The organism is Hoeflea phototrophica DFL-43 (assembly GCF_000154705.2).
Lineage (GTDB): Bacteria > Pseudomonadota > Alphaproteobacteria > Rhizobiales > Rhizobiaceae > Hoeflea > Hoeflea phototrophica.
In genome coordinates this window covers 2566501-2621755 of the sequence record NZ_CM002917.1, presented here as the reverse complement: position 1 = coordinate 2621755, position 55255 = coordinate 2566501, and the positions used below count along the sequence as shown (strand labels likewise).

General features: G+C 61.2%; 58 protein-coding genes (2 of these 58 running past the window's edge). 29 read left to right on the top strand and 29 right to left on the bottom strand.

Features of this window, described 5'->3' with window-relative positions:
• The 3 genes from cckA to HPDFL43_RS12465 all read left to right on the top strand — a co-directional run.
• Positions 1-1857: the 3' portion of a cell cycle histidine kinase CckA gene (gene cckA, locus HPDFL43_RS12475; protein WP_007197707.1), read on the top strand. 771 nt of this gene lie to the left of the window's left edge; 1857 of the gene's 2628 nt are visible here — the last part of the coding sequence; its start codon lies off the left edge, out of view; the stop codon is at positions 1855-1857.
• Positions 1858-1973: 116 nt separating this feature from the next.
• Positions 1974-2729 carry a hypothetical protein gene (locus HPDFL43_RS21405; protein ID WP_156970270.1) on the top strand — a complete coding sequence of 252 codons (756 nt, stop codon included), beginning with the start codon at positions 1974-1976 and terminating at the stop codon, positions 2727-2729.
• 450 nt (positions 2730-3179) lie between these two features.
• Positions 3180-3827, top strand: coding sequence for a YiaD family glycine zipper/OmpA-like lipoprotein (locus HPDFL43_RS12465; protein WP_007197704.1), 648 nt, complete (start codon positions 3180-3182; stop codon positions 3825-3827).
• Between the two features lie 311 nt (positions 3828-4138).
• Here HPDFL43_RS12465 and HPDFL43_RS12460 read toward each other — a convergent pair whose 3' ends face one another.
• From HPDFL43_RS12460 to HPDFL43_RS12450, 3 genes are read right to left on the bottom strand one after another with little or no spacing between them, the layout of a single operon-like run.
• The gene (locus tag HPDFL43_RS12460) at positions 4139-4381 is read right to left on the bottom strand and encodes a BrnA antitoxin family protein (RefSeq protein WP_007197703.1); all 243 of its coding nucleotides are present in this window, start codon (positions 4379-4381) and stop codon (positions 4139-4141) included.
• A gap of 43 nt (positions 4382-4424) precedes the next feature.
• Positions 4425-5348: a pseudouridine-5'-phosphate glycosidase gene (locus HPDFL43_RS12455; RefSeq protein WP_007197702.1), complete on the bottom strand. Its 924-nt coding sequence runs from the start codon at positions 5346-5348 to the stop codon at positions 4425-4427.
• 23 nt (positions 5349-5371) lie between these two features.
• A complete protein-coding gene (locus tag HPDFL43_RS12450) occupies positions 5372-6322 on the bottom strand; it encodes a carbohydrate kinase family protein (RefSeq protein WP_040450157.1) in 951 nt (316 codons plus the stop codon).
• A gap of 244 nt (positions 6323-6566) precedes the next feature.
• On the opposite strand from HPDFL43_RS12450, the gene recA reads away from it, so the two are divergent.
• The 3 genes from recA to HPDFL43_RS12435 all read left to right on the top strand — a co-directional run bounded on the left by recA (position 6567) and on the right by HPDFL43_RS12435 (position 11545).
• A complete protein-coding gene (recA, locus tag HPDFL43_RS12445; protein WP_007197700.1) occupies positions 6567-7649 on the top strand; it encodes a recombinase RecA in 1083 nt (360 codons plus the stop codon).
• 221 nt (positions 7650-7870) lie between these two features.
• Positions 7871-10525 carry an alanine--tRNA ligase gene (alaS, locus tag HPDFL43_RS12440; RefSeq protein WP_007197698.1) on the top strand — a complete coding sequence of 885 codons (2655 nt, stop codon included), beginning with the start codon at positions 7871-7873 and terminating at the stop codon, positions 10523-10525.
• Positions 10526-10693: 168 nt separating this feature from the next.
• Positions 10694-11545 carry an AraC family transcriptional regulator gene (locus tag HPDFL43_RS12435; protein ID WP_007197697.1) on the top strand — a complete coding sequence of 284 codons (852 nt, stop codon included), beginning with the start codon at positions 10694-10696 and terminating at the stop codon, positions 11543-11545.
• Positions 11546-11728: 183 nt separating this feature from the next.
• Here the strand turns inward: HPDFL43_RS12435 and HPDFL43_RS21400 are convergent, their stop codons facing one another.
• Positions 11729-12751, bottom strand: coding sequence for a DUF1883 domain-containing protein (locus tag HPDFL43_RS21400; RefSeq protein ID WP_007197696.1), 1023 nt, complete (start codon positions 12749-12751; stop codon positions 11729-11731).
• A 224-nt stretch (positions 12752-12975) separates the two neighbouring features.
• Between HPDFL43_RS21400 and HPDFL43_RS21985 the strand changes: the two genes are divergently transcribed.
• The gene (locus HPDFL43_RS21985; RefSeq protein WP_007197695.1) at positions 12976-13149 is read left to right on the top strand and encodes a hypothetical protein; all 174 of its coding nucleotides are present in this window, start codon (positions 12976-12978) and stop codon (positions 13147-13149) included.
• A gap of 69 nt (positions 13150-13218) precedes the next feature.
• On the opposite strand, the gene HPDFL43_RS12425 is transcribed toward HPDFL43_RS21985, so the two are convergent.
• A complete protein-coding gene (locus HPDFL43_RS12425) occupies positions 13219-14430 on the bottom strand; it encodes an NADP-dependent isocitrate dehydrogenase (protein ID WP_007197694.1) in 1212 nt (403 codons plus the stop codon).
• A 312-nt stretch (positions 14431-14742) separates the two neighbouring features.
• Here HPDFL43_RS12425 and HPDFL43_RS12420 point away from each other — a divergent pair, with 312 nt between their 5' ends.
• From HPDFL43_RS12420 to murI, 3 genes are read left to right on the top strand one after another with little or no spacing between them, the layout of a single operon-like run.
• Positions 14743-15315: a GNAT family N-acetyltransferase gene (locus HPDFL43_RS12420; RefSeq protein ID WP_007197693.1), complete on the top strand. Its 573-nt coding sequence runs from the start codon at positions 14743-14745 to the stop codon at positions 15313-15315.
• Complete coding sequence (locus HPDFL43_RS12415; RefSeq protein WP_007197692.1) at positions 15316-16146, top strand: RNA methyltransferase; 831 nt, start codon at positions 15316-15318, stop codon at positions 16144-16146.
• Positions 16143-16934, top strand: a complete 792-nt coding sequence (murI, locus tag HPDFL43_RS12410) for a glutamate racemase (RefSeq protein WP_007197691.1) — start codon at positions 16143-16145, stop codon at positions 16932-16934. Before HPDFL43_RS12415 ends, murI begins: the two co-directional genes overlap by 4 nt.
• Before the next feature lie 10 nt (positions 16935-16944).
• Here murI and HPDFL43_RS12405 read toward each other — a convergent pair whose 3' ends face one another.
• Entirely contained in the window at positions 16945-17727 is a 783-nt protein-coding gene (locus HPDFL43_RS12405; RefSeq protein ID WP_007197690.1) for an ArsR/SmtB family transcription factor, read from the bottom strand.
• On the opposite strand from HPDFL43_RS12405, the gene HPDFL43_RS22385 reads away from it, so the two are divergent.
• The 3 genes from HPDFL43_RS22385 to HPDFL43_RS12395 all read left to right on the top strand — a co-directional run bounded on the left by HPDFL43_RS22385 (position 17689) and on the right by HPDFL43_RS12395 (position 20527).
• Complete coding sequence (locus tag HPDFL43_RS22385; RefSeq protein ID WP_084594782.1) at positions 17689-18027, top strand: YjiS-like domain-containing protein; 339 nt, start codon at positions 17689-17691, stop codon at positions 18025-18027. The genes HPDFL43_RS12405 and HPDFL43_RS22385 overlap by 39 nt on opposite strands.
• Before the next feature lie 148 nt (positions 18028-18175).
• The gene (locus tag HPDFL43_RS12400) at positions 18176-19711 is read left to right on the top strand and encodes a helicase HerA domain-containing protein (protein ID WP_007197688.1); all 1536 of its coding nucleotides are present in this window, start codon (positions 18176-18178) and stop codon (positions 19709-19711) included.
• A gap of 24 nt (positions 19712-19735) precedes the next feature.
• Positions 19736-20527, top strand: coding sequence for an AAA family ATPase (locus HPDFL43_RS12395; protein ID WP_007197687.1), 792 nt, complete (start codon positions 19736-19738; stop codon positions 20525-20527).
• 175 nt (positions 20528-20702) lie between these two features.
• Here the strand turns inward: HPDFL43_RS12395 and pepT are convergent, their stop codons facing one another.
• Positions 20703-21935, bottom strand: a complete 1233-nt coding sequence (gene pepT / locus HPDFL43_RS12390) for a peptidase T (RefSeq protein ID WP_007197686.1) — start codon at positions 21933-21935, stop codon at positions 20703-20705.
• Between the two features lie 329 nt (positions 21936-22264).
• Here pepT and rpsD point away from each other — a divergent pair, with 329 nt between their 5' ends.
• From rpsD to HPDFL43_RS12370, 4 genes are all read left to right on the top strand, one after another.
• Complete coding sequence (gene rpsD / locus HPDFL43_RS12385) at positions 22265-22882, top strand: 30S ribosomal protein S4 (RefSeq protein ID WP_007197685.1); 618 nt, start codon at positions 22265-22267, stop codon at positions 22880-22882.
• A 96-nt stretch (positions 22883-22978) separates the two neighbouring features.
• Positions 22979-23908 (top strand): glutaminase, encoded by a 930-nt coding sequence (locus HPDFL43_RS12380; RefSeq protein ID WP_007197684.1) that lies wholly within the window; start codon positions 22979-22981, stop codon positions 23906-23908.
• 33 nt (positions 23909-23941) lie between these two features.
• Complete coding sequence (ttcA, locus tag HPDFL43_RS12375) at positions 23942-24859, top strand: tRNA 2-thiocytidine(32) synthetase TtcA (RefSeq protein ID WP_007197683.1); 918 nt, start codon at positions 23942-23944, stop codon at positions 24857-24859.
• Positions 24856-25695 carry an inositol monophosphatase family protein gene (locus HPDFL43_RS12370; RefSeq protein WP_007197682.1) on the top strand — a complete coding sequence of 280 codons (840 nt, stop codon included), beginning with the start codon at positions 24856-24858 and terminating at the stop codon, positions 25693-25695. Before ttcA ends, HPDFL43_RS12370 begins: the two co-directional genes overlap by 4 nt.
• 58 nt (positions 25696-25753) lie before the next feature.
• Here HPDFL43_RS12370 and HPDFL43_RS12365 read toward each other — a convergent pair whose 3' ends face one another.
• From HPDFL43_RS12365 to grxD, 5 genes are all read right to left on the bottom strand, one after another.
• Positions 25754-27004, bottom strand: a complete 1251-nt coding sequence (locus tag HPDFL43_RS12365) for a multidrug effflux MFS transporter (RefSeq protein ID WP_007197681.1) — start codon at positions 27002-27004, stop codon at positions 25754-25756.
• Positions 27005-27273: 269 nt separating this feature from the next.
• Positions 27274-28335, bottom strand: a complete 1062-nt coding sequence (locus HPDFL43_RS12360) for a hypothetical protein (protein WP_040449217.1) — start codon at positions 28333-28335, stop codon at positions 27274-27276.
• 16 nt (positions 28336-28351) lie between these two features.
• Entirely contained in the window at positions 28352-29065 is a 714-nt protein-coding gene (locus HPDFL43_RS12355; RefSeq protein WP_007197679.1) for a TIGR02453 family protein, read from the bottom strand.
• Positions 29062-29544, bottom strand: a complete 483-nt coding sequence (locus tag HPDFL43_RS12350; RefSeq protein WP_040450151.1) for a YtoQ family protein — start codon at positions 29542-29544, stop codon at positions 29062-29064. The genes HPDFL43_RS12355 and HPDFL43_RS12350 overlap by 4 nt, the downstream gene beginning before the upstream one ends.
• Positions 29545-29682: 138 nt before the next feature.
• Complete coding sequence (gene grxD / locus HPDFL43_RS12345; RefSeq protein WP_007197677.1) at positions 29683-30015, bottom strand: Grx4 family monothiol glutaredoxin; 333 nt, start codon at positions 30013-30015, stop codon at positions 29683-29685.
• 252 nt (positions 30016-30267) lie between these two features.
• Between grxD and HPDFL43_RS12340 the strand changes: the two genes are divergently transcribed.
• Positions 30268-30990 (top strand): phosphodiester glycosidase family protein, encoded by a 723-nt coding sequence (locus tag HPDFL43_RS12340; protein WP_156970269.1) that lies wholly within the window; start codon positions 30268-30270, stop codon positions 30988-30990.
• Between the two features lie 320 nt (positions 30991-31310).
• Here the strand turns inward: HPDFL43_RS12340 and HPDFL43_RS12330 are convergent, their stop codons facing one another.
• The 3 genes from HPDFL43_RS12330 to HPDFL43_RS12320 form a co-directional block, all read right to left on the bottom strand.
• Positions 31311-31544: a BolA/IbaG family iron-sulfur metabolism protein gene (locus HPDFL43_RS12330; RefSeq protein ID WP_007197674.1), complete on the bottom strand. Its 234-nt coding sequence runs from the start codon at positions 31542-31544 to the stop codon at positions 31311-31313.
• 52 nt (positions 31545-31596) lie between these two features.
• Entirely contained in the window at positions 31597-33828 is a 2232-nt protein-coding gene (purL, locus tag HPDFL43_RS12325) for a phosphoribosylformylglycinamidine synthase subunit PurL (protein ID WP_007197673.1), read from the bottom strand.
• A 162-nt stretch (positions 33829-33990) separates the two neighbouring features.
• The gene (locus HPDFL43_RS12320) at positions 33991-34386 is read right to left on the bottom strand and encodes a hypothetical protein (RefSeq protein WP_040449216.1); all 396 of its coding nucleotides are present in this window, start codon (positions 34384-34386) and stop codon (positions 33991-33993) included.
• A 172-nt stretch (positions 34387-34558) separates the two neighbouring features.
• On the opposite strand from HPDFL43_RS12320, the gene HPDFL43_RS12315 reads away from it, so the two are divergent.
• Entirely contained in the window at positions 34559-35884 is a 1326-nt protein-coding gene (locus HPDFL43_RS12315) for a flavin-containing monooxygenase (RefSeq protein WP_007197671.1), read from the top strand.
• On the opposite strand, the gene HPDFL43_RS12310 is transcribed toward HPDFL43_RS12315, so the two are convergent.
• From HPDFL43_RS12310 to purC, 4 genes are read right to left on the bottom strand one after another with little or no spacing between them, the layout of a single operon-like run.
• Positions 35877-36566, bottom strand: coding sequence for an alpha/beta hydrolase family protein (locus HPDFL43_RS12310; RefSeq protein ID WP_156970268.1), 690 nt, complete (start codon positions 36564-36566; stop codon positions 35877-35879). The two genes, HPDFL43_RS12315 and HPDFL43_RS12310, sit on opposite strands and share 8 nt — an antisense overlap.
• Positions 36567-36614: 48 nt before the next feature.
• A complete protein-coding gene (gene purQ / locus HPDFL43_RS12305) occupies positions 36615-37289 on the bottom strand; it encodes a phosphoribosylformylglycinamidine synthase subunit PurQ (protein ID WP_007197669.1) in 675 nt (224 codons plus the stop codon).
• Between the two features lie 3 nt (positions 37290-37292).
• Entirely contained in the window at positions 37293-37535 is a 243-nt protein-coding gene (gene purS, locus HPDFL43_RS12300) for a phosphoribosylformylglycinamidine synthase subunit PurS (RefSeq protein WP_007197668.1), read from the bottom strand.
• Between the two features lie 20 nt (positions 37536-37555).
• A complete protein-coding gene (purC, locus tag HPDFL43_RS12295) occupies positions 37556-38320 on the bottom strand; it encodes a phosphoribosylaminoimidazolesuccinocarboxamide synthase (RefSeq protein ID WP_007197667.1) in 765 nt (254 codons plus the stop codon).
• Positions 38321-38544: 224 nt separating this feature from the next.
• Here purC and HPDFL43_RS12290 point away from each other — a divergent pair, with 224 nt between their 5' ends.
• Positions 38545-38865, top strand: coding sequence for a DUF1476 domain-containing protein (locus tag HPDFL43_RS12290; RefSeq protein ID WP_040449215.1), 321 nt, complete (start codon positions 38545-38547; stop codon positions 38863-38865).
• A 199-nt stretch (positions 38866-39064) separates the two neighbouring features.
• Positions 39065-39826: an HpcH/HpaI aldolase family protein gene (locus HPDFL43_RS12285; protein ID WP_007197665.1), complete on the top strand. Its 762-nt coding sequence runs from the start codon at positions 39065-39067 to the stop codon at positions 39824-39826.
• Between the two features lie 23 nt (positions 39827-39849).
• Here HPDFL43_RS12285 and HPDFL43_RS12280 read toward each other — a convergent pair whose 3' ends face one another.
• The 7 genes from HPDFL43_RS12280 to HPDFL43_RS12250 form a co-directional block, all read right to left on the bottom strand.
• Positions 39850-40404, bottom strand: a complete 555-nt coding sequence (locus HPDFL43_RS12280) for an RBBP9/YdeN family alpha/beta hydrolase (RefSeq protein WP_007197664.1) — start codon at positions 40402-40404, stop codon at positions 39850-39852.
• A 71-nt stretch (positions 40405-40475) separates the two neighbouring features.
• The gene (locus tag HPDFL43_RS12275) at positions 40476-40709 is read right to left on the bottom strand and encodes a hypothetical protein (RefSeq protein ID WP_156970267.1); all 234 of its coding nucleotides are present in this window, start codon (positions 40707-40709) and stop codon (positions 40476-40478) included.
• Positions 40710-40875: 166 nt separating this feature from the next.
• Positions 40876-41625, bottom strand: a complete 750-nt coding sequence (locus HPDFL43_RS12270; protein WP_007197662.1) for a metallophosphoesterase family protein — start codon at positions 41623-41625, stop codon at positions 40876-40878.
• Positions 41626-41629: 4 nt separating this feature from the next.
• Positions 41630-42958 carry an adenylosuccinate lyase gene (gene purB / locus HPDFL43_RS12265; RefSeq protein ID WP_007197661.1) on the bottom strand — a complete coding sequence of 443 codons (1329 nt, stop codon included), beginning with the start codon at positions 42956-42958 and terminating at the stop codon, positions 41630-41632.
• A gap of 79 nt (positions 42959-43037) precedes the next feature.
• Complete coding sequence (locus HPDFL43_RS12260; protein WP_007197660.1) at positions 43038-43622, bottom strand: hypothetical protein; 585 nt, start codon at positions 43620-43622, stop codon at positions 43038-43040.
• 163 nt (positions 43623-43785) lie between these two features.
• A complete protein-coding gene (locus HPDFL43_RS12255) occupies positions 43786-44796 on the bottom strand; it encodes a P1 family peptidase (RefSeq protein ID WP_007197659.1) in 1011 nt (336 codons plus the stop codon).
• Complete coding sequence (locus HPDFL43_RS12250; RefSeq protein ID WP_007197658.1) at positions 44793-45920, bottom strand: ABC transporter substrate-binding protein; 1128 nt, start codon at positions 45918-45920, stop codon at positions 44793-44795. The genes HPDFL43_RS12255 and HPDFL43_RS12250 overlap by 4 nt, the downstream gene beginning before the upstream one ends.
• A 174-nt stretch (positions 45921-46094) precedes the next feature.
• On the opposite strand from HPDFL43_RS12250, the gene HPDFL43_RS12245 reads away from it, so the two are divergent.
• Genes HPDFL43_RS12245 through HPDFL43_RS12220 form a run of 6 tightly spaced genes read left to right on the top strand, consistent with a single transcriptional unit; the run spans position 46095 to position 51487 of the window.
• Positions 46095-46589: a flavin reductase family protein gene (locus HPDFL43_RS12245; RefSeq protein ID WP_342586338.1), complete on the top strand. Its 495-nt coding sequence runs from the start codon at positions 46095-46097 to the stop codon at positions 46587-46589.
• A gap of 28 nt (positions 46590-46617) precedes the next feature.
• Entirely contained in the window at positions 46618-47544 is a 927-nt protein-coding gene (locus HPDFL43_RS12240) for an AAA family ATPase (protein WP_007197656.1), read from the top strand.
• Positions 47544-48779, top strand: coding sequence for a vWA domain-containing protein (locus HPDFL43_RS12235; RefSeq protein ID WP_007197655.1), 1236 nt, complete (start codon positions 47544-47546; stop codon positions 48777-48779). Before HPDFL43_RS12240 ends, HPDFL43_RS12235 begins: the two co-directional genes overlap by 1 nt.
• 51 nt (positions 48780-48830) lie before the next feature.
• The gene (locus HPDFL43_RS12230; protein WP_007197654.1) at positions 48831-49166 is read left to right on the top strand and encodes an XdhC family protein; all 336 of its coding nucleotides are present in this window, start codon (positions 48831-48833) and stop codon (positions 49164-49166) included.
• On the top strand, positions 49166-49861 hold the full coding sequence (locus tag HPDFL43_RS12225) for an XdhC family protein (protein ID WP_007197653.1): 696 nt from the start codon (positions 49166-49168) through the stop codon (positions 49859-49861). The genes HPDFL43_RS12230 and HPDFL43_RS12225 overlap by 1 nt, the downstream gene beginning before the upstream one ends.
• 3 nt (positions 49862-49864) lie before the next feature.
• Positions 49865-51487 carry an NTP transferase domain-containing protein gene (locus tag HPDFL43_RS12220; protein WP_007197652.1) on the top strand — a complete coding sequence of 541 codons (1623 nt, stop codon included), beginning with the start codon at positions 49865-49867 and terminating at the stop codon, positions 51485-51487.
• A gap of 53 nt (positions 51488-51540) precedes the next feature.
• On the opposite strand, the gene HPDFL43_RS21700 is transcribed toward HPDFL43_RS12220, so the two are convergent.
• Positions 51541-51699, bottom strand: a complete 159-nt coding sequence (locus HPDFL43_RS21700; protein WP_007197651.1) for a DUF2256 domain-containing protein — start codon at positions 51697-51699, stop codon at positions 51541-51543.
• 135 nt (positions 51700-51834) lie between these two features.
• On the opposite strand from HPDFL43_RS21700, the gene HPDFL43_RS12215 reads away from it, so the two are divergent.
• The gene (locus tag HPDFL43_RS12215) at positions 51835-52152 is read left to right on the top strand and encodes a TfoX/Sxy family protein (RefSeq protein ID WP_040450144.1); all 318 of its coding nucleotides are present in this window, start codon (positions 51835-51837) and stop codon (positions 52150-52152) included.
• Between the two features lie 95 nt (positions 52153-52247).
• Here the strand turns inward: HPDFL43_RS12215 and HPDFL43_RS12210 are convergent, their stop codons facing one another.
• Positions 52248-53777 carry a DEAD/DEAH box helicase gene (locus HPDFL43_RS12210; protein ID WP_007197649.1) on the bottom strand — a complete coding sequence of 510 codons (1530 nt, stop codon included), beginning with the start codon at positions 53775-53777 and terminating at the stop codon, positions 52248-52250.
• A gap of 299 nt (positions 53778-54076) precedes the next feature.
• Between HPDFL43_RS12210 and HPDFL43_RS12205 the strand changes: the two genes are divergently transcribed.
• Positions 54077-54574, top strand: coding sequence for a fasciclin domain-containing protein (locus HPDFL43_RS12205; protein ID WP_007197648.1), 498 nt, complete (start codon positions 54077-54079; stop codon positions 54572-54574).
• Between the two features lie 84 nt (positions 54575-54658).
• Here HPDFL43_RS12205 and HPDFL43_RS12200 read toward each other — a convergent pair whose 3' ends face one another.
• On the bottom strand, positions 54659-55255 hold the 3' end of the coding sequence (locus tag HPDFL43_RS12200) for a M23 family metallopeptidase (RefSeq protein WP_007197647.1). Its footprint extends 708 nt past the window's final position; only the last 597 of its 1305 coding nucleotides appear in the window; its start codon lies off the right edge, out of view — the gene reads right to left on this strand; the stop codon is at positions 54659-54661.

Here is a 55255-nt window from a genome sequence, read left to right as displayed (position 1 = left end):
CTCACCGCATTTGCACCCGGCAAGCTGATGTTGCGTGATCTGGTTGCGGGTGCGGGCATGGCGCTGGTGGATTCGGTTCAGGCCGAGCCGGGGCTCAATTCCACCGCGCAGCTCGACCTCGACCTGCTCAAGTCCAATGGCCAGAGTTTTCCTGTGCGCCTGGTGCACCGTGTCACCGCCACCCGCGACGGCTCCCCGGGCGAGAGCCGGACGATCGTCATCAGCCGTGATGATGGCGTTTCGGGCGCCCGGGACGTGGCCAATGCGGAAATGCGCTTCACCCGGTTTTTCAACAACACCCCGATGGCGATCGCCTCGGTGGATTCGCGCGGCAAGATCCTGCGGACCAATGGCCCGTTCCTGCAGATGTTCAACGGGCTTGTGAGCCGGGACGACATGGAACGCGGCGCATTGTTTGAAAAGGTGCTGCGCGAAGACGACCGCAAGTTGTTTGCCGATGCGCTTGGTCATGCGGCCGACAAGCAGGGCGACATCGCGCCTATCGACAGCCGCCGCGCCGACGACGAGGAGCGGCATTTCCGCCTTTACGTCAACGCGGTGATCGAGCATTCCGAGGAAGCGCCGGAGGAGACCGCGATCATCTATGCGGTGGAGACCACAGAGCAAAAAGCGCTTGAAGCGCAGATGGCGCAGACCCAGAAGATGAATGCGGTCGGCACGCTGGCCGGCGGAATTGCGCATGACTTCAACAATGTGCTGACCGCGATCCTGCTCTCGGCCGATCATCTGCTGATGTCATTGCGGCCGGCGGATTCGAGCTTTGCCGATCTCATCGAGATCAAGCGCAACGCCAACCGCGCCGCGGTTCTGGTGCGCCAGCTCTTGGCGTTTTCGCGCAAGCAGACGATGCGGCCGACGGTGTTGTCGATGACCGATGTGATCGGGGATCTGAGGATGCTGGTCGACCGGTTGACCGGCACCAATGTGAAACTCGATCTCGAGTTCGGCCGCGATCTGTGGCTGGTCAAGACCGATCTGGGGCAGTTCGAACAGGTGCTGATCAATCTGGCGGTCAACGCCCGCGATGCGATGCCCGAAGGCGGCACCATCACGGTCCGGACCCGCAATGTCGAGGCCGACGAGGTCGAGAGCCTCAATCACCGCGGCATGGAGTTGGGCGACTATGTGCTGATCGAGGTTGCCGACCAGGGCACCGGGATTGCGCCCGATGTGCTCGAAAAGATCTTCGAGCCGTTCTTCACCACCAAGGATGTGGGCAAGGGCACCGGTCTTGGACTGTCGATGGTCTATGGCATCATCAAGCAGTCGGGCGGCTACATCTATCCCGATTCCGAGCTCGGCAAGGGCACCACATTCCGCATCTATCTGCCACGCTATGTGGAAGACGAGGCGGAGAAGGCGGCTGCGGCGGCCGAAGTGGAGGCTGCGGCCAACCGGTCTGCGGCGGAGGGAGAAGCTGCCCCGGCCGCAAAGCCCGCCTCCGACGGGCCCGAGGATCTGACCGGCGGATCGTCGGTTGTGCTCCTGGTCGAGGACGAGGAGGCGGTGCGGCGTGGCGGCAAGCGGATGCTGGAGGCGCGCGGCTACGAGGTGCATGAGGCGGGCACCGGCGTCGAGGCGCTCGAGGTGCTGGCCGAACTTGAGGGCAAGGTCGATATCGTGGTCTCCGACGTGGTGATGCCGGAGATGGACGGCCCGACGCTCTTGACCGAGCTGCGCAAGGACTATCCCGACATGAAGTTCATCTTCGTCTCGGGCTATGCCGAGGATGCGTTTGCGAAAAACCTGCCCGCCGACGCCAAGTTCGGCTTTCTGGCCAAACCGTTCTCGCTCAAGCAGCTGGCCACCGCCGTGCGCGAGATGCTGGACGCGTAAGGCGGGGCATGGGGCGCATGCCCAGGTTGGACGGGGAAGACTCCCGTCCACGCTAACCGGCGATCAACCACATCCGCATCTTCCCGTGTGTGCAGGGTTGCATAGCGGCCCGTTCGATGCTCGTCTCAGGGTTGCAACGGGCGGGGATCGCGATGAGTCGGATGTGGAATGGACACGCGCAGTTCAGCGGCGCACACGCGGTCTTCCGGGCTGGTCTGCTCGCCTGCCTGATGCTGACATTGGCGGGCTGTGACATGTTTGGGTTCCGCAGCTGGTCCTGGCACCAGAAGCTCACGGTGACGGTCGAGACATCGGAGGGGCCGCGCAGCGGCAGCGCGGTGAGCGCCGCATGGTTCCAGATGACGCCGAAATGGGCGGGCGTCGGCGACAGCGCCGGCGCAAGCAACAGCTCTCTTTCGGGTGAGGCGGTGGTGGTCGATCTGGGCCAAGGGCGGTATCTTTTCGCGCTGCTCAAGGGCTACAACGAGTTTACCGGGCGTCTGGCGTTTTTCCCGCGACCGAAAAAGCCGCTCAGCAAGGAAGAGGACGCCGCGGTCTACGATCAGCTTGAAGCGCTCAGAGCAACAACGGAGCTGCCGCGCGAACTCACTCCGCTGCTGGTCACCTTCGCCGACATCAATGACCCGGCGAGCGTTGCCCGCGTCGATCCCGATGATCTCGCCGCCCACTTCGGCCCCAGCTACGCGCTCTCCTCGATTACGCTTGCGATCACCGATGAGCCGGTGACCAAGGGCCGGGTGGAGGCGGTGTTGGGGTGGCTGGGCAACAAACAATTATTCGAACGAATTTGGTCAAGTCTTAGCCGTGATATCCGTTCACTATTAAGCTCGGTGAATTGGAAGAGAAGCTAGCAACTGACCATTTTACCTGAACTCTTCATGTCCATCTTGTCGATGGATTCCTGCGATCGGGGTTATGATGCCGACACCGAATTTCCGTCATGACACGCCCCCGCCGTTGTCATCCCGGGGCCCCGACCAAGACAAGCGTAGCGACGTCGTTGCCGCTGGGATCCATTCCGTTATTTCTCCACACAATGTGGCACGTGGAGGGATCACAGTATGGATCCTCGGCTCGGCAGCCGAGGATGACGAGAGTGGGGGGCGAGGATGAGAAGAGCGGTATTGTGTGGAAACAGACGGTGACCGGGGCGGCGGCATAGTGACCGGTCGGTCGCGGCGGAGCAGGGCCGAGCGCAGCATCGCGCGGCACAGGGTTAATTTCCGGGTGACAAAATATTCATCATCCTGCCGCATTTTCCGCTAGACTTCGCAATTCGAGTTTTGCCGAGAGGGGCCATCATGAAATCCAAACTCCTGATCGCGGCGATTGCCGCCGTCTTCGTTTCCGGCTGCACGACCGATCCGTATACCGGTCAGCAGAAAGTCTCCAATCTGGCCGGTGGTGCTGCGTTGGGCGCGCTGGGCGGCGCGGCACTTGGCACGCTTGCCGGCGGCGACGACCGCAAGAACGCGCTGATCGGCGCAGGCGTCGGCGCGCTCGCCGGTGGCGCCATTGGTGGCTACATGGACCAGCAGGAAGCGCAGCTTCGCGCACAGCTGCAGGGCACTGGCGTGTCGGTGACCCGTGTGGGCGACAAGATCATTCTCAACATGCCGTCCAACATCACGTTTGACAGCGACCAGTCGGCGGTCAAGCCGCAGTTCTATGAGACGCTGAACTCGGTGGCGCTGGTGCTGCAGAAGTTCAACCGCTCGCTGGTCGATGTTGCCGGTCATACCGATTCGACCGGGTCTGACAGCTACAATCTGACGCTGTCGCAGCAACGGGCGCAGTCGGTGTCGAGCTACCTGATTTCGCAGGGCAATGATGCGCGCCGGTTCTACACCCAGGGCTTCGGCGAAAGCCGCCCGATTGCCGACAACGGCACCGACGCCGGCCGCGCCGCCAACCGCCGCGTGGAAATCCAGATCTCGCCGCTGAGCTAAGCAGCGTCGACACAAGATCGTTTGAGGCGATATCAGACCCGGCTGCGAAAGTGGCCGGGTCTTTTTGTGGGCGTGGGGGGTGGTGAGAGATTTGCTGGTGTTGCGAAATGGCTTTTTCAATCCGTCATGCCGGACCTGATCCGGCATCCAGCCAGCCCAAGCCCTTGGGCTGAATAGAGTCTTTCGGCCCGGCGGAGGCCGGGTCGGCTGGATCCCGGAGGCGACGACGTCGCTTCGCTTGTCTGGCTCAAGGCCGGGATGACGGAACGGCGACGGTCATAAATCGGGATAAAAGTCAGCTCAGGCGATGCCTATTCCCCATCCAGCCCCGCAGCCTTGCGCAGGGCGGCGTTGATGCGGTCCTGCCAGCCGGGGCCGTCTTCCTGGAAATGCGCGAGCACCGCGTTGTCGAGCCGGATCGAGACCATTTCCTTGCCTTCGGGCACGGTGGTGGCCCTGGGGACGGCTGCGGGTTCCACCGGCTTGGTGGTGGCGGCCTTGAAAGCGGCTTCGGCGCGCTCGAATGTGCTGCCGGTGCGTCGGGTGGTCTTCATAGAGAGTGTCCTTTGGGGTGGTGACGGCAGGCGGGGCAAGTGTTCAATCGGATGCCTGTGTCAGTTCAACGGCAATGCGGGCGGCGAGGCGGGCATTGTTGAGCACCAGCGCGATGTTGGTCTTGAGGCTCTCGCCGTTTGTCAGTTCGAGCATTTCACCGAGCAGGAACGGGGTCACGGCCTTGCCTTCGATGCCCTTGTCAATTGCCCGCCGCAAGGCGGTTTCGATATGGGCGTTGATCACCGGTGCTTCGATCTCGTCGGCTTCAGGCACCGGATTGGCGATCAGCATGCCGCCATGGCCGCCGAGTGCCCGCCGGGTATGCTCGAACCGGGCGATCGCGGCGGGATCATCAAGCCGCAAGGGGGCTGCAAGGCCGGAGTTGCGCGACCAGAAGGCCGGCATTTCGTCCTGGCCGAAGGCCACCACCGGCACGCCGCGGGTTTCCAGCGCCTCGAGCGTCTTGGGGATGTCGAGTATGGCCTTGGCGCCGGCGGAGACGACGATCACCGGGGTGCGGGCCAATTCGTCGAGATCGGCGGAGATGTCAAAGCTCTCTTCCGCACCGCGGTGCACGCCGCCAATGCCGCCGGTGGCGAACACCGAAATGCCGGCCAGTTGCGCCGCCATCATGGTGGCGGCGACCGTGGTGGCGCCGGTGCGGCGTTCTGCGAGGGCGAAGGCGAAATCCGCGCGCGAAAGCTTCATCACGTCTTTGGCCTGGGCCAGTTCGGTGATGGCCGCCTGGCTGAGCCCGGCATGCAGCCTGCCGTCAATCACGGCGATGGTGGCGGGAACCGCACCCTCGGTGCGAATGGCGGCTTCGACTTCAAGTGCCATGTCGCGGTTGCCCGGCCAGGGCATGCCATGGGTGATGATGGTGGATTCGAGTGCGACGACCGGGTGGCCGGCTGTCAGCGCATCGGCGACCTCGGGCGTGGATTCGATCTGGATTGACCCGGACATGGGGAAGGCTCCGTTTGAGAGATTCAGGTTTGCGTGGGCTTTGGCATGGCGGCCAGCGCCTGGGCAAGCAATTCCAGTGACAAATCGGTGCGGACCGGGCCGCGCACCGAGGCGGTGAGGCGGGCTAGCGCGATGCCGCGGGTGAGATTGTCCTGCATTGAACCGCCCATGAGCCATCCATCGAGATAGCCCGAGGCCAGCGCATCGCCTGCGCCGGTGACATCGCTGACGTGATCCAGCGGGGGCGGGGCAAGCGTGAGAGAGCCGTCCTTGCCAAAGGCCAGGACCGGTCCGGCGCCGGCGCTGATCAAGCCGCTCGTCAGGCCGCTCGCCTTCAGGGCCTGCTGCAATCCGGCGGTGTGTTCAGGCTGTTTGCCAGTGAGGGGGGCAGTGAGCGTGGCGGCTTCGGCACTGTTCATGGCCAGCAGCGCCAGACGGCTGAGGCCCGGTTTCCAGCGCACCACCTTGGCCGGAGAAACCGCAATCGCTGCCAAGGGCACGCCGCTGGCATGGGCGGCTTCGGCCAGTCCGGTCAGGGCGTTTTCGGGCAGATTGGCGTCTGCAACGACAAGATCGGCCCGCTCCAGCCTCGACCTGAACCGCGCGGTGAGCAGCCGGCGCGCCGGGATCAGGTCGTAAAGCGCCATGTCGGCCAGCGCCGTGACCAGATTGCCATCGGGTTCGAGGATGCTGGTGTAGCTCGGGGTGGCGCGGTCGAGAAAGGTGAGGGGACAATCCTCAAGGCCCGCCGCACTTGCCGCCTCTGCCACAAGCTCCGCTTCGCCATCACCGCCGCGCGGCGAAACAAGGGTGACCTGGTGGCCAAGCCGGGCGAGATTGCGCGCGGCGTTGAAGACCCCGCCGCCAGGGACGCTCTCCCAATGGCCAGGGTTGGAAGCGCCGGGCCTGTGCGCGGCGTCGAGCCGGCCGGTGCGGTCAATATGGGCGCCGCCAATGGCAAGGATGCGTGCCATGATCAGCCTCCCCGGATGGTGCGGTGTGGCCGAATCGCGGCCGCGCTGCAGCCAATGGCCTGTGGTGGCCAACGGTGGGGCGCGAAACCGGCTGCTGTTTCGAAACATATATAGAACACGGGATAATTATGCATTATCTTTCAGCGAGTTGAGGTGGGGTTGTGCGGTTGGAACAAATGGTGTACAAATACAGCAAATGAACACTCATTGCCTGCAACGGCACGATAACCTAAAGGTGGACGGAATGGCACAGAACTCTTTGCGGCTGGTAGAGGAAAAATCCGTGGACAAAAGCAAGGCGCTCGACGCCGCACTTTCCCAGATCGAACGGTCGTTCGGCAAGGGCTCCATCATGAAGCTTGGCGCCAATGAGAGCGTGGTCGAGATTGAGACGATTCCGACCGGCTCGCTGGGGCTCGACATTGCGCTTGGTGTGGGCGGCCTGCCCAAGGGCCGGATCATCGAGATCTACGGGCCGGAGAGCTCGGGCAAGACCACGCTGGCGCTGCAGACCATTGCGGAGGCTCAGAAGAAGGGCGGCATTTGCGGTTTCATCGATGCCGAGCATGCGCTTGACCCGGTCTATGCCCGCAAGCTTGGCGTTGATCTTGAGAACCTGCTGATCTCGCAGCCCGACACCGGTGAGCAGGCGCTGGAAATCACCGACACGCTGGTGCGCTCCGGCGCCCTTGATGTGCTGGTGATCGATTCGGTTGCTGCCTTGACCCCGCGGGCTGAAATCGAGGGTGAAATGGGCGACAGCCTTCCGGGCCTGCAGGCGCGGTTGATGAGCCAGGCGCTTCGCAAGCTCACAGCCTCGATCTCGCGCTCGAACTGCATGGTGATCTTCATCAACCAGATCCGCATGAAGATCGGCGTGATGTTCGGTTCGCCCGAAACCACCACCGGCGGCAACGCGCTCAAGTTCTATGCCTCGGTGCGGCTCGACATCCGCCGTATCGGTTCGGTCAAGGAACGCGACGAGGTGACCGGCAACCAGACCCGGGTCAAGGTGGTCAAGAACAAGATGGCGCCTCCCTTCAAGCAGGTCGAATTCGACATCATGTATGGCGAGGGTGTGTCCAAGACCGGCGAACTCATCGATCTGGGCGTCAAGGCCGGGATAGTCGAGAAATCCGGCGCATGGTTCTCCTACAACAGCCAGCGGCTGGGGCAGGGACGGGAGAATTCGAAGCAGTTCCTGCGTGACAATCCGGCGGTGGCCGAGGAAATCGAGCTGTTGCTTCGCCAGAACGCCGGATTGATCGCCGAAAAATTCCTCGAAGAAGACCGCAGCAGCGGTGAGGACGACGCAGCCGAAGGCTGAGAAAGGCCTGAACAGGGCCTGAATAGGACCTGTTTCACCGATGATTTTGAGGGCCGGTCGCCATCTGTTTCTGGATGGCGGCCGGTTTTCGCGTTTTGGCCTTATCTCTGACGTCTGGACAGCATGCAGGGCGGGCGATAAAAGCGGCGGTCCGCTGGTTCGGGCGGCAGAATTTTGACCGGTCCACGATGTGGCCCGGCAGGTCAGGCAAAGGGCAGAACATGAGCGGCGTGAACGAAATCCGGTCGGCGTTTCTCGACTATTTCAAGAAAAATGAACACGAAGTGGTGGCGTCGAGCCCGCTTGTGCCGCGCAATGACCCGACGCTGATGTTCACCAATGCGGGCATGGTGCAGTTTAAGAATGTCTTTACCGGGCTGGAGCATCGCCCCTACACCACGGCAGCGACCTCGCAGAAATGTGTCCGCGCCGGCGGCAAGCACAATGATCTCGACAATGTCGGCTACACCGCGCGCCACCACACCTTCTTCGAGATGCTGGGCAACTTCTCTTTCGGCGACTATTTCAAGGAACAGGCGATCGAGCTTGCCTGGAACCTGCTGACCCGCGAATTCGGGATCAACAAGGAGCGTCTGCTGGTCACGGTCTACCACACCGATGATGACGCCTTTGATCTCTGGCGCAAGATTGCCGGGGTTCCCGAAAGCCGGATCATCCGGATTCCGACCAGTGACAATTTCTGGGCGATGGGCGACACCGGTCCGTGCGGGCCATGCTCGGAGATCTTCTATGATCATGGCGATCACATCTGGGGCGGGCCTCCGGGCTCGGCTGATGAGGATGGCGACCGGTTCATCGAGATTTGGAACCTGGTGTTCATGCAGTTCGAACAGCTTACAGTGGATGAGCGGGTCGATCTGCCGCGCCCTTCCATTGACACCGGCATGGGGCTTGAACGCATCGCGGCGCTGCTGCAGGGCCAGCATGACAATTATGATATCGACCTTTTCCGTAGGCTGATCATGGCGTCAGAGGAACTCACCGGAGTGTCGGCGGAGGGTGACCGGCGGGCCAGCCACCGGGTGATCGCGGATCACCTGAGATCTTCCGCATTTTTGATCGCCGACGGAGTGCTGCCCTCCAATGAAGGGCGTGGCTATGTGCTCAGACGCATCATGCGCCGGGCCATGCGCCATGCGCAACTGCTGGGTGCGCAGGAGCCGCTGATGTACAAGCTGCTGCCGACGCTTGTCGCGGAGATGGGCCGGGCCTATCCGGAACTGACCCGCGCCGAGGCGCTGATTTCGGAAACGCTGAAGCTTGAGGAAACACGGTTTTCCAAGACCCTTGAGCGCGGTTTGAGCCTGCTTGATGAAGCCAGTGCCGATCTGGGCGAAGGCGACCGGCTGGGTGGGGAAACCGCGTTCAAGCTCTACGACACCTATGGTTTCCCGCTCGACCTCACCCAGGATGCGCTGCGTCAGCGCGGGATCGAGGTGGACACCGATGGTTTCAAGGCCGCGATGGAGCGGCAGAAGGCAGAGGCGCGGGCGCATTGGTCGGGATCGGGTGACAAGGCGACCGAAACTGTCTGGTACGAGATCAAGGACCGGGTCGGCGCGACCGATTTCCTCGGCTACGACACGGAGATAGCCGAGGGCGTGATCCAGGCAATGGTGCGCGATGGCGCCGAGGTCGCTGCGGCCAAGGCCGGCGAGAGCGTGGACGTGGTTGTCAATCAAACCCCGTTCTATGGCGAATCCGGCGGTCAGATGGGGGATCAGGGCATTATTTCCGGCGAAGGCTACAGACTTGAGGTCAGCGACACGCAGAAGCGTGGCGAGGGGCTGTTTGTGCACCGGGCGGTTGTTGCCGAGGGCGAGGTGAAAGCCGGCGCCGTGGCGCAGCTGGATGTTGCGCATTCCCGCCGCGCCAAGATCCGGGCCAATCATTCCGCCACGCATCTTCTCCATGAGGCGTTGCGCGAGGTGCTTGGCACCCATGTGGCGCAGAAGGGCTCGCTGGTTGCGCCCGAGCGGCTGCGGTTCGACGTCTCGCATCCGAAGCCGATGACTGCGGAGGAGCTGTCCGAGGTCGAGACCATGGCCAACGAGATCATCCTGCAGAACAGCCCGGTGACGACCCGGCTGATGGCGGTCGATGACGCCATTGCCGAGGGCGCAATGGCGCTGTTTGGCGAGAAGTATGGTGATGAGGTGCGTGTCGTGTCGATGGGCACCGGCGTTCGCGGCGTCAAGGCCAACCGGCCCTATTCGGTGGAGCTGTGCGGCGGCACCCACGTGGCCGCCACCGGCGAGATCGGGCTGGTGCGGGTGTTGTCGGACAGTGCTGTGAGCGCCGGCGTGCGCCGCATCGAGGCGGTGACAGGTGAAGCTGCGCGCCAGCACCTGAGTGAGCAGGACGAGAAGCTCAGGCAGGCGGCATCGCTGCTCAAGGTGCAGCCGGGCGATGTGGTTTCTCGCATCGAGGCGCTGATGGATGAGCGCAAGAAAATGGAACGCGAACTCACCGAAGCGCGCAAGAAGCTGGCGCTTGGCGGCGGCGGTGCGGGCGGCGACGAAAGCCGCGACATTGGCGGCGTCAAATTCCTCGGCAAGGTGGTCAATGGCGTACAGCCCAAAGACCTCAAAGGACTGGTCGATGCTGCCAAAACCTCGCTCGGCTCGGGTGTGGCAGCGTTTGTTGCGATCAGCGAGGACGGCAAGGCGAGCGTCGTGGTTGGCGTCACCGAGGATCTGACATCGAAGCTGTCGGCGGTGGATCTGGTGCGTGTTGCCTCCCAGGCCATCGGTGGCAAGGGCGGCGGTGGACGGCCCGACATGGCCCAGGCCGGTGGCCCGGACGGGGCCAAGGCCAGTGCCGCGATCGATGCGGTGGCGGCCGCGATCGGCTGATGCTCCGGCCGTAAAAGCTGTTGGGTGTTTTACAACGCCCGGGCCTCGCCCCGGGCGTTGTCGCGTTTGGCTGATAGCATTGCGATGGTTTTGCGCTGGAGGGCAAGTCAGCAAGATTTCTGCGTTTACTCCGTGCTTGAAAAGCGGTGACCGACGGAAGGGAATGGCATGGCGAAGAACAACGGCATTGCTGATTACCGGGAACGGCTCGAGCGGGTGCGCAAACATATCCACGAAAATCTCGATGGGCCGCTCAATCTGGATGATCTTGCCGACATCGCCTGTCTCTCCCGCTTTCACTGGCATCGCACCTATCGCGGTCTGACAGGAGAAACCGTGTGGCAGACGGTCAGGCGGCTGCGGTTGCACCGCGCGGCTGCGGAACTCGCCAATGGCACTCTGGCCATAGAGCAGATCGTGGCGCGCAGTGGCTACACCAACAGCCGTGCATTCAGCCAGGCCTTCAAGGCTGATTATGGTCTGCCACCGTTTCGTTATCGCGCCGAGGGCGGTCACCGGCGCTACGAAAACCCTGAATGGCAGGAGAGTGACACCATGTATGATGTCCGCATTGAAGAAATGGGCCCGGCAAAACTCGTCGGGTTTGAACATACCGGTCCCTATACGGAAATCGGTTCGGCGTTCGAGAAGTTCTATGCCGAGGTGGGGCCAGCCAACCTTGCGAGCCAGGCCATGGCCATTGCCGCGGCCTATTTTTCCGACCCCGATATAACGGCCCCTGAAGAGTGCAGATCGCTTGCGGGCATGATCGTCTCGCCTGGTCTGGATGTGGCCGGAGGTTTTGACCGGTTTGACATTCTGGCCGGGCGCTACGCCGTTTTGCAGCACAAGGGCGCTTATGCCGAACTGCCCAAAGCCTATCAATGGTTCTATGGTGCCTGGCTGGCCGATAGCGGTGAGAGTGCAGCTGCGGCTCCGGCTGTTGAAAAATATCTCAACTCACCGATGAATACGGCTCCCGCTGAACTGGTGACTGAGATCTGCATGCCGCTTGCGTGATCGCGCGTGCTGCCGCGCCCCTTGTGGGTGCGGCGGCAACCTCCCGACAAAAAGAAGAGTCCATTATGATCGGGCAACGCCCGACAATGCGGTGACCCCGATCGGGCTCACAAAACACGCTTTAACGCTTTGAAAGGGTGCCATTTTTGCGCTAAATTGAACACAATTTGCACGCGATCTGGCTCAGAGCCGGAGTTCGATTTCCTTGCGGACCGGATTCCGGCTGCCCTGCCGCCGTCGGCTGTTTGGGGGGGCGGGCTCCTGATTTTCCTGCTGATCGATCATGCTTTCGTCAAAGACCGTGCAACGGTTTCGTCCGCTTTTCTTTGAGGCGTAAAGCGCCAGGTCGGCTTTCTGGTAAAGCTCGCTCATCTTTGCGGCCACATCGGCCAAGCAGATGCCCATCGAAATCGTCACCTTGCCGCAATCGGTTCCGGATTCCTCATCGATGAACATCCGGTCTTCAATGGCCCGGCGGGCGGTTTCCGCGATCAACTGCACCTGCTGAAGACTGGCTTTCTCGACGATGATCGCGAATTCTTCGCCACCGATTCGTGCAGGAGTTGCGTTTGCAGGCAGGCTTTCGCGAATGGTCTCTGCAACAGTCTTGAGGACTGTATCGCCAATCGCATGGCCGTAGGTGTCGTTGAATGATTTGAAGTGGTCAATGTCGCAGATGATCAGCGCCGTTTGCGGGAGTTTCCCTGGCTCGTTGTAAATGCCTTCGAGTTGAATGTCGAAGGCCCGGCGATTGGCCAGACCGGTGAGCATGTCGGTGTTGGCGATCTGCTTGTATGTGTTGAGCTCGTTGATGATGCGCGTGACCACATGCGCCTCGGAATCTGGCCGCTCTGCCTCATACACGCCCTGGACGTTGTTGGAGACGGCCCGGGATTTCGCTGCACTGGATGACGCGGATTTCGAGCTCGCAGGCACGATGGCGCGCACATTGGAATTTGCGAGCGTTTGAAAGCCGATCTTGTCAACCACCACGTGCCATTGCCCGTTCAGGGGAATGGTGAAGCGGACCGGCGATTTCTCAATTCTGCCGCCGATGCACTTGTACGGCTTCTGATCGGAATACCGTTGGAAATTGGCGTGATCCATCAGCCGCACATTGTTGATGCAGGACAACACGACTTCGACCACGGTTCCGGCTGCTTGCTTGCCAAGATCATATCGTTTGTAACGAGGATACGTTTTCAATGCTCATGCCCGCTGCGAGTTGGTTCGCAGAAAATGACATCAGCCGGTTAAGGTACGGTTTACTTTCCGGTTCACCACGAGAAAGTACCAATTATTTTGCAGAAATAATTTTTTGGACCTGAATTATAATGGCAATATCTGCTTTGCATCCGGTTTTTTGCTTTGGGTTGAAATATATCTAAGGTTGTGAGCGTTCCTGTTGCTGCAAACAATGCGATTGGCCGTTGGCGCTCAAGACCGATCCGTATGGCTCGGCTGCGATTGGGCTCGATTTCACAATTCCGGACTTGAACATCAACGCAGCGTATTGCTGCGGGCCCTCCCGGAAGCCCATGAAAAAACCGGCGCAGATGATGAACATCCGCGCCGGCATGAATCTGGTCAAAACGACCGGCTGAGCCACGGTTTCTACTCACAGTCCGTTGAGGGCTGCGAGTGGGCCGGGTGACCCTGCCTTAGATCGGCGTTTAGGCCATGGCCTTCTGCAAGTTCTCGTCGATCTTGTCGAGGAACCCGGTGGTCGACAGCCAGGGCTGGTCGGGGCCGATCAGCAGCGCCAGGTCCTTGGTCATGAAGCCGGATTCGACGGTCTGGATGCAGACCTTCTCGAGTGTGTCGGCGAAGGTGGCCAGTTCGGCATTGTCGTCAAGCTTGGCGCGGTGGGCGAGGCCACGGGTCCAGGCGAAGATCGAGGCGATCGAGTTGGTCGAGGTTTCCTCGCCCTTCTGGTGCTGGCGGTAGTGACGGGTCACCGTGCCGTGGGCGGCTTCGGCTTCCACGGTCTTGCCATCGGGTGTCATCAGGACCGATGTCATCAGGCCGAGCGAACCAAAGCCCTGGGCCACGATGTCGGACTGGACGTCGCCATCATAGTTCTTGCAGGCCCAGACATAGCCGCCGGACCACTTGATGGCGGCAGCCACCATGTCGTCGATCAGTCGGTGCTCGTACCAGATCTTGGCTTCGTCGTATTTTTCCTTGAACTCGGCATCAAAGATCTCCTGGAACAGATCCTTGAAGCGGCCATCATAGGTCTTGAGGATGGTGTTCTTGGTCGACAGATAGCAAGGCACGCCACGCTGCAGCGCGTAGTTGAGCGAAGCGCGGGCAAAATCGCGGATCGAATCATCCAGGTTGTACATCGCCATGGCAACGCCGGCCGATGGTGCGTCGAAGACGTCATGTTCGATGGTCTCGCCATCGTCACCGACGAACTTGATCGACAGCTTGCCCTTGCCGGGGAACTTGAAATCGGTGGCGCGATACTGGTCACCGAAAGCGTGACGCCCGACGATGATCGGCTTGGTCCAGCCGGGAACGAGGCGCGGCACGTTGTTCATGATGATCGGTTCGCGGAAGATCACGCCGCCGAGGATGTTGCGGATGGTGCCGTTGGGTGAACGCCACATCTTCTTCAGGCCGAACTCCTCGACGCGGGCTTCATCAGGCGTAATGGTCGCGCATTTGATGCCGACGCCGTGCTTCTTGATGGCGTTGGCGGCGTCGATGGTCACCTGGTCGTTGGTTTCATCGCGATATTCCACCGAAAGGTCGTAATATTCGATTGGCAGATCGAGATAGGGCAGGATCAGTTTTTCCTTGATGAACTGCCAGATGATGCGAGTCATCTCATCGCCGTCGAGATCGACGACCGGGTTTGCAACCTTGATCTTTGCCATTCTTTGGAACCTTTTGAGAGGGTTGTCGGGGGGAGGCGGGCGCCACCCGTTCAGTTGGCGCACCTCTTAACAAAAGCCGCGCGAACGCACAACATGCCGAACGCTAATGCACAGCACCGGTAATTGTGGCTTTGAAGGCAAGCTTTGACCTCGGGCCAGGGACCTCGCGCCTGCGTCACATGTTTTCCCATTGCTTGCGGCTTCGGTGGCGTCAACGCCTCATTGGTGTTCAACGCGGTGCGATAGCGGCGAGGCTTGATTGCAAGCCATCCGGACAGTAGTGCTGTCGGTCTGAGAGAAACGGGGCAGGATATGGCGGACTTGTCCATTCCAATCGAGACGGAACGCTTGCGGCTGAGGCCATTCACCATGGCCGACGTCGATGCAGTGCATGCCTATCACGGCCTCGAGGCAGTGGCATGCTACCAGGACTGGGAACCCCGTTCGCGCGTCGAGGTGGCGACCGAGGTTGCAAAATGGGCGGATGGGGGCTGGGATAGGCAAGCTCCAGAAGCCATCGTCTTCGCCGTGACGCTGAGGGACACCGGAGCCCTGATTGGTGACATAGTGTTGTTGTTTCGTGACCGTGACGCGCGGCAGGGGGAGATCGGTTTTTCCTTCAATCCTTCGCATGGCGGCAAGGGGTATGCCACCGAGGCAGTGCCCGCGGTGTTCTCGGTCGGTTTTGGCCACTTCAATCTGCACCGGATCTTGGGGCGTTGCGACGCGCGCAACAGGCCTTCGTGGCAGTTGATGCAGCGGCTGGGTATGCGGCGGGAAGCGCATTTTCGAGAGCATGCGCTCTTCAAGGGCGTCTGGGATGAGGAATTCCACTACGCCATGCTGGCAAGGGAATGGGCTGAAATGGACAGGGGCGGTTCCTGAATGGCAGGCACGGACAGACAGCGCGAATTGATCACCGGCGGACCGGCGATCATTCTGATGGAGCCGCAACTGGGTGAAAACATCGGCATGGTGGCGCGCGCCATGGCCAATTTCGGACTGTCCAACCTCAGGATCGTCAATCCGCGCGACGGATGGCCGAATGAGAAGGCCATCAGTGCGGCTTCCCGCGCAGACCATGTGATCGAGAGTGCGAAAGTGTTCGAAACGCTTGAGGCCGCGACCGCAGACCTCAATTTCGTGTTCGCCACCACGGCACGGCCGCGTGACGGGCATAAGCCGGTGCGTGGACCGGTGGAGGCTGGAACGGTGCTCAGAACCCGCGAGAACGCGGGCGAGAAAACTGGGATCCTGTTTGGGCGCGAGCGCATCGGGCTGCGAAATTGGGAAGTGGGATTGGCCGACGAGATTGTGACCTTTCCGGTCAATCCGGCCTATGCCTCGCTCAACATCGCGCAGGCGGTGCTGCTGATATCCTATGAATGGCTCAAATCCGGCCTGGCCGATCCGCATGAGACAGCCTTCAGCGCGCCGGAAGTGGAGCCTGCACCGAAAACCGATCTTCATGGCCTGTTCGGCCAGATCGAGGAGGGGCTTGATGCGCGGGGCTATTTCCGCTCCGACGACAAGCGGATGAAGGCGATCGACAATTTGCGTGCGGTGCTGACGCGGCCGGGGTTCTCGACCGACGAAATCAATGTGCTGCGCGGTGTGTTCGCCTCCTTTGACCGGTTTGACCGGTCCGGCAATCGTCGCCCCAAGGCCGGGCGCGGAGCAGATGCGACGGATGCAGTATCTGGAGATGAGGCATGAGCGAGCGGCCGGTTGTGGTGTTTGACAGCGGCATTGGCGGCCTGAGCGTGCTGCGCGAGGCGCGGGTGATCATGCCGGGGCGGCGCTTCGTCTATGTGGCGGATGATGCCGGCTTTCCCTATGGCGCCTGGGAAGAGGGGGCGCTCCGTGATCGGATTGTCGGGCTGTTCGCCGGGTTGATTGAAAAACACAATCCTGCGCTGGCGCTGATTGCCTGCAACACCGCCTCGACCATCGTGATGCCGGCCTTGCGTGCGGCCTATCCGGAACTGCCCTTTGTCGGCACCGTGCCGGCGATCAAGCCTGCTGCGGAGCGGACCAAATCGGGCCTGGTTTCGGTGCTTGCGACGCCTGGCACGGTGAAGCGGCAATATACCCGCGACCTGATCCGTGATTATGCCGACAAGGTGCATGTGCGTCTGGTGGGGTCGGAAAATCTGGCGGCTCTGGCCGAAACCTATATGCGCAAGGGATTTGTCGATGAGGCTGCGGTGAAGGCGGAGATCGATCCGTGTTTTGTCGAACGGGATGGCCAAAAGACCGACATCGTGGTGCTGGCCTGCACGCATTTTCCGTTTCTGGTCAATCGCATGCGCAAGATGGCGCCCTGGCCGGTGGACTGGATCGACCCGGCCGAGGCGATTGCGCGCCGGGCCCTGGCAATCGTCGACACGCTGCCGGGCGGTCACGCATTGCCGGATGCGCGTGACAGCGTGGTGTTCACCTCGGGCAATCCCGATTACAGCGCCTTGAGACTGATGCACGGGTTCGGGCTGACGGCCGGATGATGCCGGGGCTCTAAGGCCGCCATATCAGATCGGTGCCCAGACCGAAGATCTTGTGAAATGCATGTTCGCCACTGCGTGTGATGGTCAAAGCGCGGTCATCACCGGCTGCCCTGACCCAGTTCTGTTCGAGCGATTTTGTGAGCAACGAAGCGCCGAGCTGGCCGCCCAGATGCATGCGGCGTTCGCTCCAGTCGAGGCAAGTGCGGCATAGGGGCCGGGCGGAACCGGTCCTGGCTTTGAAGGTGATCCCGATGCCGGACAGGAAGCGGCTGCCATCCTCGGTGATCAAACCCGAGCGATCCTCGATGACGACCACCCCGCGATCAACCAGACTGTCGGTGATCGCGACTGCAAGGGTGCCGGCCATGTGGTCGTAACAGGTGCGTGCGCGACGCATTGAAACATCCCTGGGTCCAGTGGTTCGCTGACGAGCAGGGCCCGCAGCGGCAAGGCCCGAGAGGCTTTCAAAGGCCTCGGCGACGGCAACAGAGGCCAGCCGGAAATAGCGGTGCCGGCCCTGTTTTTCGACGGCGACGAGCTGTCCGTCGAGCAATTTGGCGAGATGGCTGCTGGCGGTTTGCGGAGTGATGTGCGCGCAGAAGGCGAGTTCCCCTGCCGTCAATGCCTTGCCGCCCATCAGCGCGGACAGGATGTTGGCCCGTGCCGGATCGCCGATCAGTGCGGCGATGGACGATATGGTAACGGCGTTGGCCGGGGGCGTGGTTGGGTTGCTGCTCATGCCCTCAGTGTAGCGATGCCCCGCGGCCGCGTCATCTGCGAACGGTTCGATCATGGCCGAAACTTATCCGCTTGCCTGCCGTGTATGCCTGGACTTCACAGCAAGAAGGCGACCATGACCATGAAGCCACATACCGCGACACAAATGCCTGCAGACCTGGTGAAAGATGAAGCGAACCGAACTCGGGCAGTAATAGAAAAAACCCTTTCCGGATGGTGGCGCGGATTGTGCCATTGGTCCGACCGGCGGCGGCAAAGGCGGCAGTTGGGCGCTCTTGAGGATCATCTTCTCAAGGACATCGGGATCACCCGTGACCAGGCACGGCGCGAAGCCTGCCGGTGGTTCCTGGAGTGATTGAAATGGCGGGTCCCGGCTCGCTTGAATTCCTGTGTATTTCCCGATCAATGCGACGCGGGGCCGGATTAATCTGCTAAACGGTCCTTTGGCGGATTTTCCAGGAGACCCGCCGGGTACCGCGTCCAGTTCACGGAGTAGGCTCAAGGTGCAGGTCGGGATCAACATGGGCGATATGGCCGGGGGGCAACCGGCCATGCTCGACATCGAGGAGTTGCTGGCGACACGGCTTCTGGTGCAGGGCAATTCCGGATCCGGCAAGTCGCATCTGCTGAGACGGCTGCTCGAGCAATCGGCTGAGTGGGTGCAGCAGGTGATTATCGATCCCGAAGGGGATTTCGTCACGCTGTCGCAGAAATACGGACATCTGGTGGTTGATGGCGAGCGCAGCGAGGGCGAGCTTGCGGGCATTGCCAGCCGCATCCGCAAACACCGTGTCTCCTGTGTGCTGTCGCTCGAAGGGCTCGAGATTGACGACCAGATGCGCGCCGCGGCGACCTTCCTCAACGCCATGTTCGATGCCGAGCACGAGCACTGGTATCCGGTTCTGGTGGTGGTGGACGAGGCGCAGATGTTTGCCCCGGCTGCGGGTGGTGAAGTGGCTGAGGACGCGCGCAAGATGTCGCTCGGCGCCATGACAAATCTGATGTGCCGTGGCCGTAAGCGCGGACTGGCGGGCGTGATCGCCACCCAGCGTCTGGCGAAACTGGCGAAGAACGTGGCGGCGGAAGCCTCGAATTTCCTGATGGGTCGGACTTTTCTCGACATCGACATGGCGCGCGCCGCGGACCTCTTGGGCATGGACCGGCGGCAGGCGGAGATGTTCCGGGACTTGAAGCGCGGCAATTTTGTCGGCCTCGGACCGGCTTTGTCACGCCGCCCGCTGCCGATTGCCATTGGCGATGTCGAAACCCAGGCGCGCTCCTCGAGCCCGAAGCTGATGCCGATGCCCGAGGCGGTGGTGGATGTGGAGGACCTGATCTTCACCCCCGACGCCGAGGAGCTGACACGGCCGGTCACGCGCCGCGCCAGGCCCGCACCACGGCCAACCACCGACATTCTGGCCGAACTCTCGCAGGCCACGCCACTCACGGAAGCGCCGCTGTCATCACCATCCGGCAGTGACGCCGGTGCAGCGGAGACAAGCAGCGAGGCGGCAGAGGAGCGGGCGCGCAAGCTCAGCGATGTTCTGGAAACAATTTTGTCCGATCGCGAGTCCGGCTACCGGACAGATTCGGCGCTGTATCAGGATTTTCTGGTGCGCTCGCGCATGGCGCGGATCTCGGGCTCGCCGATGTCCTTGGCCGACTTCCGCCGCCGTGTCGCCATCGCCCGTTCGGGTGTCGATGAGGAGACTGCGGCAGGCGAGGCCTGGGCCACGGCGCTGAAGCTTGCTGACCGGGTGTCGGAAGATCTGCAGGGCGTGTTCCTGATGCTGGCCAAGGCCGCGATCAAGGCCGAGCCTTGCCCCTCCGACGCCCGCATCGCGCGCGCCTACGGCACCCACTCGGCGCGGCGCGCGCGCAGGCTGCTCGGCTATTTCGAGGAGCAGGGGCTGATCATCGTGCACGCCGATCCCTTCGGCAAACGTATTGTCGGTATGCCCGACCTTCAGGCCGAAACAGCGCCGGGGGCGGCGGATGCGCCGGATGAGGGGGCGGAGAATGCCGAGGCGGCAGAGTAAAGTCCTGCATCAAAGCCGAAGGGAATGCGATTGGCCCGCGACAAACGGCAAACAAGACTTCCAGCACCTTTTCTGAAGCGGCTGACGCTTCAGGAAGACAAGATGGCGGGCAAGAACGGCTATCCGTTCGGTTTGCCCTGGTTGCGTGACGGGAGTTTCGATCTTCGCTTTACCACTCCGGTCACCATTCTCATTGGCGAAAACGGAACGGGAAAATCAACGCTGGTGGAAGCCATTGCGGCCTTGTGCGGATTCGATGAAGCAGGTGGCGGCAAGGGCTACCGGCCGGTTGATCACGAGCGAGCGATTGACAAAAGTGGGGCGGAACTGGCCGAGGTGTTTCGCGGCGCATGGCTGCCGCGGGTCACAACAGGCTGGTTTTTTAAGGCGGAATCATTTTTCTCCGTGGCACGCTATCTTGATGAAGCGGCTCAGGATGTAGGCAAACCGCCACCGGATTTCCTATCCTGGAGCCATGGCGAGGGATTCGTTCGTTTCTTCGAGGAGCGCATGTCCCGGCAAGGCATCTATTTCATGGATGAACCAGAGAGCGCCTTGTCGCCGAAGCGTCAATTGGAGCTGCTGCGGATACTCAACACCATTCAGGAACGTGCCAACGCACAAGTGATCATGGCAACCCATTCGCCGATCCTAATGGCCTTGCCCAATGCGCGCCTTCTGGAAATCACCAGACATGGGATAGCGGAAACCAATTACCGCGATACGCAGCATTTCAAGCTGTATCGCTCATTCACATCTGATCCTGAACAATTCATAGCTGACGCGATCAGCGAAGATGAGGAGTTCGACTTCTAACGCTGGATCACAAAGATGTATGCCGTTGGATCGAGCATGGCACTCGGAACAGCGGCAAATCAAAGCACATTGTCCCACGCAGCTTGGCGAATCGATCACTCCATGCCGTGGATGCGCCGGATGAGGATGCGGGGCGGGCGCAGGCTGCGGAGTAGGGGAGCAGTGGGCGCGGCGCCTACGCCCGCTCTTCCCAGACCTTCACCAGCTCGACAATGGTTTCCACCGACTTTTCCATGTCCTGAACGCTGACCCATTCGAGCGGGGAGTGGTAGGAGTGGCCGCCGGTGTAGATGTTGGGGCAGGGCAGGCCCATGAAGGAAAGGCGGGAGCCGTCGGTGCCGCCGCGGATCGCGTTGGTGACCGGGGTGAGGCCAACCCGGCGGACGGCCTCAATCAGATTGGCCATGATTTCGGGGTGGCGGTCGAGCACCTCTTTCATGTTGCGGTATTGCTCGGTGACCTCGAAGCGCATGGCCGAGCCGGGATAGGACAGCATCACGTCCTCTGCGATCTCTCTGAGCAGGTCTTCCTTTTCGGTGAGGCCTTCATTGACGAAATCCCGGATGATGAACTGCAGATTCGCACTGTCCATGGAACCGCTGATGCCGGTGGGATGGATGAAGCCCTGGCGGCCGTCGGTGGTCTCGGGGGCTATGTGCTTTGGCAGCCGGGCGACGATGTCGGCGGCGATCTTGATGGCGTTCTCCATCACGCCCTTTGAGGTGCCCGGGTGCTGCGCCACGCCGGTGATTTCGATCTCGACGCCATCGGCAGAGAAGGTCTCGTCGTCGATCTCGCCGATGGTGCTGCCATCCAGGGTGTAGGCGAAGGCGGCGCCGAGTTTTGCAATGTCGACCTTGTCAGCGCCGCGGCCGATCTCCTCGTCGGTGGTGAAGAGGATCTTGATGGTGCCGTGCCGGATCTCAGGGTTGGCAATCAGCGTTGCGGCGGCGGTCATGATTTCGGCGATGCCGGCCTTGTCGTCGGCGCCAAGCAAAGTGGTGCCGTCGGTGGTGACGATGTCGTGGCCGATCTGATTCTTGAGGTCGGGATGCTCGCTGACCTTGATGATCCGGCTGGTGTCGCCGGTGAGCTGAATGTCGCCGCCCTGGTAATTGCGCACGACTTTGGGCTTGACGTTTGTGCCGGTGAAATCGGGAGCGGTGTCCATGTGCGAGCAGAAGCAGATCACCGGCACATCCTTGCCGGTGTTTGATGGCAGCGTCGCATAGACATTGCCGTGCTCGTCCATATGCGCGTCGTCAAGGCCGAGCGTCAGAAGCTCTTCGACCAGCACGCGGGCGAGGTCCTTCTGCTTTTCGGTGGAGGGCTGGGCGCTTGATGCGGGGTCGGACTGGGTGTCGATGACGACATGGCGGAGCAGGCGGTCGAGAACGGTGTCGGTCATGGGAGCAATGATTCCTGTTGGGATTTTCTGCTATAGCTCTCCTTGTGCCCGGCGGAAACATGGTGGTCCAAGGCTTGTCCTTAAATTGGCATTGGCGGCCTGAGGCCTGCAGGATTTGGGTTGGCGTTGACAGGGTCGGCGCAATGGACTAGAGACCCACCCAGCGCGGGAAGCCTTGTTTCCCGCGTTAATTACGTGTCCCGTGGATGGTTTGTCACAAAGCGTGCGTGAACCATCCTGTCAGGTCTCGAAAACGGGGGCCAGAGGAGGGCGCGTTTCCTTCATCCGGTTTGGCAACAAACCGGATCAACACTCTGAAAGGGAATGCGATGAGCAAGCGCGAATCCGCAAAGTACAAACTTGATCGCCGTATGGGCGAAAACATCTGGGGCCGTCCGAAGTCCCCGGTGAACCGCCGCGAATACGGCCCCGGCCAGCACGGCCAGCGCCGCAAGAGCAAGCTGTCCGACTTCGGTGTGCAGCTGCGCGCCAAGCAGAAGCTGAAGGGCTACTACGGCGATATCTCGGAAAAGCAATTCCGCAAGATTTACGACGAAGCCAACCGGATGAAGGGCGATACGCCTGAAAACCTGATCGGTCTTCTCGAGTCGCGTCTCGACGCAATCGTCTACCGCGCCAAGTTCGTGGCGACGATCTTTGCAGCGCGCCAGTTCGTCAACCATGGCCATGTCAAGGTCAATGGCGTCCGCACCAATATCGGTTCGTACCGCTGCAAGCCGGGCGATGTCATCGAGGTCAAGGAAAAGTCGAAACAGCTCACTCTCGTGCTGGAATCGGTTGGCCTGGCTGAGCGTGACGTGCCGGAATATGTCGAAGCCGACCACAACAAGATGGTTGCGACCTACACCCGCGTCCCGAACCTTTCGGACGTGCCGTATCCGGTTCAGATGGAACCGAACCTGGTGGTCGAATTCTACTCGCGCTGATCCACTCCGGATCGCGAAGATACGAGGCCGTCCTTCGGGGCGGCCTTTTTCGTATCCGGAGATTGCGGTGTGTGGGCATGATGTTGGAGCTGGCCAATGGCTGATTTGCAGAACGTGCTTGATGAAATTGTCCAGGAGGCGGCCGAATGCGCTGACCGTGGGGTGGTGGCAAGCTATATCCCGGAACTGGCCAAGGTTGATCCGGACCAGTTCGGCATCGCTGTCGCACTGCCTGACGGGCAGGTGGTGTCGGCGGGGGATGCCGGGACCGGCTTTTCGATCCAGAGCGTGTCCAAGGTGTTTACGCTGACGCTGGCGTTGGGAAAGCTTGGCGACGGGCTGTGGGCGCGGGTGGGACGTGAACCATCGGGCAACCCGTTCAATTCCATCGTTCAGCTGGAGCAGGAGAAGGGCCGGCCACGCAATCCCTTCATCAATGCCGGGGCGATCGCCGTGGCCGATCTGGTTCTTGCCGGGCATCAGCCGCGCGAAGCCATTGGCGAAATCCTGCGCTTCATGCGCCAACTGGCCGATGACGACAGCATCGTGATCGATGAGAGCGTTGCGCATTCGGAGATGGCTCATGGCGACCGCAATGCGTCGCTGGCGCATTTCATGAAGTCCTTCGGCTCAATCGACAACCCGGTTGATCATGTGCTTGGCGTCTATTTTCACCAGTGCGCGATTGCGATGACTTGCCGGCAACTGGCGCGTGCCGGGCTGTTTCTGGCCGGTGATGGCCGGGATCCCGCCACAGGCGCCCAGGTGGTCTCCAGCGCGCGGGCGCGCCGCATCAATGCGGTGATGCTGATGTGCGGCCATTATGACGGGTCTGGAGAATTCGCCCATCGCGTTGGCCTTCCCGGCAAGAGCGGCGTGGGTGGCGGCATTCTGGCGATTGCGCCGGGAAAGGCGTCGATTGCAGCCTGGTCGCCGGGGCTTGATCCGGTCGGAAATTCAAAACTGGGTTCCGCCGCACTCGAACAATTGGCCCGGCGCATGGGCTGGTCGGTGTTCAGGGCTTGACGATTGCGCGCAAAGCCATCATCCCCCTTGTCCATGACTGACGTGATCGAAAAAGCCGGTCCCAAGGACCAGGACGTTGCTTATGGCGTTTCCGAAACGGGGGCTGAATCCGGTCCGTCGATGCTGGCGGATGCGCCTTCGAGCGTGTCGTTCAACAAGCTGCGCAAACGGCTGATCCGCAATGTCCGTCAGGCGATCGAGGATTTCGCCATGGTCGCGCCTGGCGAGGCCGAAACCGGCGCCCGGCCGCGCTGGCTAATTGCCCTGTCGGGCGGCAAGGATTCCTACGGACTGCTGGCGCTGTTGCTGGATCTGCAATGGCGCGGAATGCTGCCGGTCGATCTGATTGCCTGCAATCTGGATCAGGGACAGCCGAATTTTCCCAAACACATTCTGCCCGATTTCCTCACCAAGCACGGCGTTCGCCACCGGATCGAGTACCGCGACACCTACTCGGTGGTGACCGAAAAGGTGCCCGAGGGGGCAACCTATTGTGCCCTGTGCTCTCGTTTGCGCCGCGGGCATCTCTACCGGATCGCGCGCGAGGAGGGCTGCCAGGCGCTGGTGCTTGGCCATCACCGCGACGACATTCTGGAGACCTTCTTTCTCAATTTCTTCCATGGCGGACGATTGGCCGCGATGCCGCCGAAGCTCTTGAATGACGAGGGCGACGTGATGGTGCTAAGGCCGCTCGCCTATTGCGCGGAGGAAGATCTGGCGCGCTATGCCGAGGCACTGGCGTTCCCGATCATCCCGTGTGATCTGTGCGGATCGCAGGACGGGCTGCAACGCAACGCCATGAAGGCGATGATCTCCGAGATCGAGCGGCGAATGCCAGGCCGGAAAGACTCGATGATCCGGGCGCTGGCCAACACACGGCCGTCACACCTGCTTGATAGATCCCTGTTCGATTTCGCAAACCTTGTTCCCCTCACTGATAAGGCCCAATGATGACCACGCTTTCTTCCACCGATGTCGACTGGCTCGTCACACTTCTGGCCGGGGTGGCTGCGACAGAGATCATGCCGCGGTTTCGCAATCTAGGAACCGGCGACGTGCAGCAGAAAACCTCTGCTGCGGATCTGGTCACCGAGGCTGATGTGAGCGCGGAGCGGGCGATCACCGCGGCGCTGCTCAAACGCTTTCCAGATTGTGTGGTGATCGGCGAGGAGGCCGTGGCGGACAATCCGGCGCTGCTTGACGGCTGGAGCAAGACCGACAAGCTGGCTTTCGTGATCGATCCGATCGATGGCACCTTCAATTTTGCCTCCGGCGTCGCATCCTTCGGGGTGATGCTGGCGGTGGTGAAGAATGGCGAAACCATTGCCGGGATCATCCACGACCCGGTCGGCAAGGACTGGATTATGGCTCAAAAGGGCAGTGGGGCGGTGCTCAGGCGGTCCGATGGCCAGACCAGCGCGCTGACGGTGGCCGCTCCGCTTGGGGCGGTTGACCGGATGATCGGGTCTGCGTCCTGGCAATATATGGACGAACCCGCGCGCAGCAGGGTTGCGGGAAATCTGGGCAAATGCCTTGGCAGCGTGGCCTATCGCTGTGCCGCGCAGGAATACCGGCTGTTGGCCGGAGGGCACATTCATTTCGCGCTCTACCACAAGCTCATGCCCTGGGATCATCTGGCCGGAAGCCTGATCACCATGGAGGCCGGTGGCTATCTCCGCCGTCTTGACGGCAGCCTGTATCAGCCTGCGGACATGGATGGCGGTTTGCTGGCGGCCACGGATGCCGACAGCTGGCATCTGCTGCGCGAGGCGCTGCTGCAGGCCTGAGCAGTCCCCAGGTCTGACGCCTTGAAGCCGTTGCTCAATCTGAATGACGGCAGGCCGATCAGGCGTCGGGTGTTCCGACTCCGAACAGCCGGCCTTTTTCAGCGATGAGAACCATAGCCAGCGAAACGGCCGACACCATGGCGTAGCCTGCGGCGAGCGGAAACACGGTGCCGTCATAGGCCTGGCCGATGGCCGCTCCCACCAGCCCGCCGCCAACGGTCTGGGCAAAGCCCAGCGTCGAGGATGCGGTTCCTGCGATCGCGCCGAGCGGCTCCATGGCGATCGAGTTGAAATTGGCCCCGACAAAGCCGAACAGTGGCATCATCATCAGCGAGATCAGGAAAAACACCCAGAACGGCACAGGCCCCATGGCGGAAAGACCGGCAAGCAGCAGGGCAAAGCCAAAATAGGCGATCAAGGCCCCGTGCGATAGCCTGCGCTGGCCAAAGCGGCCGACCAGCCGGGAATTGACAAAAGACGAGCCCGCCATGACCACCGCGACGGCTGCGAACGCAATCGGGAAATAGGGGCCGAGGCCATAGATATCAACATAGATCGGCTGGGCGACATTGAGGAAGCCGAACAGGGAGCCGAAATAGAAGGCGGTGGCCAGCGTGTAGAACAGCGCCACACGATTGGTCAGGATGATGGTGAAGGCCTCAACGACGCTTTTGAGCGTCAGCGGGCGGCGGCGTTCGGTTTCCAGTGTTTCGGGCAGCCGCATCAAGGCCCAGGCGCCGACGGCCATCGACACGGCGGCCATGAACAGGAAGATCAGGTGCCAGTCCCCAAAGAGGATGATCACCTGTCCGATCATCGGTGCGAACACCGGAACGACCATGAACACCATCATCACCATCGACATGGTTGCGGCCATGCCGCGGCCGGAATGGGTGTCACGCACCACTGAAAGCGCGATGACCCGGGTCCCGGCAGCGCCGATGCCCTGCAGGAAGCGTGTGATCAACAGGAATTCGAAGCTTGTGGCGAGCGCGCCGGCAATCGAGCAGATGGCATAAAGAGCGATCCCGAAGAACAGCGGTGCCCGGCGGCCAAACCGGTCAGAAACCGGACCGAAGAAAAGCTGCGCGGCACCAAAGCCGATGACATAGGAGAGCAGCACGAACTGCACCTGATTGGCATCGGCCACTCCAAGGCCTGACTGGATGTTGGGGAAGGCGGGCAGCATGATGTCGATCGCCAGTGCATTGAGCGCCATCATGGAGGCGACGATGGCAATGAAATGCGGACGCCCAATGCCGCCGATCAACACTGGCTGTGCAGCCAAGGGCGCTGTTTTTCCGTGCATCGATTTTTTCCTATGCCAAGCGATCTGCCGGTGGCACCCGCTCATTGTGAAGCTGAACCGGCAACGAGCCTTTGTCCGGGCTCAAATGCACTGGACGGTGAAGTCCTGGGATCAGAAGGCAGGCCACTGTGGCCGCTACCAGAACCGGTTCTAGACCCGCCGCGCCGGTCGGGCAACCCGTACAATCTGGCCAATCAAGAGATGATCAGCCCGTTCTGGCAAGGCCGTTGGCGATGGCGCACGGCATAAAGGTCATACCGCTTGCTGTCTCAGCGGTTGTCGAAGACCAGCGGGTAATCACGCGGATCAGTCTCGATGCCATCGCAGTCTGTCTTTTCCCGGACTTCGAGCAGAGTGAATTCGAGGGTCTCCCCCTCGGCGTCCCGAAGCTGGAAGAGCTCGCGGATACCGCAATCGAAGCCGCCATCGTCCGAGGTTACAGTGGCTGTGGCCGGATCGACAACCGCGTTCAGAACTTCAGCATGATCGGCTTCACCGGAGCCGGGCTGACTTGGAAACAGCAACACTGAGGCATGATCGGGGTGATAGGTCCAGCTCAGCGCAAAGACGCTGGAGGCATTGCGCGCGTAGAGAACACATGGGATCTGCCACAGTGTGATGTCATCATTGACAGAATAGGCCGACGAGAAGCCCGGAGTGTTTTCGGGCTCGCAATCCGGGGCGTCGCTGGCAATGGCGCGCATGATCGGAGGAGGGATCCGGTCGAGGCTGTCGAAATCCACCGGTTGGCCCAGGGATAGGCCAGACGCCTGACCGGACGGGGCCTCGGCGGCATCGTCAACGGCGGCGCTGTCGTCAAAGCTGTCGAGGCAACCATTGAGCCCCTTGACCCGCACCGGGAAGGGGAATTTGTCATTGCGCAGGAAGGTCACGCGTCCATCATTGATTTCAATGCCACGACCCGAGCGGGTCTGATCGTAGATCTCGACCAGCAGGGTCAGCTTGCCGTCGCTGCTCTTGTAGAGCTGAAAGGGTTCGAGCATGCCGGTGTCGGCTGAACCGATATCGCGCTTGGAGACCTCCAGAACGTCTTCGCCGATCTTGACCCAGCCGGGAAGGGCCTCGCCATCAGGTATGGGGGCAAAAAACACATAGGCGTAGCTGTCTTCATCGGGATTGCGGTTGGCCTGCCAAAATCCCAGGCGGCAGCCTTCCCAGCCCTGAATGACGTTCTCGCCAAACAGCTTGAGGTCGATCTCGTTTGCATCATCTGCGCGCGCCTCGTGCGGAGACAGGCTTGTGATCAGGCCAAACACCAGGCTGGTAACGAATGCCAGTGCAAAGCCCGGCCGGGACGTTCCTGTACGCATGCTGTGTGCTTCCGTTTCATGTCGCGGTGTCGTCGCGTGACGCGCGGATCGGGTCGATCACACGCCAGCCAAAATTGAGGAGCGGCTGAGCAGCCTTGGCCAGTGTTAGAATATCCTCAAGCAGCCCGGTTCCGTCAAGCCGCTCCGGACCAAAGCGGCGGGACAGCGTGAGGTGTCTCAGACGCAGAAGGGCAATGAGATCGGGATCATCGACATGTTCGAACCCGCGTGGGGTGCGTTTGAGACTGTCATCCGTGTCGAAGCTGTATCCGAGCGACAGAAGCGGCTTCAACGCCGCATCAAATTCCGGCTTTCTTGCAAGGATCGCCTCGCGAAAAGCTCTCAGTTCGCCGGATTCCATGGCGTAGAATCCGACCGAGAGAAAACAGTCGTCCGGCGAGATGTGGAAATAGAGAAGACCCTGATCCTTCTTGGTGCCGGTGCGCGTGACAACGGCGCTCACATGGGTGTTGTAGGGGTGTTTTTCCTTGGTGAAACGGACGTCGCGGTTGATCCGGAAGGTCGAGGTCTTGCGCCCGCAGGTGAGCGGGATTCCGGCTTCGCTCAGGCGGGCCGCGAGATCGTCGATCAGGCGACCGCGGGGTTCGTTGAGATGCTCTTCGAACATCGCCTTGTTATCATGAAACCATTCGCGGTTCTGGTGAAAGCCCAGCGCTTTCAAGAACGGCAGGGCCTTCTCGCCAAACCCTTGATAGGCCGGCTCGCTCATTGGGCGGCGTCCAGCGCCTCGGTGTAGCCGGAAAGATCGCCGTTGATCACATAGCGCAGGATTGAAACCACCTGATCGGGAGTTTTGGCGACGGCGAGGGCAGCGGCATCGACTTCCTTGAGCGCATGGGCGTGCTCGTCCTGATGCAGGATGATCAGGGGCTTGCCGAGTGCTGCCGCATAGCCAGCGTCGAAGGCGGCGTTCCACTGCTTGTATTTCTCGCCGAAGCGGACAACCACGATGTCGGCCTTGCCGAGCAGCGTGCGGGTGCGGATCGCGTTGATCTGGGCGCCCTTGTGGTCATGCCAGAACTTGTTGGGCTCCGCGCCCAGAATGGCGACGCCGACATCATCGGAGGCTTCGTGATGGGTGACGGGAGCGGAAAACTGAACCGGCAGTCCGGCCTGCTTGGCGCCGGCTTCGATCTGCTCGCGCCAGTCGGTGTGGATTTCGCCTGAGAGATAGATGGTCCAGGTCATCGAGAGGCTCCCGTTACGTTTCGTCAATCTTGTATCGAACGAGACCGCAACCGGTCTGTTGTCCGAAATGAAAAGAGGCGGAAAACCGCCTCCTGTCTTGATCATTTGCCCTTAAGGGCTGCTTGGGCAACTGAGGCCTCAGGCCGCCTTGACCGGGACGCCGTTGTCGGTGAGGTGCTGCTGCAGCTCGGCCGACTGGAACATTTCGCGGATGATGTCGCAGCCGCCGACAAACTCGCCCTTCACATAGAGCTGTGGGATGGTCGGCCAGTTGGAGAATTCCTTGATGCCGTTCCTGAGTGCATCATCCGCGAGCACGTTGACGCCCTTGTAGGGCACGCCGAGATAGTCGAGAATCTGCACCACCTGGCCGGAAAATCCGCATTGCGGAAACTGCGGCGTGCCCTTCATGAACAGGACCACGTCGTTGGTTTTGACTTCATTGTCGATGAATTCATTGATGCCGGACATTGTCGGATCCTTTCAAAGCGTGTCGTCCCCGAAGCGTTCGTTCCGGGTTGTCTTATCTTTGAGATAATGCACAGCGCATGACAAGACAAGCTTGTGGCTTCTATAAGTGCAGCGATGGGTGTTGAGCGATATGGATTTGGTGTGGTTGCGATTGTGTTCGCCGCGGTTGTGGGCGGCGCGGCCGTGGTTTGGCAAGAAACTGGTGCGCCCGAGCCGTCCGTGCACCACGAAGTTTTGAGGGAGAGTGCCTCGATGACAAAGCCTGACTGGCCGGAGGGTTGCGTGGAGCAGGTGTTTGAAGGTGCGCGCGCCATTCTTTGCACGATCGATCCGCAAACCCATGACATGCGGCTCGTCTATCGCGATCGGATGGGCGACGTGCTTGGTTCGGTGTCTGCAGTGGTGGATCAACTGGCGGCAGGCGCGGGGACGGACCACAAGCTTGTGCTGGCGATGAATGCCGGGATGTATCATGCCGATATGAGCCCGGTGGGGCTCTATGTGGAGAATTCCGTTGAGATCGCGGCGCTCAACCGCGATGACGGTTTTGGCAATTTCTTCCTCAAGCCCAATGGCGTGTTTTTTGTCCTCAAAGACGGCAACGCCGGAGTGTTGGAGACGGACGCCTATGCGGAAGCGGATCTCAGCCCCGAATACGCCACGCAATCGGGCCCGATGCTGGTGATCGACGGCGTGATCCACCCGCGGTTTCTGCCCGATGGCACATCAAAATTCATCCGAAACGGCGTTGGTGTGCGTCCGGATGGAAAAGTGGTGTTCGCGATCACCCGGGACCGGGTCAGTCTTGGCTCGTTCGCCCGGCTGTTTCGGGATGTGGCCGGGTGCGAGAATGCGTTGTTCTTTGATGGCGCGGTGTCGAGCCTGGCGCTGGGCTCAAAAATGGAGATCGATTCGGAAGAACCAGCAGGGCCGGTCGCGGTCGTGGTGGCCAGGTCGAACGGCGGGGAGAACTGAGAGGATCGAAAGAGCGTGCGTCAGTTCCTCCTCTTGCGCGTGGTTGTCTTGCCCCGCCTCGTCGTTTTGCGGCGGCTTTTGGTTCGTGGCTTTGCCGGCTTCTTGCCGGTTAGCGCCTCAAGCAGAATCTTCGCGATCGTGGAGGCCGCCGGCTTGCGCCTGCGCCGCTTAGAGGTTGTCCGACGCGTTGAGGTGCGTTTCCTGCGGCGTTTGGTTGTCCGGCTGCGGGTGCGGGTTGTGGCGCCCTGCGCCATCCCTTCCATCAAGCCGTCAATGACATCCTCAAACAGCTCATCCAGCAACCCCGCCATTGCAGAGGTTTAGTCCGGCACGCTGGTCTGCAGCGCCAGCGCATGCAACACGCCGCCCATGTTGCCCTGGAGTGCGTTGTAAACCATCTGGTGCTGCTGCACCCGGCTCTTTCCGCGGAAGCTTTCGGACACCACTTCCGCGGCGTAGTGATCGCCATCGCCCGCGAGATCACGAATCGTGACTTTCGCATCGGGAATTCCGGCCTTGATCATGGTTTCGATGTCGCCTGCGTTCATCGGCATTCGAGCTGCTCCTGGTTTGGCTGTCCGGTGGCCATGGTGGCCCCTGACTTGTCTATTCTGCGGCCATTGCGGCCGCTGTGTCCATGAATGAAGGGAACCACGATTCATGGGTGGTGCGCAATGTGGAGACAGGAACTGACATCAACCCCTCGACGGTGAGACTGTCGCCCGTCACCTTGCCCAGGATGCGGAATGGAACACCTGCACCCTCGGCGCTGGCCGTGACGTAATTTGCCAGCTCATCGCTGACGCTGACAACGTAACGCGCCTGGTCCTCGCCGAAAAGCAGCGCATGGGACGGTCCCTGGCCGCTGGACAGATCGATTTCCATGCCGTGGCCCGAGGCAATTGCCATTTCCGCCAGCGCCAATGCCAGGCCGCCGGATGAGATGTCATGGCAGGCTGTGACCAGCGCGTTGCGGATTGCAGACCGGATGAAATCGCCGTTGCGGCGCTCGGCCATCAGATCGACGGGCGGTGGTGCGCCTTCGGCCCGGCCGAGACAATCGCGCATCCATGCGCTCTGGCCCAGATGCGTGCCGTCGCCACCGATCTGGATGATCACGTCGCCGGGAGCCGCATCACCTATTCTGGCCATCTGCGACCAATCGGGGATCAGTCCGACGCCGCCGATGGTGGGTGTCGGCAGGATCGCCTCGCCATTGGTTTCATTGTAAAGCGAGACATTGCCCGACACGATCGGGAAATCGAGCGCCCGGCAGGCTTCGCCAATGCCCTCGATCGCCTTGACCAGCTGGCCCATGATTTCGGGGCGTTCGGGATTGCCGAAATTGAGGTTGTCGGTGGATGCGAGCGGATCTGCACCGACAGCGGTCAGGTTGCGCCAGCACTCGGCGACCGCCTGCTTGCCGCCTTCAAAAGGATCTGCCTCGACATAGCGGGGCGTGACATCGGAGGAGAAGGCCAGCGCCTTTGTGGGGTGGCCATCGACGCGGACCACACCGGCGTCGCCACCCGGTATCTGCAGCGAGTTGCCCTGGATCAGCGTGTCATATTGTTCCCAGACCCAGCGGCGCGAGGCGTTGTTGGGTGCACCGACGAGATCGAGCAGCGACTGGCCATAGTCTTCCGGCTCATCGACTTCGGATATGTCGAGCGGTGACAGGCCGCCGACATCGCGCCACTCGCGGTCATATTCGGGGGCCTCGTCGCCCAGCTCCTTGATCGGCAGATTGGCGACCTCGTCGCCGTTGTGCAGGATGCGGAAGCGCAGATCGTCGGTGGTCTTGCCGACAATGGCGAAATCCAGACCCCATTTGACAAAAATCGCCTTGGCTTCGGCCTCTTTTTCGGGCTCCAGCACCATGAGCATCCGCTCCTGGCTCTCCGACAACATCATCTCGTAGGCGCTCATGTTTTCTTCGCGCACCGGCACCTGGTCGAGATTAAGCTCAATGCCGAGGTCGCCCTTGGCGCCCATTTCGACGGCCGAACAGGTGAGTCCGGCAGCGCCCATGTCCTGGATCGCAATGACCGCGCCGGTCTGCATCAGCTCAAGACAGGCTTCGAGCAGGCATTTTTCGGTGAAGGGGTCGCCGACCTGAACGGTGGGGCGCTTTTCCTCGATGGATTCGTCAAATTCGGCGGACGCCATGGTGGCGCCGCCAACGCCGTCGCGGCCGGTCTTGGCGCCGAGATAGACCACCGGCAGGCCGACGCCCTTGGCTTCCGACAGGAAGATCGCGTCAGTCTTGGCGATCCCTGCCGCGAAGGCATTGACCAGGCAATTGCCGTTGTAGCGTGCATCGAACTCGACTTCACCGCCCACGGTGGGCACGCCGAAGGAATTGCCGTAGCCGCCCACACCGGCGACCACGCCTGAGACCAGATGGCGGGTCTTGGGGTGATCGGGTTCCCCGAAACGAAGCGCGTTCATGGCGGCAACCGGGCGTGCGCCCATGGTGAAGACATCGCGCAGGATTCCGCCGACACCGGTGGCAGCCCCCTGGTAGGGTTCGATGTAGGAAGGGTGATTGTGGCTTTCCATCTTGAAGACCACGCAATCGCCGTCGCCAATGTCGACCACGCCGGCATTTTCGCCGGGGCCCTGAATGACATTGGGGCCATCGGTGGGCAGGGTGCGCAGCCATTTCTTTGAGGACTTGTAGGAACAGTGTTCGTTCCACATCGCGGAAAAAATACCGAGTTCGGTGAAACTGGGTTCACGGCCGATCAGATCGAGAATGCGCTGGTATTCGTCGGGCTTGAGGCCGTGAGCAGCGATCAGGTCTTCGGTGATGGCGACGGTGTTCGGGATTGTCATGGCGGAGTTCGGCCCTGTCTTTGTCGGGAATAGGCAGGCTATAGCGCAATGGGCACGCGGATGGCACCTTGAATCTTCCTGCCATGGCTATTCGGGGCGCAATTCTGTGGACGCGGCTGCCTGTATGGAGCTTGCGAAGCGTCAGCGGAGCAGGTGGCTGCATCAGCAGCCCGCGGCCCCTGCTGCCCAGCGTGAAATGTCATCATTGATCCGGTTGGCCAGCGGTGAGGATGCCAATGGACCATAAAACTGCGCGCCATCGGCAGATGCGATGATGACGGCCTGTGGCAAGGACTGTGGCTTGCCGCGTGGGATCACCAGCAGTCTCGGCGTGCTGGTGGTGTCGAGTTCGGGCACCAGACCGTAGTCCTTGAAATCGGAATCCTTGAGCCAGCAGGCGTGCGCTCTTGAATTGACCCGCTGCAAGGTCGCAACCGCCTGAGCGTGGGCGCTGGCGCCTGACGGGGCGACAGGCGCGGCACAGCCTGACAAAAGCATAGCAAGCGATGCAAACGCGAAGGCTGAGCCTTGAAAAGGTTTGTCTTGGATGAAACTCATGACGGGTCTCCGGCATCAATGTGCACTTTTGCACTGCATCCGCGGTTAACATGATTCCCGCCTTGTTGGCATTGCAGGGCATGGCTGTGGACTGATTGATTGCGATTGACCGCTCGGGTCACGGTGCTATTTGATCGCCTCATACCTTGGGGGACGATGGAAGGGGCGCAACGTGACCGTGGAACACTATCGGGTTTGTGTGGTCGGTGCCGGGCCGACGGGACTGACGGCATTGAAAAATGTGGCAGCGGCGGGGATCACCGATCTTGTGTGTCACGAGGCACAGGATGCGACCGGTGGCATCTGGGTTTACAGCGAGGACCCTGAGCGTCCGAGTGTCTACAAGACGGCGCACACCATCAGTTCCAAACGGCTGTCGCAGTTCCCGGATTTTCCGATGCCTGACGACTATCCGGATTATCCGTCGAATGCACAGATCCTCGCCTATATGCGCGCCTATGAAGCCCATTTCGGGCTCAGCGGATATATCCGCTTTAATTCCCGTGTTGAAAATGTCTGCCGCCAGCCCGACGGGCGTTGGCTTGTCGAGGTGGACCGGGACGGGGAGCGCCACACGCACACCGCCGATGAACTGATCTTATGCTCCGGGCACCACCGGGAACCGTCTGTTCCCGAATTGCCGGGTTCATTTGATGGCGAGCAGATCCATTCGGTGTTCTACAAGAATGCTGAGCCTTTCACGGGCAAGCGTGTTCTGGTGGTGGGGGGTGGAAATTCCGCATGTGATATTGCGGTGGCCATGTCGCGCGTTGCAGAGCGTGTGAGCCTGAGCATGCGCAGCCCACAGGTTATTGTCCCGAAGCTGGTTGGCGGCCGCCCTGTGGATGTGCAGTTCAGAAAGCTGCACAAGCCTGCGTTCCGCTGGGCACGCGACTGGGTGATCAAGCAGGGTTTGCGCGTGTTTGTCGGACCTTACTCCGGATACGGGCTTCAGCAGCCGGACTTTCCGGTTCTGAGCCGCCATCCGACGCTCAACACCGATATTCTGGAGTGTATTCGCCACGGCAAGGTGGCGGTTCACCGGGGGATCGAAAAGGCATCGGGGCAGACGGTTACCTTTGCTGGTGGCAGCAGCGGCGATTTTGACGTCATCATTTGGGCCACCGGTTTCCAGCTTGGGGTGCCGTTTTTGAAGACGGCCTCCCGGGACTGGAGCGATGTCACAAAGGTGCCGCTGTATTTGCGGATGCTGCCGGAGAATGAACCCAATCTCTATTTCATCGGGCTTGTTCAGCCGGTTGGCTGTATCTGGGTGGTTGCGGATCTGCAGGCACGGCTTGTGGCGGCGGAAATCAGCGGCGCATGGCAGCGTCCCGCCGACCTTGGTGACCGCATTGCCCGTGACAACCTGCGCGATGCCAAACGCTACAAGGCAAGTCGGCGCCATGCCATCCAGATCGATATCCATGAATATACGGCAGAGCTGAATTCGTTGCTAGCAGACGGCAAAGACTGGCGGGTGCTTTCAGCTACCTGAGCGCGCGCTTGATCGCGGTGGTGATTTCTTTTGTGATCGCGGCATTGTTGGTGATGGTCCAGTGGTCATCACCTTCACCGGCTATGTCGGAGCGTTTGCGCATGTCGATGTTGGTGATGCGCTTGGCGGGAACCGACTTTGCCGCGAGCTTGGCACCCAGTCCGTTGCCCGGAAAATAATAGTTCACATACTTGCGCACATTGGGGGAGACCGGGCCGGAGCGGGTCGGGTCTACGGTGATGACGAGATCGACCCTGATGTCTTTCTGACGCAATTGGCTGGCTACCGAGAGTGCTGCATTGCCGCCGAAGGAGTGACCGATCAGCACCAGCTTTTTTCTGCGCTTCTTGGATTGGCCGAATTCGCGGACAATCTTGGCCGTGATCGCAGAGGCGCTGAGATGGCTGTAGACCTCTGCATGGATCCGCGACTTCTCGAGATCCTTCGCCATCTTGTCAAAACCGGTGGAGAAAACGCCCATGAAACCGCGGATGAAATAGACTTGGGTGATAGGCTCGGCGGCGGCCTTTTTGGATGCGGCTTGAACCGGAGCCGCAAGCACCGTCATCGCCAGGACGGTGATGGCGGCAACCCATATGGCCAGGGCATGCGAGAGCGTCCGGGGACGTGCTCCCGGGGATCCGATTTCCGCTGACCGGAGGCCAAGGTTTGGTGTGTTCATGGCGGCGCTCATCTTCTTTGTCGTCATTGCAGCCTGCGCGACAGAAGTTTAAGCCGCAACGAGCCCCAACGCGCTCTCAAACAGGGCGCGCCCGTCATCGCCACCATGGGCAGATTCAATCAGGTTTTCCGGATGCGGCATCATGCCGAGCACGTTGCCTGCATTGTTGACGATGCCGGCGATGTCATTGACCGAGCCGTTGGGATTGGTGCCGTTGGCATAGCGGAACGCAACCTGGCCATTGGCCTCAAGGTCCCCAAGTGTGGCAGAATCGGCGAAATAGTTGCCGTCATGATGGGCGACAGGGCAGCGGATGATCTGGCCCTGGCTGTAGCCGCCGGTGAAAGCGGTTTTGGCATTGGTCACTTCCAGCATGACTTCGCGGCAGACGAATTTGAGCGAAGCGTTACGCATCAGCGCGCCCGGGAGCAGGCCGGCCTCGACCAGGATCTGGAAGCCGTTGCAAACGCCAATCACGCGCACGCCCTTCTCGGCCTTCTCGCGCACGGCCTTCATCACCGGCATGCGTGCGGCTATAGCGCCGCAGCGCAGGTAGTCGCCATAGGAAAAGCCGCCCGGGATGACGATCAGGTCGACGTCATCGTCGATGCCGGTTTCCGTCTGCCAGACGGTTTGCGGGGCCTGACCGCAGATATTGGTCAGCGCGGCGATCATGTCGCGGTCGCGGTTGAGGCCGGGGAGAAGGAGGACAGCGGCTTTCATGGCTCAGATCACCTCGACCGAAAAATCCTCGATCACGGTGTTGGCGAGGAGCTTTTCGCTCATCGCCTTGAGCTCGGCCTCGGCCTTGGCCCGATCATCGGTCTCAAGCTCAATGTCGAACACCTTGCCCTGACGGACAGAGCCGACGCCTTCAAACCCGAGGCCATCGAGCGCATGCCCGATTGCCTTGCCCTGCGGATCGAGAACGCCGTTCTTGAGCGTTACCGTGACGCGTGCCTTGATCATGATTTCCCGTTTCCCTGCGCTTACTTGACCAGAACCGGACCCGTGGGGCGGTTTGGCTCATTTTCGTTCATGATGCCGAGCCGGCGCGCCACTTCCTGATAGGCTTCGACCAGATTGCCGAGATCGCGGCGGAACACATCCTTGTCGAACTTCTCGCTGGTGTTGACGTCCCACAGCCGGCAGGAATCGGGCGAGATCTCGTCGGCAACGACGATGCGCATCATGTCGCCCTCGAACAGACGGCCACATTCGATCTTGAAATCGACCAGCTGGATGCCGACGCCGAGGAACAGACCGGTGAGAAAATCATTGACCCGGATGGCAAGCGCCATGATGTCGTCGATTTCCTGCGGGCTGGCCCAGCCGAAGGCGGTGACATGCTCTTCAGAGACCATCGGGTCGTCGAGTGCATCGGCCTTGTAGTAGAACTCGATGATCGAGCGCGGCAGCACGGTGCCTTCCTCGATGCCAAGCCGCTTGGACAGCGATCCGGCCGCCACATTGCGAACCACAACCTCGAGCGGGATGATCTCGACTTCCTTGATCAACTGCTCACGCATGTTGATGCGCTTGATGAAGTGTGTCGGGATGCCAATCCGGTTCAGATGCGAGAATATGAACTCGGAGATGCGGTTGTTGAGCACGCCCTTGCCATCGACCACATCATGTTTCTTCTTGTTGAAGGCGGTGGCATCATCCTTGAAGAACTGGATCAGGGTGCCGGGTTCGGGGCCTTCATAGAGGATCTTGGCCTTGCCTTCATAGATACGGCGGCGACGATTCATATGAAATCTCTGTCTTGGTGCGCCGGCTGACGCCGCGGCGCTTCGGCATGATGACGGGTTCGAGCCGTGCTTATCTGATTGGATGCGTTTTCACAACGTCGTTGTCGTGCTGTCCCCGAATTTGCGCCTTGCCGGATCAACATCACATTGCACTTTCGCCTCACTTTTGTTTTATGAGACAAACCCCCATATAGGGATAGGTAAATAACATTCGGAGCGAGCCCATGAGCAGCATGAACGACCGCGAAAACGCATTTGAGAACAAGTTTGCCCATGATGAGGAGCTCAAGTTCAAGGCGGAAGCCCGCCGCAACAAGCTTCTGGGTCTTTGGGCTGCAGAGATGCTTGGCAAGTCCGGCGATGATGCCGAGGCCTATGCCAAGACCGTTGTTCTTGCCGATTTCGAAGAAGCCGGCGACGAGGACGTGTTCCGCAAGGTTCGTGGCGATTTCGACGCCGGTGGTGTCGAGCAGTCCGATCACCAGCTTCGCCGCAAGATGGACGAATTGCTGGCTGTCGCCGTCGACCAAATCCAGAACAGCTGATTTCGCCTTTCTGGTTCGCGGCATTTCCGACATTGGCCTGCGGAGCCGGAGTTCCGTTGCCAGACCCCAACTGCCTGAACTGGCATGAGAAAGTCTGGTAGCAGCAGAACCTTGAATGAAACGACGACAGCCCGCGGACAACCGCGGGCTGTTTTGCAGGTGGAACGGGCTTTCTTGCCCATATCTTGAGGGCAAAGTCATGTTTCTTCGCGATAAACTCGATTTGGATGCGCCCCTGATCACCGCCTGGTCGACGTCACCATCGCCGGAGATTGCCGGCGCTCTTGCCGCATGTCCGTTTGATGCAGTGACCGTCGACATGCAGCACGGCAGCCATGACGAGAGTTCGGCCTTTGCCTCGATGCGGCTGATCCACGCGCGCGGCAAACCGGGGCTGTTGCGCATTCCCGTTGGCCGAAACGATCTTGCCAGCCGGGCTCTTGATATGGGGTTCGAGGCGGTGATCGCGCCGATGATCAACACGGTCGCGGATGCGCAGGATTTTGCCGATTCGATGAAGTATCCACCGGTTGGAAGCCGTTCCTGGGGCCCTATGCGGGCTCTGGAACTGCATTCTGACCAAACACCTGGGAGCTATTTCAAGTCCGCCAACCGGGAAACGCTGGCGATTGCCATGATCGAGACCCGCGAAGCCCATGCCGCGCTGGATACTATCCTGTCGGTTGAGGGAATCGACGGGGTGTTTGTTGGGCCTTCGGATCTGTCGATTTCCTGGTCAAATGGCGAAGGCGTTGATCCGGGACGGCCCGACATGCAGGACGCGCTCGCCGATATTGCGAAGCGGGCCCGCGAGGCGGGAAAATTTGCGGCGATTTTCGCGGTCGACCCGGCGTCCACGCCGCTTTATTCCAAGATGGGTTACCGTCTGACAGCGCTCAACACCGACCCCGGCGTTATCAACGCAGGCGCAGCACTGATGCTTGAGGCGGCGCGGGGCTGAGATCGAGCCTCCATAAAGCTGGGTCAAGCCTGCAGACGCGCCAGGAAATGGGCGAACACCATGGTGCCCTCGGGCCAGGGGCCATGGCCTGATTCGGCGTTGATGTGACCGGCTTCGCCCGCATCGATGAACATCGATCCCCAGGCATTGGCTATGTCGCCGGCATGTTCGAATGATCCGAACGGATCGTTGCGGCTGCCCACGACAATGGACGGAAATGGCAGCGGATCACGGGGGTAGGGGCCGAAGGTCATCAGATGCCTTGGACGGATCGCCGGATTTGCAACGTCGGGCGGCGCCACGAGAAAGGCGCCGGCGATCGGTTTGTCGCATTCAGAAAGAGCTTGAACGGCGGTGGCCACGCCCAGCGAATGGGCGATGACGACTATGGGCCGTTCCGCCGCATTGACGCATTCCGCGAAGCGGGCTGTCCAGTCTTCCCGCACGGGTTTTGACCATGCGTCCTGTTCAACACGTCTGGCGGTGGAGAGCTTTTGCTGCCACCGCGACTGCCAGTGTCCGGGACCGGAATTCTGGTAGCCCGGAACGATCAGGATATCTGCTTGTGCGACTTTCATGCCGCCGAGGTGATTGAGAGCGGCTCAAATGTCAACCGTCCGGCGGTTCTCAAGCGCGTTGAAATGCTGGATCAGAAGTCCGGGGACGCGCGTACGCTCAAATCGCTTGAGGGTGTGATGATGAAGGGCGCGCCGCCATTGTGCAGGCCGTCATGGGCAAACAACGAAAGCCCGGACACAATAAGTATGATCACGGCGGCGGCAATCCATAGCGCGGCCCCGGTTTCGCCGATGTCGGGTGGCTCGTAACCGCGGTCCTGGCGCTTGGCGCGCTCGCTTGCTGAGAATTCCGGTATGTCAGGCACATCAACCTCCATGGCTTTGGCCAGACCGCTTCTATGGCGGTGAACCGCGGCGGGATGGCGGCAGCATATTGGCAACTTGGAGGCAGAGCGATCACATCACGTGACAGTCTGTGCCGAAAGACGATGCAGACAGCGTGTGGGCTGCATATCCCACCATCTCGCTGCCTCAGGGGTCTGGCTGCATATAGCCCTTGAGGAGCGCATGAGCCCAGTCTGATCGACCGTTGCGCTCAGCTTCCTTGGCCGCAGCGGCCCAGTCATAGTCTATGATGCGCTGACTGACGCTCCATGTGCCTTCCAGATTGTCGAGCAATGCATAGCGGGCATGGGGGCTGCAGGTTGCCATCTGGTGCGGTGTTGGCGTTTCATCCTCATAGGCCTGCAATCCGACACTGCCGGGATTGAGGATCAGTTGACCCGAGACATGCAGGCGCACCAGGCGCGGCAGATGTGAGTGCCCGCAGCAGATGACGGGCGAGGTTTCGCCCTCAAGCCGTTCGACTATTCTGTGTTCGTGGGCGTGGCGCGCGCCGCCTTCCACCACATCCTCGGTCAGATAGGCATTGTCGTTTCGAGGTGTGCCGTGACACAGGAAGATTTCGTCGGAGAGGCGGATGGCCGGTTCGAGCGCGCCGAGCCAGGCCATACTCTGCGCTGAAAGGGCTGCTTCGGTGAAACTGTCGGTTCGATTGTGGAGAGGCACCGCTCCGGCAGCAACGACGCGGTCATGATTGCCGCGGACTGTCGGCCAGCCGAGATCGCGAAGCAGGGCAGCGGTTTCCTCGGGCCACAACGGGCCGGAGACGCAATCGCCGAGATTGACAACCGTATCGGGCGCTTGATGCTTGAGATCCTTGAGGACCGCCTCAAGCGCCCTGACGTTGCCATGGATATCGGCAATGACCGCTATCCGCATAGGATCAGCTCTCGCCAAACACCCGGGTGAAGATCGTGTCGACATGCTTGGTGTGGTAGCCCAGATCGAAGCGGTCGCGGATTTCCTCCTCGGAGAGGTATTTGCGAACATCCTTGTCGGCCAGGAGCTCGGTGAGGAAGTCGACGCCGGAATCGCCGGAGACCTGATAGCTGTTCCAGACCTTCATGGCGTTGCGCTGGACCAGCCGGTAGGCGTCTTCACGCGACGAGCCGGCCTGAGTCAGCGCCAGCAGGATGCGCTGGGAATGGACCAGGCCGCCGAGACGGTCCATGTTGCCGATCATGCGCTCGGGATAGACCAGCAGCTTGTCGATGACGCCGGTGAGGCGGGCGAGCGCGAAATCGAGCGTGACGGTCGCGTCCGGGCCGATCATGCGTTCGACCGAGGAGTGCGAGATGTCGCGCTCATGCCACAGCGCCACATTTTCCATGGCCGGGGTGACCGCCATGCGCACCAGCCGGGCGAGACCGGTGAGGTTTTCGGTCAGCACCGGGTTGCGCTTGTGCGGCATTGCCGACGAGCCCTTCTGGCCTTTGGAGAAATACTCCTCGGCTTCCAGCACCTCGGTGCGCTGAAGATGGCGGATTTCGGTGGCGACACGCTCGATCGAAGACGCGATAACGCCGAGCGTTGCAAAGAACATGGCATGGCGGTCGCGCGGAATCACCTGGGTCGAGACCGGCTCGGGTTCCAGCCCCATGGCCTTGGCGACATGTTCCTCGACGCGCGGATCGATGTTGGCGAAGGTGCCGACGGCGCCGGAAATCGCGCAGGTGGCGATTTCCGCCCGCGCGTTGACCAACCGGGCGCGGCAGCGGTCGAACTCCGCATAAGCCTCGGCCATCTTCAGCCCGAATGTGACCGGCTCGGCGTGAATGCCGTGCGAGCGGCCGATGGTGACCGTGTTCTTGTGCTCGAATGCGCGGCGTTTGATGGCGGCCAGAAGCGCATCCATGTCGGCGAGCAGGATGTCGGTCGCCTTGACGAGCTGGACATTGAAGCAGGTGTCGAGCACATCCGATGAAGTCATGCCCTGGTGCACGAAACGGGCATCATCACCGACGATTTCGGCGAGATGGGTCAGGAAGGCGATCACGTCGTGCTTGGTCTCGCGCTCGATTTCGTCGATCCGGTCGATGTCGAAGGTGGCCGCGCCGCCCTTGTCCCAGATGGTTTTGGCGGCCTCCCTGGGGATCACGCCGAGCTCGGCCAGCGCATCGCAGGCATGGGCCTCGATCTCGAACCAGATTCGGAACTTGGATTCGGGCGACCAGACGGCGACCATTTCCGGGCGGGAGTAACGGGGTATCATGGCAGGATCCGTGCATGCGTTGGTGTTGCCGCGTGTCTAGACCATTCCCGCCGGGAAGCAAACGCTCTGGCGCGTGGGATCAGTGCGGAATGGTTGTTTTCACCGGTTTTTGACGGCGATGGCCGCGCGCCAGCAACACTGCCGCTGCAAACAGCAATACCACGCCGAGTGGAAGATAGAGCCGCAATCCCACGACAGCGAACTGGTAGAGCGCCGAGGCCGAGGTGAAGGCCAGCTGAATGAGCCACAATTTGGTGAAGGGATCACCATGCCATTGCGCATAGAAATTGCGGTAGATGATGGCAAACAGCACGGCTGTGATGCCGATGGTAAAGACGATGAGGCAAAGCACGGCTGCGGCGAAGGCGGGTTCGCGGCCGCGCCCAAAGGCCAGGAAACGGAAGGCTGACAGGCTCAACGGCCAGGCGAGGGCTGCGCCGGCGAAGGTGAGAGCAGTCAGATTCCAGTAGTGAGATGTCAGCGCCGCATTCGACAGCCAGAGTGACGCCTGTGCCGATAGTGCCATGGCTGCACCCCAGCCAATGGCGCCAAGCAGGGTTTCACGCCAGCCGATCCTTGCGGCGTGCAAGCGGTCACGCAGGTTCGAATTGTCATTGGCAGGCCTGGGCTTGGGGCCTTTGTGCTTGCGGACCGGTGATTTCATGCGGGTCGCCGCACTGTGATGGGGCAAGCGGCTTTGGCGCCGGTAAGGGGGTCGAAAACGCTCATCGTGTGTCGCATGATGCGTATGTCGGCCTCCCTGTCACATTTCGTACACCGGGTACCACTGCCGGGACGTATCGGCAACCGGAAGCGAGGCGCAAATTTCAGTCTTTGAGCGTCGACCAGGCCGGCATCAGATCGCGTGGATCGGGTTGAGCTGCCTGCACACCGCGTGCGATTGCGCGGCTCATGGTCGAGGCAGCGGCGGCCCCCAGATCGACGAAGGCGTCAAGCGAGGGCTTGCGGCCGGATGCCCCGGTGGCCAGCGCGAACACAAGGTCCCCGTCAAAGGGCGTGTGGCTGGGCCAGATGGCCCGGGCAAAACCTGCATGGGCGGCTATGGCCAGGCGCTTGGCTTCGGCCTTTGTCAGAGCCGCATCGGTGGCGATCACCGCGATGGTGGTGTTGGCGCCGCCGCGCTGCATGTCCCTGAACTTGATGCGCAGATCACTGGAATCATCGGGCATCGGGGAGGGCATGCCGAGCCCGCCGAATTCACCGCCGATTTCAAAGGGGGCTGCCCAGAAATGGCGTGTGTCGCCAATGATGGCCGATCCCATCGGATTGACCGCAACCAGCGCGCCGACCACATGGCCATCAGGCGTGACAAAGGACGCCGATCCGAGCCCACCTTTGACAGTTGCAGTGAGCGCGCCCAGCCCTGCGCCTTGCGATCCGATGGCAAAATCTTCGCTGGCATTGGCTGCGGCCTGATAGCCCAATTCCCGGTAAGGCGGATAGCGACCCCAATCTTTGTCTCCGCCATTGATCAGGTCAAACAGGATCGCCGCTGGCAGGATCGGTATACGGTGCGGGCCAACCTCGAAGCCGATGTCCTGTTCACGCAGATAGGCCTGGGCGCCGCTGGCGGCATCGAGTCCGAAGGCGGAGCCCCCGGAAAGCACCAGGCCGTTGACGCTCTGGACGGTGTTGTGCGGCTCAAGCAGATCCGTTTCGCGGGTTCCGGGCGCGCCGCCCAGAACCTGAACGGCGGCGGTCGCCCCGGGGTCGCAGAGAATGGCTGTGACGCCGGAATTGATCTTGTGGTCGTTGGCATTGCCAACGCGCAAGCCAGCAACATCCGTAATCAGGTTGCGTTGGCCGGAGGTGCTCACTGGCTTTGTTCCAAAAGCAGCTCCATGTCCTCAAGGCTCATCCGCCGGAACTCTCCGTCTTCCAGGATGGCAACGCCGAAACCAGGCCCGACGCGTTCACCGTCAGCGGAGAAGCTGACCTTGCCGAGCGCCGTGGAGAAGGTTGACTGGCGCAGCAGGTCTTCAATGCCGGTCTCGCCATAGCTGTATCTCGTGGCCACAGCGCCGAGGATTTCCGCTGCCGCATAGGCCGGTGCGCGCAAGCCTTCCAGAACAAGGCCTTCGTTGGCAAAGGCGTCGCGCGCGGGAGCTGCTGCGGGGCCGGGAATGGCGCCGTCCGACAGCACCGCAATGGTGCGCTCGGGCAGCGGCAGTTCTCCCTGCGGGGCATGGAGAGCGTCGCCACCCATGAAGCCGAGAGGGACGCCTTGCAACTCGGCCTCGGCGGCGATGACAGCGAGATCAGCGCGTTCGCCCCCGACAAAGACCCGGCTCACACCGGCTGCCTTGAGGCGCCGCAGCAGGCTTGGCTGGGTTGCCTGGCCAGGGCGGTAATTGTCGACAAAGGCGGGTTTGAGGCCACGCTCTTCCAGAATGGCGCGGACCGCCTCAACCAGTTCGCGGCCCGAAATCGCGCCATCCTCGATCAGGGCGAAGGGCTTGTCGGCCCAAAGCCGCAGGATCGTGTCGGCGGCAACGCCTGCCTCCTCGCTGGCTTGCGGCGCAAGACGGAAGAAGCGCCATCCCAGACGCTTGGCCTCCTCGCCGATGATGTCGGCGCGAACGGTCAGCGTCATCACCGGGATGCCTTCGTCCGAAAGCAGCGGCAGCGCCGAAGCCAGGCTTTCCGTGCACAGGAAGCCGACCACGATATCGACGCCCGCTTCGGCCATTGCCGCAGCAGCATCCACACCGGTCTCCTTGGTGCAGCCATCATCGCCTTCAACGATGTCGGCAAAAACCTGCGGATTGGTCTTGTCCCAGAGGGCGAAGGCTTCGCGGACATGGTTGCCAAGGATCGCGAACTGGCCCGATTGCGGAATCACCAGCCCCACGCGCAGAGCGTCCGCGCGGGCTTGTGAGGCACTGGCGGCAAGCAGCATCGTCAGCACGGCAAGGCAGGGCCAGGATCGGCAGATGGTCATGAGCAATGTTTAGACTGTGGCGAGCGGATACGCCAAGCAAAAACCTTTGCCAGGACAACGCGCTGACGGGTGTGAGCGATAAAAAGTCGCGCGCGCGGGTTTCAAATCGCTGCGCTGCCTTTATGTATGGGCCTCGAAGGTGATCCGATGGTCGCCCTGTAATGAGGCTTAGGCGTGTTGAAACGGCAAATCATTGAACCAAGGGAGTATCGCGACGCGATGGCGCGCTATGCCGGCCATGTACAGCTCGCCACCACCGCGCATGATGGCGTGCGCCGGGGCGTGACCGTGACCGCTGCCTGCTCGGTCTCCGACAACCCCGGTACGATATTGGTCTGTCTCAACCATTCCAACCCGAACAACGCGATCTTTCAGGCGTCTGGCTTGTTCGCGCTCAACACGCTGACCGCTGCCCAGGAAGAGGTGGCGTCGGCGTTTTCCGGTATGGGCGATCTGGATGCGGATGCGCGATTCGCGCTGGGTGAATGGGATACAATCGCCACCGGCGCGCCGACCCTTGTCGATGCGGCAGCCGTATTTGACTGCCGGATCATCGAAGCCAAACCCGTCGCGACCCACACAGTGGTGATCGGCGAGGTGGTGGGCCTGAGAGTTGGCGCCCCGGGCCCTGCGCTTTTGTATCTGGACCGGGGCTACAGATCGCTCTAGCCTTGCATCTACCGTCAATCCTGGAGCCATGATGCCTGTTACCAACCAGCTGCCCGCCTCCATTGATGAAACGCTCGAGATGCTCTCGGACGGAGATTACGTTGCCGGACGGGCATTGGCGACGGTTCTGTTCCTGAGCCTGAAGATGCAGCGGCCGCTGTTTCTCGAGGGCGAAGCTGGTGTCGGCAAGACCGAGATCGCCAAGGTGCTCGCCAAGGCGCTCGACCGGCCGCTGATCCGGCTGCAGTGCTATGAGGGCCTTGATGTCTCCTCGGCGGTCTATGAGTGGAACTATCCCGCGCAGATGCTGGAGATCCGGCTCGCCGAAGCGACCGGCGAGGATGATCGTTCGGCCATTGAACGTTCGATCTTTTCAGAGAAGCACCTGATCAGACGTCCGGTGCTGCAGGCGCTGGAAGCGCCGGGCGGCCGGGCTCCGGTGTTCCTGATTGATGAGCTGGACAGGACCGATGAGGCTTTTGAGGCGTTCTTGCTGGAAATCCTGTCGGATTACCAGGTGACGATCCCGGAACTGGGGACGATCAAGGCGGAAGAGCCGCCGATCGTGATCATCACCACCAACCGCACCCGTGAAATTCACGACGCGCTCAAGCGGCGCTGCCTGTATCACTGGGTCGATTACCCGGCGGCTGATGTGGAACTCGAAATCGTCCGTCGCAAGGTGCCGGGCTGTCATGACGAGCTGTCGCGGCAGGTGGTCGCCTATGTGCAGAAGCTCAGGCAGATGGATCTGTTCAAGAGCCCGGGCGTGGCCGAAACCATCGACTGGGCAACGGCGCTGACCGAACTCGACCGGCTGGCGCTTGATCCCGAAACCGTCTCCGACACACTCGGCACTCTGCTCAAATACCAGGATGACATTGCCCGGATCGAGGGCAGTGCGGGACGCGAATTGCTTGCTGAAGTGAAGGCCGACCTGGCCGCCGCAGTGTGATGGCAAAGCCTGAAAATGCGCCTTCGGTGAAAAATGGCGACGGCCGGATCGTCGATAACATCGTCTATTTCGCGCGCGTGCTGCGCAAGGCCGGCATGAAAGTCGGGCCTGCCGCCGTGCGCGACGCCGTGGAGGCGGTGCAGGTTGCGGGCGTGGGAAGCCGGGAGGAATTCTACTGGGTGCTTCACTCGGTGTTCGTCAAGCGGCGCGAGGACCACCCGGTCTTTGACCAGGCGTTCAAGCTGTTCTGGCGCACCCGTGATCTGGTCGAGAAGATGATCGCCATGTTCTCGCCAGTGGCGATGGAAACCCAGCGCAAGGAAAAGCTCAAAGCCGGCGAGACCCGGGTCAGCCAGGCGCTGTTCGAGGGGCACGAGAAAAGCCGCCCGCCGGAAGAAAAGCCGATCATCGACATTGATGCGCGGCAAACGAGTTCCGGCAATGAGGTGCTCAGGCAACAGGATTTTGCCCAGATGACGGCGCTCGAGCTGGCGCAGGCCAAGCGCGCCATCGCCGGACTGGCCTTGCCCTTCGATCAGGTGGAGACGCGGCGCTACAAGCCTTCATCCAAGCCCAGGCGGATTGATCCGCGCGCGACCATGCGGGCTGCGATGCGCACCGGCGGAGATCTCATCCTGCCGCGCTTCCGCAAGCGCCGGAAAGTGCATCCGCCGCTGGTGATCATCGCTGATATCTCGGGCTCAATGAGCCAGTACACCCGGATTTTCCTGCATTTCATGCATGTGATCAGCGAAAAGCGCCGTGGTGTGCATACTTTCCTGTTCGGGACGCGCTTGACCAATATCACGAGGCAGATGCGCAGCAAGGACCCCGACGAGGCGGTTGATCAATGCGCCGGTGCAGTCCGTGACTGGTCGGGCGGCACCCGTATCGGGGAGGCGCTCAGGGAGTTCAACCGGTTGTGGTCGCGCCGGGTTCTGGGGCAGGGTGCGATCGTGCTTTTGATCACCGACGGGCTTGAACGTGATTCCATCGAAGAGCTAGATGCGGAGATTGACCGGCTGCATCGCTCCTGCCGGCGTCTGGTCTGGCTCAATCCGCTCTTGCGGTTTGACGGGTTTGAAGCCCGTGCGCGCGGTGTTCGCACCATGCTTGCTCATGTCGACGAGTTTCGCGCGGTGCACAATATCGAAGCGATGGCGGATCTGGTGTCGGCTCTGGGCGAGAAGAGTGGCGACGCATCTGATCCGCGCCGCTTCCTGCAAGGCCCTTGAACTTGAGCCGGAGCGAGCGCCATACTCTGGCGAACACTTGAGGAGCCAATCATGACTGGAATAGCGGCAGAAGAGCAGATTGATCCGCTGATGGTGGCCGAACGCTGGATGCTTGAAGGCCGCGAGGTTGCGATTGCAACCGTGGTGGCGACCTGGGGGTCGGCGCCTCGCCCCGTAGGCAGCCATCTGGTGATCGATGAAGAGGGCAATTTTCACGGCTCGGTTTCGGGCGGCTGCGTCGAGGGAGAGGTGATTTCCGAAGCTGCTGGCGTGATTGCCGATGGCCAGCCGAAGATGCTCGAATTCGGCGTTGCGGACGAGACCGCCTGGCGGGTCGGGCTGTCCTGCGGCGGCAAGATCGAAGTCTATCTCGAGCGGGTTGGCTGATGGATCCGCATCTGCTCAAGAAGCTCAATGCCGCACGCCGCGCCCGTCAGGCCGCGGTGATGATCACTGACCTGGAGGATGGGCGCGACCGGGTGGTGATGAAGGGCGATCCGCTTGCCGGCACGCTGGGCGAGGCGGTTGCAAGCGTTTTTGCATCCGGCAAGTCGGGTGCAGTTGAGATCGAGGGCAGCCGCTTCTTTCTCAATGTGCATGTGCCTTCACCGCGGATGACGATCATTGGCGCGGTGCATATCTCGCAGGTGCTGGCGCCGATGGCGCAGATGACGGGCTTTGATGTGCGGGTGGTCGATCCGCGCACGGCCTTTGCGACGCCGGAGCGGTTTGATGGTGTTGATCTGGTCGCCGACTGGCCTGAGGATGCGCTCAAGGACCGGCCGGTTGATGCCTTCACCGCGGTGGTGGCCGTGACCCATGACCCGAAGATCGACGACTGGCCGCTGATTTCCGCGCTCAAGTCGAACGCATTTTATGTGGGCGCGCTGGGATCGCGCAAAACGCATGCGCGACGGGTGGAGCGGCTGACCTTACAAGGCGTCAGCGAGAGTGAGATTGGCCGGATTGCCGCGCCGATCGGGCTTGATATCGGGGCGCAGAGCCCTGCGGAAATTGCGGTTGCTATCCTGGCTCAGGTGATCGGGGCGCTGAGGCGGCCGGCGGGAACGGGCAAGGGATAGCTCATGCGCTTCGGACCTGTGTCACCGGCCGATGCTGAGAACGCCATCCTGGCGCATGCGCTCACGGTTGGTAGCTTCCGGCTGAAGAAGGGCCATGTGCTGACCAGCGATGACCTGATGCTGCTCAAACAGGCCGGGGTGGACAGCGTGATCGTGGCGCGGCTCGATCCGGGCGATGTCAGCGAAGACACGGCGGCGGAAGCGCTGGCGCAGGCTTTTCGCGGGGCCAATATCCGTGCGGCGAATGCCAGCACCGGACGGGTCAATCTTCATGCCACCCGTGCCGGTCTGTTTCGCGCCGACCGGCTGATGGTCGATCATCTCAATTCAATCGATCCAGCCATCACCTTCGCCTGTCTCGCAGATCTCAGTCAGGTTGCAGCTGACGATATGGTGGCAACGATCAAGATCATCCCGCTGGCGGTTCCGGAGGCCTCGCTCAAGCAGGCGCGTTCTGCGATCGAAACGCCGTCGATGGCCCGCGTGCTGCCGTTTCAGTCTGTCTGCGCCGGCCTGATCGCCACCCAGTTGCCGTCCCTCAAGCCCGGTGTGATGGACAAGACCCGCGACCTGCTTGAGGCCCGGTTGGGGCGTGCCGGCTCGCGCCTCGTCGAGGAAGTGCGGGTAAACCATGATCAGGGCCTGCTTGCTGCGGAAATTGGCCGGATGGCATCCAGGCTTGATTTGGTCATCATCTTTGGCGCCTCCGCCGTCACCGATCCGGATGATGTCATTCCGGCCGCAATCAGGAGTGCCGGTGGCCGGGTTGAACGGGTCGGGATGCCGGTTGATCCGGGCAATCTTCTGGTCTTGGGCTCTCTCGGCGATGTTCCGGTGATTGGCGCGCCGGGGTGTGCGCGAAGCCCCAAGGAAAACGGGTTTGACTGGGTGCTGGCGCGGATCCTTGCTGGCGATACGCCAAGTTCCACCGACATTTCACGGCTTGGTGTTGGGGGATTGCTCAAGGAAATCCCGTCGCGCCCTCAACCACGCCAGGTTTCAACTGGTTCAAAGACCCCGGAGGTCGCAGTGGTTCTGCTCGCAGCAGGGCGCGCAAGCCGGATGGGTGAGGAAGCGGGCCACAAATTGCTGGCGCAGTTTGCCGGTGAGCCACTGGTGCGGAGAATGGCGCGAACGGCTCTTGGCTCCACCGCCAGGCTGACCGCGGTGGTCACCGGTCATCGGGGCAAGGAGATCGCTGCAAGCCTCGACGGTCTTGCCGTGAAGCTGGTTGAGAACCGGGATTTCGCATCGGGCATGGCATCCTCGCTCAAAGCGGGACTTGGCGCGCTCGACGATGATGTTGCCGGCGCGCTGGTGCTGCTCGGGGACATGCCGGCGCTGACATCCGAACATCTCAACTTGCTGATTGAGACCTTTGCCGAGGCGGGCGGAACCTCGATCGTGCGTGCCAGTGATGGCGTGCGCCGCGGCAATCCGGTGATCCTGCCCCGCGCCGCCTTTTCTGATGCGATGGCGCTGTCAGGCGATGTCGGGGCGCGAGCACTGATTGAGAGCGGCGCATGGCCGGTGATCGATGTGGAAATAGGGCCGGCGGCGCGGCTTGATGTGGATACGCCTGAAGCGGTTCGGGCCGCCGGCGGAACGGTCGAGTTCGATACCTGAGCGATGGATCACATCATGTGGGACTGCGGCCGGAGATTGGCGGCAATTCCGGATCAGGTGCGTGGTGTTTGCCGCGCGTCGCGGCGGCATCTTTCCGAGCAGTATTTGACCTCGGCCCAGACCCGTTCCCATTTCTTGCGCCATGTGAAAGGCCGCCCGCACTGAATGCAGGGCTTTTGTGGCAGATCGGATTTTGCGGTGCGCTTCGGCATGCAAGCCAAATGGGGCGCAACCTCATTCCGGCAAGGCATGGGGTCCGTCGCGGCATGACCTTGCCGGGTTTGAGCGAACGGTTCACAATGGAGTTCCAGTCCGGTCCGCGGGGCTGGAAGGAGATGGCAGAACCGATGGACAATGATCTGATCCGCGAGATGTTTGACAGCCTCGGCGAGGTGACAATCAAGCGCATGTTTGGCGGCAAGGGGATCTATCATCAAGGCGTGATTCTGGCGCTTGAGGTGGATGGGGACATCCTGCTCAAGGCCGATCAGGTGAGCGCGCCGGACTTTGCGCAAGCCGGAAGCAGCCAATGGACCTACGATGGCAAGTCCAAGCCGGTGGCGATGCCTTACTGGTCGATCCCCGATACTGCGATAGACGATCCGGAGGAAATGGCCCAATGGGTCCGGCTTGCCTGGGAAGCGGCGTTGAGAGCCAAGACATAACGTCTAGACGGCGGTTGTTAGCTTGCCTTGAACACGAAAAAGCCGCCGGCGATGTCGCGGGCGGCTTTGCCGTGTCTGAGCGAGGGGTGCGAGCTTTAGCTTCCTGCGCCGATCATCATGAAAGCAGGAATGTCATCACCGAAGCCAACCGGCGTCGGGTCGCGGTCTTCGTTGTTGCGGCCGCCACGGCGATTGCGGTTGCGGTCATCATTTGCCGGTTCCGGCGAGGCTTGCTTTGGCTGCTGCGGGTCAGCACGCTTGGAGGGTTCCTGACGCTTCGGCCGGCTTTCCTGCGCGTCAGGAGCAGCGGTTGGTTCAGCGGAAGCATTCGCCACCGGCTCAACAGCAGCGGTTTCGTTGATGGGTTCGGCTTTTGCGGCTTCGGTTTCAGTCTCGCCGGCCTTGCGGCCTGAACAGCGCGAGGATCCTGGTTTGCCGTCGCTGCGGCGGCCACGGCGGGGTGCCTCGTCGGCATCGTCGGAAGCCGTCCCGGCGAACTTGTCGCCATCCAGCCATTCGATGTCACGGGTAATCAGCTTGGTGATCGCATCGACATATTTGGTGTCGCGGCGGTTGACCAGCGTGAAGGCGGCGCCTTCGCGGCCGGCACGTCCTGTGCGCCCGATGCGGTGCACGTAGTCTTCGGCATGGATCGGCACGTCGAAATTGAAGACGTGGCTGACGGCCGGGATGTCAAGGCCGCGGGCGGCGACATCGGAGGCCACCAGCAAGGTGATCTCGTTGTCCTTGAAGCCCTGCAACATGTTGGTACGCGAGCGCTGGTCCATGTCGCCATGCAATGCGCCGACGGAGAAGCCATGCTTTTCGAGCGATTTGTAGAGGTCGGCCACATCCTTCTTACGGTTGCAGAAGATGATGGCGTTGGTCAGATCGGTCTGTGACCGGATCAGGTCGCGCAACCGTTCGCGCTTTTCGAAATCCTTGCCGCTGCAGGCAACCAGCTTCTGGGTCACCGTTGCCGCGGTGGAGGATGGCGGCGCAACCTCGATGCGGGCAGGGTTTTGCAGAAATTTGTCAGCCAGCTTCTGGATTTCGGGCGGCATGGTTGCCGAGAAAAACAGCGTCTGCCGAGTGAACGGGATGAGTTTTACGATGCGCTCAATATCGGGAATGAAGCCCATGTCGAGCATCCGGTCGGCTTCATCGATCACCAGCAGTTCGACGCCGGTCATCAGCAGCTTGCCGCGCTCTGTGTGGTCGAGCAGCCGGCCGGGAGTCGCGATCAGCACGTCGGCACCGCGTTCGAGCTTCCGGTACTGCTCTTCAAAGGACACCCCGCCGATCAACAGAACAATGTTGAGGCGATGGTTCTTACCGTATTTTTCAAAGTTCTCATGAACCTGAGCCGCCAGTTCACGGGTCGGTTCGAGAATGAGAGTCCGCGGCATGCGCGCTCGTGCCCGGCCGCGCTCCAGCATTGTCAGCATCGGCAGGACGAAGGATGCGGTCTTTCCCGTTCCGGTCTGGGCGATGCCAAGAATATCGCGCCTTTCCAGGGCCGGGGGAATGGCTCCAGCCTGGATCGGAGTTGGGGTTGTGTAACCAGCGTCGGTGACGGCGGACAGTACTTTTTGGCTTAGGCCAAGGTCAGCAAATGTGGTCAATTGAGAGCGTTTTCCGTTTCGGAGTGTGCGTCTGTGCGCGGGTGCGCGCCTGCTGCGCCGAACCCAGTGGCATCCGATTAGTCGCTATGCCCCGGAAAGTCAAGAAAAGCCGGGATTTGAGTGTCGTGTGGCGGGTGCCGGGCGAAGGGCAGCCGGCGAATATTTCAAGGGGCTCAACTGCGTAAAAGCGGCCTGTGACTTTCACCCCGCATGGCAAGGTGAATCTTTAAACCATTGGTGGTGGCGATGCGTTTAACCGGGTGTCGGGGGCTTATTCAAAGCTCACAAAGGAGTTTACTATGAAACTGATCAAAACACTCGCCGCAGCCATTTTCGCCATGGGCATCTTCGGCGGTTCCGCACTCGCCGGGTCTCACGGTGGCAAGAAGGATATCGTTGACACCGCAGTGGAGGCGGGCAGCTTCACAACCCTGGTCGCCGCTGTTCAGGCTGCCGATCTGGTGGAAACCCTGAAGGGTGAGGGCCCGTTCACGGTTTTCGCACCCACGGATGAGGCATTCGCTGCACTGGGCATGACTGTTCAGGATCTGCTCAAGCCCGAGAACAAAGACAAGCTGACCGCAGTCCTGACTTATCACGTGATTGGCGGCACGGTCATGGCGGCTGATCTGGTCGACGATTCGACCCCGGCCACCGTACAGGGATCGACCGTCACCATCGATCTGGACAACGGCCCGATGGTCAACGATGCGAATGTCGTGACCGCGGATGTGGCGGCCAGCAACGGCGTGATCCATGTTATTGACAAGGTGCTCGTGCCTGAAGGCGTGCTCTAATTCGCACTTCATCTGTTGCTAGACAACAAATCCGGGGCCGCGAAAGCGGCCCCGTTCGGTTCGGAATACGATCTGGTGAGGTGTCTATTGTGAGACCAGGAGCGGCTTGAGCCGGTTTGCGGTCTTGAGAAAGCGCATCGGGTCGACAGCATTGCCATTGCGGCGCACTTCGTAGTGCAGGTGAGGGCCGGTGGAACGGCCTGTCGAGCCTGCTTTGCCAATACGCTCGCCGATGACCACATGATCACCTTTGCTGACCAGAATTTTGGACAAATGGGCGTAGCGCGTCTTCACGCCGCCACCGTGATCGATCTCGACCATCTTGCCATAGCCGCCATTACGTCCGGCATGGACAACGACGCCACTGCCAGCGCTGTTGATCGGTGTGCCGGTGGAAACCCGGAAATCGATGCCGCCGTGGAACGCCATCCGGCCCAGGAAGGGGTCCCGGCGATTGCCGTAGCGCGAGGTAATCTCAGCGCCCGGAGCCGGAATGCCAACCGGGAGCTTGCGAGCATAGCGGCGCATGGTGTCAAGGTGACTCAATGCCTGATCAAGATCATCAAGTGTCGCTTCAAACGCTTTGGGGTCAATGGGGCGGACAAATGGGCCGCCGACCGCGCTGTCCACCTCTGCGGGCAGCGGAATTCCGGCAGCCTCAATGATCTCACCAATCTCTGA

Bases quoted from the DNA above. Each gene is read 5' to 3' on its own strand.
- HPDFL43_RS12365 (WP_007197681.1), bottom strand. From the start codon at position 27,004: ATGCACGGAAAAACAGCGCCCTTGGCTGCACAGCCAGTGTTGATCGGC.
- HPDFL43_RS12405 (WP_007197690.1), bottom strand. From the start codon at position 17,727: ATGATCGAACCGTTCGCAGATGACGCGGCCGCGGGGCATCGCTACACT.
- HPDFL43_RS12215 (WP_040450144.1), top strand. From the start codon at position 51,835: ATGGACAATGATCTGATCCGCGAGATGTTTGACAGCCTCGGCGAGGTG.
- HPDFL43_RS12235 (WP_007197655.1), top strand. From the start codon at position 47,544: ATGGCAAAGCCTGAAAATGCGCCTTCGGTGAAAAATGGCGACGGCCGG.
- HPDFL43_RS12455 (WP_007197702.1), bottom strand. From the start codon at position 5,348: ATGTCCGGGTCAATCCAGATCGAATCCACGCCCGAGGTCGCCGATGCG.
- HPDFL43_RS12230 (WP_007197654.1), top strand. From the start codon at position 48,831: ATGACTGGAATAGCGGCAGAAGAGCAGATTGATCCGCTGATGGTGGCC.
- HPDFL43_RS12340 (WP_156970269.1), top strand. From the start codon at position 30,268: ATGACAAAGCCTGACTGGCCGGAGGGTTGCGTGGAGCAGGTGTTTGAA.
- HPDFL43_RS12460 (WP_007197703.1), bottom strand. From the start codon at position 4,381: ATGAAGACCACCCGACGCACCGGCAGCACATTCGAGCGCGCCGAAGCC.
- HPDFL43_RS12240 (WP_007197656.1), top strand. From the start codon at position 46,618: ATGATGCCTGTTACCAACCAGCTGCCCGCCTCCATTGATGAAACGCTC.
- HPDFL43_RS12280 (WP_007197664.1), bottom strand. From the start codon at position 40,404: ATGAAAGTCGCACAAGCAGATATCCTGATCGTTCCGGGCTACCAGAAT.
- HPDFL43_RS12220 (WP_007197652.1), top strand. From the start codon at position 49,865: ATGCGCTTCGGACCTGTGTCACCGGCCGATGCTGAGAACGCCATCCTG.
- HPDFL43_RS12225 (WP_007197653.1), top strand. From the start codon at position 49,166: ATGGATCCGCATCTGCTCAAGAAGCTCAATGCCGCACGCCGCGCCCGT.
- HPDFL43_RS12320 (WP_040449216.1), bottom strand. From the start codon at position 34,386: ATGAGTTTCATCCAAGACAAACCTTTTCAAGGCTCAGCCTTCGCGTTT.
- recA (WP_007197700.1), top strand. From the start codon at position 6,567: ATGGCACAGAACTCTTTGCGGCTGGTAGAGGAAAAATCCGTGGACAAA.
- purQ (WP_007197669.1), bottom strand. From the start codon at position 37,289: ATGAAAGCCGCTGTCCTCCTTCTCCCCGGCCTCAACCGCGACCGCGAC.
- HPDFL43_RS12270 (WP_007197662.1), bottom strand. From the start codon at position 41,625: ATGCGGATAGCGGTCATTGCCGATATCCATGGCAACGTCAGGGCGCTT.
- HPDFL43_RS12260 (WP_007197660.1), bottom strand. From the start codon at position 43,622: ATGAAATCACCGGTCCGCAAGCACAAAGGCCCCAAGCCCAGGCCTGCC.
- HPDFL43_RS12395 (WP_007197687.1), top strand. From the start codon at position 19,736: ATGCGATTGGCCCGCGACAAACGGCAAACAAGACTTCCAGCACCTTTT.
- purB (WP_007197661.1), bottom strand. From the start codon at position 42,958: ATGATACCCCGTTACTCCCGCCCGGAAATGGTCGCCGTCTGGTCGCCC.
- purS (WP_007197668.1), bottom strand. From the start codon at position 37,535: ATGATCAAGGCACGCGTCACGGTAACGCTCAAGAACGGCGTTCTCGAT.
- HPDFL43_RS12420 (WP_007197693.1), top strand. From the start codon at position 14,743: ATGGCGGACTTGTCCATTCCAATCGAGACGGAACGCTTGCGGCTGAGG.
- HPDFL43_RS12205 (WP_007197648.1), top strand. From the start codon at position 54,077: ATGAAACTGATCAAAACACTCGCCGCAGCCATTTTCGCCATGGGCATC.
- rpsD (WP_007197685.1), top strand. From the start codon at position 22,265: ATGAGCAAGCGCGAATCCGCAAAGTACAAACTTGATCGCCGTATGGGC.
- HPDFL43_RS12330 (WP_007197674.1), bottom strand. From the start codon at position 31,544: ATGCCGATGAACGCAGGCGACATCGAAACCATGATCAAGGCCGGAATT.
- HPDFL43_RS12360 (WP_040449217.1), bottom strand. From the start codon at position 28,335: ATGCGTACAGGAACGTCCCGGCCGGGCTTTGCACTGGCATTCGTTACC.
- HPDFL43_RS21405 (WP_156970270.1), top strand. From the start codon at position 1,974: ATGCTCGTCTCAGGGTTGCAACGGGCGGGGATCGCGATGAGTCGGATG.
- ttcA (WP_007197683.1), top strand. From the start codon at position 23,942: ATGACTGACGTGATCGAAAAAGCCGGTCCCAAGGACCAGGACGTTGCT.
- HPDFL43_RS12290 (WP_040449215.1), top strand. From the start codon at position 38,545: ATGAGCAGCATGAACGACCGCGAAAACGCATTTGAGAACAAGTTTGCC.
- HPDFL43_RS12310 (WP_156970268.1), bottom strand. From the start codon at position 36,566: ATGAACACACCAAACCTTGGCCTCCGGTCAGCGGAAATCGGATCCCCG.
- HPDFL43_RS12415 (WP_007197692.1), top strand. From the start codon at position 15,316: ATGGCAGGCACGGACAGACAGCGCGAATTGATCACCGGCGGACCGGCG.
- grxD (WP_007197677.1), bottom strand. From the start codon at position 30,015: ATGTCCGGCATCAATGAATTCATCGACAATGAAGTCAAAACCAACGAC.
- HPDFL43_RS12285 (WP_007197665.1), top strand. From the start codon at position 39,065: ATGTTTCTTCGCGATAAACTCGATTTGGATGCGCCCCTGATCACCGCC.
- alaS (WP_007197698.1), top strand. From the start codon at position 7,871: ATGAGCGGCGTGAACGAAATCCGGTCGGCGTTTCTCGACTATTTCAAG.
- HPDFL43_RS12450 (WP_040450157.1), bottom strand. From the start codon at position 6,322: ATGGCACGCATCCTTGCCATTGGCGGCGCCCATATTGACCGCACCGGC.
- HPDFL43_RS12350 (WP_040450151.1), bottom strand. From the start codon at position 29,544: ATGACCTGGACCATCTATCTCTCAGGCGAAATCCACACCGACTGGCGC.
- HPDFL43_RS12380 (WP_007197684.1), top strand. From the start codon at position 22,979: ATGGCTGATTTGCAGAACGTGCTTGATGAAATTGTCCAGGAGGCGGCC.
- pepT (WP_007197686.1), bottom strand. From the start codon at position 21,935: ATGACCGACACCGTTCTCGACCGCCTGCTCCGCCATGTCGTCATCGAC.
- HPDFL43_RS22385 (WP_084594782.1), top strand. From the start codon at position 17,689: ATGCCCCGCGGCCGCGTCATCTGCGAACGGTTCGATCATGGCCGAAAC.
- HPDFL43_RS12465 (WP_007197704.1), top strand. From the start codon at position 3,180: ATGAAATCCAAACTCCTGATCGCGGCGATTGCCGCCGTCTTCGTTTCC.
- HPDFL43_RS12355 (WP_007197679.1), bottom strand. From the start codon at position 29,065: ATGAGCGAGCCGGCCTATCAAGGGTTTGGCGAGAAGGCCCTGCCGTTC.
- HPDFL43_RS21700 (WP_007197651.1), bottom strand. From the start codon at position 51,699: ATGCCGAAGCGCACCGCAAAATCCGATCTGCCACAAAAGCCCTGCATT.
- HPDFL43_RS12370 (WP_007197682.1), top strand. From the start codon at position 24,856: ATGATGACCACGCTTTCTTCCACCGATGTCGACTGGCTCGTCACACTT.
- HPDFL43_RS12425 (WP_007197694.1), bottom strand. From the start codon at position 14,430: ATGGCAAAGATCAAGGTTGCAAACCCGGTCGTCGATCTCGACGGCGAT.
- murI (WP_007197691.1), top strand. From the start codon at position 16,143: ATGAGCGAGCGGCCGGTTGTGGTGTTTGACAGCGGCATTGGCGGCCTG.
- purC (WP_007197667.1), bottom strand. From the start codon at position 38,320: ATGAATCGTCGCCGCCGTATCTATGAAGGCAAGGCCAAGATCCTCTAT.
- HPDFL43_RS12250 (WP_007197658.1), bottom strand. From the start codon at position 45,920: ATGACCATCTGCCGATCCTGGCCCTGCCTTGCCGTGCTGACGATGCTG.
- HPDFL43_RS12435 (WP_007197697.1), top strand. From the start codon at position 10,694: ATGGCGAAGAACAACGGCATTGCTGATTACCGGGAACGGCTCGAGCGG.
- purL (WP_007197673.1), bottom strand. From the start codon at position 33,828: ATGACAATCCCGAACACCGTCGCCATCACCGAAGACCTGATCGCTGCT.